Origin of the sequence: Rheinheimera pacifica (genome assembly GCF_900108485.1) — a bacterium.
Taxonomy (GTDB): Bacteria; Pseudomonadota; Gammaproteobacteria; order Enterobacterales; family Alteromonadaceae; genus Alishewanella; species Alishewanella pacifica.
In genome coordinates this window covers 367,061-409,575 of the sequence record NZ_FNXF01000003.1, presented here as the reverse complement: position 1 = coordinate 409,575, position 42,515 = coordinate 367,061, and the positions used below count along the sequence as shown (strand labels likewise).

The 42,515-nt window shown below is 49.6% G+C and carries 45 protein-coding genes (1 of these 45 cut by a window edge); 26 read left to right on the top strand and 19 right to left on the bottom strand.

The features are described 5' to 3' along the window. On the bottom strand, window positions 1-290 hold a 290-nt coding region (locus tag BLW68_RS06410), incomplete at its 3' end, for a transposase (RefSeq protein WP_177172170.1). A 190-nt stretch (window positions 291-480) separates the two neighbouring features. Between BLW68_RS06410 and BLW68_RS06405 the strand changes: the two genes are divergently transcribed. The 8 genes from BLW68_RS06405 to BLW68_RS06370 all read left to right on the top strand — a co-directional run bounded on the left by BLW68_RS06405 (window position 481) and on the right by BLW68_RS06370 (window position 10,302). Continuing rightward, a complete protein-coding gene (locus tag BLW68_RS06405) occupies window positions 481-1,893 on the top strand; it encodes an MBL fold metallo-hydrolase (RefSeq protein WP_092791449.1) in 1,413 nt (470 codons plus the stop codon). A gap of 90 nt (window positions 1,894-1,983) precedes the next feature. Next, a complete protein-coding gene (locus BLW68_RS06400) occupies window positions 1,984-3,159 on the top strand; it encodes a nucleotide sugar dehydrogenase (protein ID WP_092791447.1) in 1,176 nt (391 codons plus the stop codon). A gap of 86 nt (window positions 3,160-3,245) precedes the next feature. Beyond that, the gene (gene galU, locus BLW68_RS06395; protein ID WP_092791445.1) at window positions 3,246-4,145 is read left to right on the top strand and encodes a UTP--glucose-1-phosphate uridylyltransferase GalU; all 900 of its coding nucleotides are present in this window, start codon (window positions 3,246-3,248) and stop codon (window positions 4,143-4,145) included. A gap of 94 nt (window positions 4,146-4,239) precedes the next feature. Continuing rightward, a complete protein-coding gene (locus tag BLW68_RS06390; protein WP_092791443.1) occupies window positions 4,240-6,225 on the top strand; it encodes a nucleoside-diphosphate sugar epimerase/dehydratase in 1,986 nt (661 codons plus the stop codon). A gap of 125 nt (window positions 6,226-6,350) precedes the next feature. Continuing rightward, window positions 6,351-6,659, top strand: a complete 309-nt coding sequence (locus BLW68_RS06385) for a hypothetical protein (protein ID WP_092791441.1) — start codon at window positions 6,351-6,353, stop codon at window positions 6,657-6,659. Between the two features lie 84 nt (window positions 6,660-6,743). Continuing rightward, a complete protein-coding gene (locus BLW68_RS06380; protein ID WP_245728285.1) occupies window positions 6,744-7,457 on the top strand; it encodes a YjbF family lipoprotein in 714 nt (237 codons plus the stop codon). Between the two features lie 11 nt (window positions 7,458-7,468). Then, a complete protein-coding gene (locus tag BLW68_RS06375; protein ID WP_177172169.1) occupies window positions 7,469-8,197 on the top strand; it encodes a capsule biosynthesis GfcC family protein in 729 nt (242 codons plus the stop codon). Further along, complete coding sequence (locus BLW68_RS06370; protein WP_092791438.1) at window positions 8,194-10,302, top strand: YjbH domain-containing protein; 2,109 nt, start codon at window positions 8,194-8,196, stop codon at window positions 10,300-10,302. The genes BLW68_RS06375 and BLW68_RS06370 overlap by 4 nt, the downstream gene beginning before the upstream one ends. Before the next feature lie 54 nt (window positions 10,303-10,356). Here the strand turns inward: BLW68_RS06370 and BLW68_RS06365 are convergent, their stop codons facing one another. The 3 genes from BLW68_RS06365 to BLW68_RS06355 form a co-directional block, all read right to left on the bottom strand. Further along, entirely contained in the window at window positions 10,357-11,871 is a 1,515-nt protein-coding gene (locus BLW68_RS06365; RefSeq protein WP_092791436.1) for a diguanylate cyclase domain-containing protein, read from the bottom strand. Between the two features lie 73 nt (window positions 11,872-11,944). Next, window positions 11,945-12,979: an MJ1255/VC2487 family glycosyltransferase gene (locus BLW68_RS06360; RefSeq protein ID WP_092791434.1), complete on the bottom strand. Its 1,035-nt coding sequence runs from the start codon at window positions 12,977-12,979 to the stop codon at window positions 11,945-11,947. Window positions 12,980-12,982: 3 nt separating this feature from the next. Further along, window positions 12,983-13,606, bottom strand: coding sequence for a thymidine kinase (locus BLW68_RS06355; RefSeq protein WP_092791499.1), 624 nt, complete (start codon window positions 13,604-13,606; stop codon window positions 12,983-12,985). A 141-nt stretch (window positions 13,607-13,747) separates the two neighbouring features. Between BLW68_RS06355 and BLW68_RS06350 the strand changes: the two genes are divergently transcribed. The 3 genes from BLW68_RS06350 (at window position 13,748) to BLW68_RS06340 (ending at window position 15,061) form a co-directional block, all read left to right on the top strand. Next, a complete protein-coding gene (locus tag BLW68_RS06350) occupies window positions 13,748-14,167 on the top strand; it encodes an MAPEG family protein (RefSeq protein ID WP_092791433.1) in 420 nt (139 codons plus the stop codon). A 3-nt stretch (window positions 14,168-14,170) separates the two neighbouring features. After that, window positions 14,171-14,599, top strand: coding sequence for a YqaA family protein (locus tag BLW68_RS06345; RefSeq protein ID WP_281246194.1), 429 nt, complete (start codon window positions 14,171-14,173; stop codon window positions 14,597-14,599). A gap of 72 nt (window positions 14,600-14,671) precedes the next feature. Beyond that, window positions 14,672-15,061 carry a DUF2750 domain-containing protein gene (locus BLW68_RS06340; protein WP_092791430.1) on the top strand — a complete coding sequence of 130 codons (390 nt, stop codon included), beginning with the start codon at window positions 14,672-14,674 and terminating at the stop codon, window positions 15,059-15,061. A 56-nt stretch (window positions 15,062-15,117) separates the two neighbouring features. Here the strand turns inward: BLW68_RS06340 and BLW68_RS06335 are convergent, their stop codons facing one another. Together BLW68_RS06335 and BLW68_RS06330 are read right to left on the bottom strand one after the other, a co-directional pair. Then, window positions 15,118-16,107 carry a 2-hydroxyacid dehydrogenase gene (locus BLW68_RS06335; RefSeq protein ID WP_092791427.1) on the bottom strand — a complete coding sequence of 330 codons (990 nt, stop codon included), beginning with the start codon at window positions 16,105-16,107 and terminating at the stop codon, window positions 15,118-15,120. A gap of 70 nt (window positions 16,108-16,177) precedes the next feature. Then, on the bottom strand, window positions 16,178-16,657 hold the full coding sequence (locus BLW68_RS06330; protein WP_092791425.1) for a glutathione peroxidase: 480 nt from the start codon (window positions 16,655-16,657) through the stop codon (window positions 16,178-16,180). Between the two features lie 86 nt (window positions 16,658-16,743). On the opposite strand from BLW68_RS06330, the gene BLW68_RS06325 reads away from it, so the two are divergent. Beyond that, a complete protein-coding gene (locus tag BLW68_RS06325; protein ID WP_092791423.1) occupies window positions 16,744-17,625 on the top strand; it encodes an NAD(P)-dependent oxidoreductase in 882 nt (293 codons plus the stop codon). Here the strand turns inward: BLW68_RS06325 and BLW68_RS06320 are convergent. From BLW68_RS06320 to BLW68_RS06275, 10 genes are all read right to left on the bottom strand, one after another. Then, window positions 17,614-18,075 carry an RES family NAD+ phosphorylase gene (locus BLW68_RS06320; RefSeq protein ID WP_218141316.1) on the bottom strand — a complete coding sequence of 154 codons (462 nt, stop codon included), beginning with the start codon at window positions 18,073-18,075 and terminating at the stop codon, window positions 17,614-17,616. The two genes, BLW68_RS06325 and BLW68_RS06320, sit on opposite strands and share 12 nt — an antisense overlap. Beyond that, entirely contained in the window at window positions 18,075-18,524 is a 450-nt protein-coding gene (gene parS / locus BLW68_RS06315; RefSeq protein ID WP_092791419.1) for a type II RES/Xre toxin-antitoxin system antitoxin, read from the bottom strand. Before parS ends, BLW68_RS06320 begins: the two co-directional genes overlap by 1 nt. A 115-nt stretch (window positions 18,525-18,639) precedes the next feature. Then, entirely contained in the window at window positions 18,640-19,299 is a 660-nt protein-coding gene (locus BLW68_RS06310) for a CoA transferase subunit B (protein ID WP_092791418.1), read from the bottom strand. Window positions 19,300-19,309: 10 nt separating this feature from the next. Next, the gene (locus BLW68_RS06305; protein WP_092791416.1) at window positions 19,310-20,011 is read right to left on the bottom strand and encodes a CoA transferase subunit A; all 702 of its coding nucleotides are present in this window, start codon (window positions 20,009-20,011) and stop codon (window positions 19,310-19,312) included. Between the two features lie 389 nt (window positions 20,012-20,400). Continuing rightward, a complete protein-coding gene (locus tag BLW68_RS06300) occupies window positions 20,401-21,315 on the bottom strand; it encodes a hydroxymethylglutaryl-CoA lyase (RefSeq protein WP_092791414.1) in 915 nt (304 codons plus the stop codon). Next, window positions 21,312-23,297, bottom strand: coding sequence for an acetyl/propionyl/methylcrotonyl-CoA carboxylase subunit alpha (locus BLW68_RS06295; RefSeq protein WP_092791412.1), 1,986 nt, complete (start codon window positions 23,295-23,297; stop codon window positions 21,312-21,314). Before BLW68_RS06295 ends, BLW68_RS06300 begins: the two co-directional genes overlap by 4 nt. Next, a complete protein-coding gene (locus BLW68_RS06290) occupies window positions 23,297-24,097 on the bottom strand; it encodes an enoyl-CoA hydratase/isomerase family protein (protein ID WP_092791410.1) in 801 nt (266 codons plus the stop codon). Before BLW68_RS06290 ends, BLW68_RS06295 begins: the two co-directional genes overlap by 1 nt. A gap of 307 nt (window positions 24,098-24,404) precedes the next feature. Next, window positions 24,405-26,012, bottom strand: a complete 1,608-nt coding sequence (locus BLW68_RS06285) for a carboxyl transferase domain-containing protein (protein WP_092791408.1) — start codon at window positions 26,010-26,012, stop codon at window positions 24,405-24,407. 392 nt (window positions 26,013-26,404) lie between these two features. Continuing rightward, window positions 26,405-27,574, bottom strand: coding sequence for an isovaleryl-CoA dehydrogenase (locus BLW68_RS06280; RefSeq protein WP_092791406.1), 1,170 nt, complete (start codon window positions 27,572-27,574; stop codon window positions 26,405-26,407). Between the two features lie 39 nt (window positions 27,575-27,613). Beyond that, the gene (locus BLW68_RS06275) at window positions 27,614-28,024 is read right to left on the bottom strand and encodes a MerR family transcriptional regulator (protein ID WP_092791404.1); all 411 of its coding nucleotides are present in this window, start codon (window positions 28,022-28,024) and stop codon (window positions 27,614-27,616) included. Window positions 28,025-28,289: 265 nt separating this feature from the next. Between BLW68_RS06275 and BLW68_RS06270 the strand changes: the two genes are divergently transcribed. The 9 genes from BLW68_RS06270 to BLW68_RS06230 all read left to right on the top strand — a co-directional run bounded on the left by BLW68_RS06270 (window position 28,290) and on the right by BLW68_RS06230 (window position 37,391). Next, complete coding sequence (locus BLW68_RS06270; protein ID WP_092791401.1) at window positions 28,290-29,471, top strand: thiolase family protein; 1,182 nt, start codon at window positions 28,290-28,292, stop codon at window positions 29,469-29,471. A gap of 324 nt (window positions 29,472-29,795) precedes the next feature. Then, window positions 29,796-31,292 (top strand): CoA-acylating methylmalonate-semialdehyde dehydrogenase, encoded by a 1,497-nt coding sequence (locus tag BLW68_RS06265; RefSeq protein ID WP_092791398.1) that lies wholly within the window; start codon window positions 29,796-29,798, stop codon window positions 31,290-31,292. A gap of 285 nt (window positions 31,293-31,577) precedes the next feature. Continuing rightward, a complete protein-coding gene (locus tag BLW68_RS06260; protein WP_092791396.1) occupies window positions 31,578-32,735 on the top strand; it encodes an acyl-CoA dehydrogenase family protein in 1,158 nt (385 codons plus the stop codon). 176 nt (window positions 32,736-32,911) lie between these two features. Next, entirely contained in the window at window positions 32,912-33,685 is a 774-nt protein-coding gene (locus tag BLW68_RS06255; RefSeq protein ID WP_092791394.1) for an enoyl-CoA hydratase, read from the top strand. Next, window positions 33,685-34,827 carry an enoyl-CoA hydratase/isomerase family protein gene (locus BLW68_RS06250; RefSeq protein ID WP_092791390.1) on the top strand — a complete coding sequence of 381 codons (1,143 nt, stop codon included), beginning with the start codon at window positions 33,685-33,687 and terminating at the stop codon, window positions 34,825-34,827. The genes BLW68_RS06255 and BLW68_RS06250 overlap by 1 nt, the downstream gene beginning before the upstream one ends. 12 nt (window positions 34,828-34,839) lie before the next feature. After that, window positions 34,840-35,730, top strand: a complete 891-nt coding sequence (gene mmsB / locus BLW68_RS06245) for a 3-hydroxyisobutyrate dehydrogenase (protein WP_092791388.1) — start codon at window positions 34,840-34,842, stop codon at window positions 35,728-35,730. 233 nt (window positions 35,731-35,963) lie between these two features. After that, complete coding sequence (locus tag BLW68_RS06240; protein ID WP_245728284.1) at window positions 35,964-36,755, top strand: SDR family oxidoreductase; 792 nt, start codon at window positions 35,964-35,966, stop codon at window positions 36,753-36,755. Window positions 36,756-36,858: 103 nt separating this feature from the next. Then, entirely contained in the window at window positions 36,859-37,104 is a 246-nt protein-coding gene (locus BLW68_RS06235; protein WP_092791385.1) for a type II toxin-antitoxin system ParD family antitoxin, read from the top strand. After that, the gene (locus BLW68_RS06230; RefSeq protein WP_092791384.1) at window positions 37,098-37,391 is read left to right on the top strand and encodes a type II toxin-antitoxin system RelE/ParE family toxin; all 294 of its coding nucleotides are present in this window, start codon (window positions 37,098-37,100) and stop codon (window positions 37,389-37,391) included. Before BLW68_RS06235 ends, BLW68_RS06230 begins: the two co-directional genes overlap by 7 nt. Before the next feature lie 56 nt (window positions 37,392-37,447). Here the strand turns inward: BLW68_RS06230 and BLW68_RS06225 are convergent, their stop codons facing one another. Then, complete coding sequence (locus tag BLW68_RS06225) at window positions 37,448-38,353, bottom strand: EamA family transporter (protein WP_092791382.1); 906 nt, start codon at window positions 38,351-38,353, stop codon at window positions 37,448-37,450. Window positions 38,354-38,541: 188 nt separating this feature from the next. Here BLW68_RS06225 and BLW68_RS06220 point away from each other — a divergent pair, with 188 nt between their 5' ends. The 5 genes from BLW68_RS06220 (at window position 38,542) to BLW68_RS06200 (ending at window position 40,553) form a co-directional block, all read left to right on the top strand. Further along, window positions 38,542-38,778 carry a ribbon-helix-helix domain-containing protein gene (locus BLW68_RS06220; protein ID WP_092791380.1) on the top strand — a complete coding sequence of 79 codons (237 nt, stop codon included), beginning with the start codon at window positions 38,542-38,544 and terminating at the stop codon, window positions 38,776-38,778. Next, on the top strand, window positions 38,771-39,061 hold the full coding sequence (locus tag BLW68_RS06215) for a type II toxin-antitoxin system RelE/ParE family toxin (protein WP_092791378.1): 291 nt from the start codon (window positions 38,771-38,773) through the stop codon (window positions 39,059-39,061). Before BLW68_RS06220 ends, BLW68_RS06215 begins: the two co-directional genes overlap by 8 nt. Before the next feature lie 59 nt (window positions 39,062-39,120). After that, window positions 39,121-39,549 (top strand): nuclear transport factor 2 family protein, encoded by a 429-nt coding sequence (locus tag BLW68_RS06210; protein ID WP_092791376.1) that lies wholly within the window; start codon window positions 39,121-39,123, stop codon window positions 39,547-39,549. A gap of 7 nt (window positions 39,550-39,556) precedes the next feature. Continuing rightward, the gene (locus BLW68_RS06205; protein WP_092791374.1) at window positions 39,557-39,940 is read left to right on the top strand and encodes a DUF1294 domain-containing protein; all 384 of its coding nucleotides are present in this window, start codon (window positions 39,557-39,559) and stop codon (window positions 39,938-39,940) included. 280 nt (window positions 39,941-40,220) lie between these two features. Next, complete coding sequence (locus tag BLW68_RS06200) at window positions 40,221-40,553, top strand: rhodanese-like domain-containing protein (RefSeq protein ID WP_092791372.1); 333 nt, start codon at window positions 40,221-40,223, stop codon at window positions 40,551-40,553. Between the two features lie 205 nt (window positions 40,554-40,758). Here the strand turns inward: BLW68_RS06200 and BLW68_RS06195 are convergent, their stop codons facing one another. Next, entirely contained in the window at window positions 40,759-41,715 is a 957-nt protein-coding gene (locus BLW68_RS06195) for a hypothetical protein (RefSeq protein ID WP_092791370.1), read from the bottom strand. A gap of 50 nt (window positions 41,716-41,765) precedes the next feature. Beyond that, window positions 41,766-42,515, bottom strand: partial view of a catalase gene (locus BLW68_RS06190; protein WP_245728283.1) — the end only. The gene runs 1,644 nt beyond the window's last position; only the last 750 of its 2,394 coding nucleotides appear in the window; its start codon lies beyond the right edge, outside the window; the stop codon is at window positions 41,766-41,768.

The window sequence follows — 42,515 nt, the reverse complement described above, 5'->3', positions numbered from 1 at the left end:
GTGAGTTGAGTCTGGTGCTTTTTGACGATTTGCGGCTCAAAGCTACCGGCACGGTCACGTGGTGTATTCAATTCAAAGCTGCCGGCGGTGCTTTTCATGGTTTTGGCAGAGCTGCCGTTCTTGCGATTAGGGGCTTCATCTTGCTCAAGGTGCTGCTCTAACTCGGCCTGCATCGCTGCTTCGGTCAGTTGTTTAATTAACGGCGTTAAGATACCGTCTTTACCAGACAAACCTTTGCCATCACGTAATGCCTGAATGGCTGCTTGTATATCGAAAGTTGGGTTGGTCATGTGTCATCTCGTTTTCGCTTAGTTTAATGAAATGACACAGAATTTTGAACACTACCTAACCAGCTTACTTAACCAAAGCGAAGAGCTAATAAAAATACTAACCAAAATAGTAAAAACCTCCCAACTCAGCACTAAGCACTAAGCACTAAGCACTCAACACTCAACACTCAACACTCAACAAGGAGACAGGATGTCGACATTGTATACTTCCCCCCAATTTATCCACCATGGCGCCGTAGATGGTGTTACTGGTTCTTGCCATGAATACCGTATAGGTGACGATTACGGCCTGTTAATTGACTGCGGGCTGTTTCAGGGCGCTGAAGTATCAAGCAGCGGTTCTGCCAGTACCCCCCAGATCACATTTGCGCTGGCGCATATTCGTGCCCTGATCGTAACCCATGTGCATATTGACCATGTTGGGCGTATTCCTTATTTGCTGGCAGCCGGTTTTACCGGGCCAATTTTTTGTACTACTGCGTCGGCCACCTTATTACCTCTGGTGCTGGAGGACGCACTTAAAGTAGGCGTTACCCGTGATGAGGCGTTAATTAATGCTTTTTTAGCCAGAGTGCGCCGCCAGTTAGTGCCTTGTGAATTTAAACGGTGGGTGGCTTTGCCCGCGTTAGATGGCGCTGCAGTTAAAGTGCGGTTTCAACCAGCTGGCCATATACTGGGCTCTGCTTATGTTGAGTTAAGCCATAATACGGCCGTAAAAATGGCTTACAAAACGGTGTTTTCTGGCGATTTAGGTGCGCCCTATGCACCATTATTACCTGCACCCAAGCCACCTTATGCAGCAGATGAAGTAGTAATAGAAAGCACTTATGGTGACAGATTACATGACAACCGGCGCCAGCGGATAAAACGTTTAGAGCAGGTGCTGCTGCACTCATTACAGGATAATGGCACCGTGTTGTTTCCGGCTTTTAGTATCGGCCGCACGCAGGAGTTATTGTATGAGCTGGAAGCTATTATTCATCGCTTACGCGGACAGAAAATTCATCAGAACCTGCACTGGGATGAGCTGCAGATTATCGTCGACTCACCACTGGCGGCAAAGTTTACCCAGGCATACAACGATCTAAAAAGCTGCTGGGACAGCGAGGCGAAACACCGGCTGCGCCAAGGACGTCATCCGCTTAGCTTTGGCCAGTTACACACTGTTGACAGCCACAACCAGCACCTTGAACTGGTGCAATTTTTAGCCCGCACTAAGCAGCCTGCTATTGTTATTGCCGCCAGTGGTATGTGCGAAGGTGGCCGGGTAGTGAATTATTTAAAAGCCTTACTGCCCGAAAAAGCGCATCAGGTGGTGTTTGTTGGTTATCAGGCGCGGGGCACTCTGGGGGCGGCAATACAGCGTTTTGGCCCGCAGGGCGGTTATGTTGAAATTGACGGCCAGCGCATTAATATCGGCGCAGAAATTATTACGTTAAGCGACTATTCAGCCCATGCCGACCAAGCTGGTTTAATTAATTTTGTCAATCGTATGGTACGTAAGCCACAACGGGTGCGCATAGTGCATGGTGATAAAAATGCCAAGCAGGCGTTGAAACAGGCGCTGGCGACTTATGTCAAAGAAGTGGTTATTAGTGTTTAGTTGTGAGTGTTTAGTGTTGAGTTTTGAGGTAAACTCCGCACTTAAAATTCACAACTCACACCTCACAACTCATAATTAAAAAAGGTTGTTATGTCAGGTTTAAAAATTGCTATCGCCGGTACCGGCTATGTCGGGCTATCTAATGCCATGTTGTTGGCACAGCACAATAACGTAGTCGCGCTGGATATAGTGCCGGAAAAAGTAGCACTGTTAAACGCTAAACAATCGCCAATAGACGACAGAGAAATAGGCGATTTTTTACTGAATAAAGCGCTGAACTTTACCGCCACGCTGGACAAACAACAGGCTTATGCGGATGCTGATTTCGTCATTATTTCTACTCCGACAGATTACGATCCGCAAACCAATTACTTTAATACCAAAAGTGTTGAAGCGGTGATTAGTGATGTAATGGCAATAAACCCGAATGCAGTAATGGTAATTAAATCTACCGTGCCGGTTGGTTACACTAAAATTGCGCGGGAAAAGTTTGCTACCACCAACCTGATTTTCTCGCCGGAGTTTTTACGCGAAGGCAGGGCGTTATACGACAACCTTTACCCGTCGCGTATTATTGTTGGTGAACAAAGCGAGCGGGCCGCGCAGTTTGCAGCTTTATTACAACAAGGTGCTATTAAGCAGGATGTGCCGGTATTATTTACCGATAGCACTGAAGCTGAAGCGATAAAGCTGTTTTCTAATACTTACCTGGCGATGCGGGTAGCGTATTTTAACGAGCTGGATAGCTATGCCGAAAGCCATGGTTTAAACAGCCGACAGATTATTGAAGGTGTAGGCTTAGATCCTCGTATTGGCAAACACTATAACAACCCCAGCTTTGGTTATGGCGGCTATTGCTTGCCTAAAGACACTAAACAACTGCTAGCTAATTATCAGCATGTACCTAATAACATTATGCAGGCAGTTGTTGATGCAAACCGAACACGTAAAGACTTTATTGCCGAGTCTATTTTGCAGCGTAATCCGAAAATAGTCGGGGTATACCGGCTGGTAATGAAAGCCGGCTCGGATAATTTCCGCGCGTCTGCTATCCAGGGGATTATGAAACGCATTAAAGCCAAAGGCATTGAAGTGGTGGTGTATGAGCCAGAGCTAAAGCAGGACGAGTTTTTCCGCTCACGCGTAATTAAAGATCTGGCAGAGTTTAAGCAAATCTCAGATGTGATAGTGACAAACCGGCGCAACGACGCTTTAGCGGATGTAGAAGATAAAGTTTATACCCGTGATTTGTTTGGTAGTGATTAAGTTAGTGTTGAGTTATGAATGGTGAGTTATGAGTTGTTAACTCAACACTTACCATTCAACACTAAACACTGAGTATTGGAGTTTACATGAAAGTATTAAAAGCGGTAATACCGGTTGCCGGGCTGGGTACCAGGATGCTGCCGGCAACCAAAGCAATACCGAAAGAGATGCTGCCGGTGGTAGATAAGCCCTTGATACAGTATGTAGTAAGTGAGTGTATTGCGGCAGGTATTAAACAGATAGTGCTGGTAACGCATTCATCGAAAAACAGTATAGAAAACCATTTTGATAAGAGCTTTGAGCTGGAATCTATGCTGGAAAAGCGGGTTAAACGGCAGTTATTAGATGAAGTGCAGGCGATTTGCCCGAAAGATGTGACTATTATGCATGTGCGTCAGGGCGAGGCAAAAGGCCTGGGCCATGCGGTACTATGTGCTTTGCCTTTAGTAGGCGACGCGCCTTTTGCTGTGGTATTGCCTGATGTATTAATAGATAGTTACGACAGTGATTTACGCCGTGATAACCTGGCAAAAATGGTACAGCTGTTCGAGCAAAGCGGTGTTAGCCAGGTAATGGTTGAGCCAGTGCCGCATGAAATGGTAAGCAGTTATGGTGTTGCCGATGTGGGTGGCCACCAAATGCAAGGCGGTGAGTCTGTCAGAATGACAGCAATAGTAGAAAAACCAGCAGTTGAGCAGGCGCCATCCAACTTAGCTGTAGTAGGGCGCTATGTTTTTAGCCCGAATATCTGGCAGCAGTTAAAGCGTACTCCTGTGGGGGCGGGTGATGAAATTCAGCTTACGGACGCCATTGCATTACTAATGGAAGCGGAAGCCGTAAATGCCTACCATATTACCGGCCGTAGCCACGATTGTGGCAATAAGCTGGGCTATATGCAGGCCTTTGTTGAGCATGGCTTGCGCGATAAGTATTTAGGGCCGGATTTTAAGCAATGGTTAACCAGGCTGCTGCATACGGCAGGTTAGGCATAATGAAATTAACAGTGGCTGCGGGTGCTATACTTGCGCCAGTTAAAATTGATTGTTGGCCACATAGGCTAACCTTATTCTGGAGTAGTTAATGCTGGCTTGGTTGCTGGGGTTGCCCCGTGCGATAAAACGCTTAATTTCAGTGATAGCTGATATGTTTTTTTTAATCAGCTCTTTGTTTGCTGCATATTTTTTAACGCAGCATCAAGAGCGAACTGATATCCCAGAAATTGCCCTGGCTTTTGCGGTAACACTGCCTGTTACGTTGTTTATTTTTACCAAGCTTGGTTTGTACCGTGCTGTTATACGCTATATAGGCCAGCATGCGCTGGGGGCGGTGCTGGCCGGTATAGTAAGCAGCGCTTTTGTACTGGCATTACTGTTTGGCCTGTTTAAGGTACATGATAAAGGTAACCTGATTTTTGTTTACGCTATTCTGGCCTTAATTAGCTCAGGTGGTTTACGTTTATTAGCCAGAATGTTTTTGGTGCAGCGTAATAACGGCCATAAAGAGCGGGTGCTTATATATGGTGCCGGTTCATCTGGCCGCCAGTTAGCGCAAGCGCTTATTAACGGCGAGCAATATCATCCGGTAGTGTTTGTTGATGACGACACCACCTTGCACCGTTCTACTATTCTGGGGGTGCCTGTTGGTGCGCCGGCCCAGATTACCAGCCTGATAAAGTCGCATAATATCAGCCGTATTTTACTGGCATTGCCCTCTGTTAGCCGCTCGCGCCGGCGCGAAGTGCTGGATGCTTTAGAAGAGTTGCCAATACCGGTGCAGTCTATCCCCGGCATGAGTGATTTAGTTGATGGCTCTATGCGCATTGACGAGTTGCAGGATGTAAAAATTGAAGATTTGCTGGGCCGTGATCCCGTTGCACCGAAAACCAAATTGATGCGGGCCAATATTCATGGCAAGGTAGTTATGGTAACCGGAGCCGGTGGCTCTATTGGTTCTGAGCTATGCCGGCAAATAATTACCAGTGAACCGAAAACGCTGGTGTTATTTGAATTATCAGAATTTAGCCTGTACAGCATAGAGCAAGAGCTAAGCGCGCTGATTAAACAGCAGCAACTGGATATTCAGCTGGTGCCAATAATGGGTACTGCGCAGCGGCGTAACCGGCTGGAAACGGTAATGAAAGCCTTTAAAGTGCAAACGGTTTACCATGCTGCCGCTTATAAGCATGTGCCGTTGGTAGAATATAATGTGGTTGAAGGGGTGCGCAATAATGTATTTGGCACCTGGTATGCAGCTGAGGCGGCTATTGCCTCTGGTGTAGAAACCTTTGTGCTTATTTCTACCGATAAAGCGGTGCGGCCTACTAATGTGATGGGTGCATCAAAGCGTTTGGCTGAGTTGGTATTGCAGGCTTTGTCAGAGCGGCAAAGCGCTACCAGATTTTGTATGGTGCGTTTTGGTAATGTGCTTGGCTCCAGCGGTTCTGTGGTGCCGCTGTTTCGCGAGCAAATACGCCGTGGCGGCCCGGTTACGGTAACGCATAAAGATATTATCCGTTATTTTATGACCATACCTGAGGCGGCGCAGCTGGTGATACAGGCCGGTGCTATGGGGCAGGGCGGCGATGTATTTGTGCTGGATATGGGCGAGCCGGTAAAAATTGCTGATCTGGCCAAACGCATGATTCACCTGATGGGTTTAGAAGTTAAAGATGAAGTACACCCAAATGGTGATATTGAAATTCAGTATTCTGGCCTGCGGCCGGGAGAAAAGCTTTATGAAGAGTTACTAATTGGCGAAAGCGTGCGTGAAACCGCACACCCGCGGATTATGGCCGCCGATGAAGTGTGCCTTGGCTGGAGCCAGATGGAAAGTATGTTATTACAACTGGATACCCTGTGCGATAGCTTTGCAGTAGAGCAAATTATAGAGCTAATGCGGGTTGCTCCAACAGGCTTTAATTATAGCTGTGCCAGTAGTGACCTGGTGGTTAAAGCCGGTTGTGATATTGAGTTTGGCGTGCCGGTAGCGGTGCCGCTGAATGTGGTAGTAAATACCGCATCAGGTGCTGGCGCTGTAATTGCAGCACCGGCAAAGAAGTATTGCTAGCCAATACTGTTAACAGTAAGCTGCAAAAAAAGCAGTTAATATGCAGTTAGGGGTTGAGTAATACTTGTGTTTACGTTACTCTTCGCTTAACTGGAAATCCAAATTTGTTTATTGAGGGAATTGCTATGAAGAAATTAATTATTGCTGCTGCAGTAATGGCGTTAAGTGTTGGTGTTAATGCTCAGGAAGTTGCTGGTGGCGCAGATTCAAAAGAAGGCACTATTGGTGGTGTTGCTACTACTACTATCGCAGCTGGCGTAGTAGGTATTGCTGTTGCTGCTGCGGTTATTTCTAATAACCGTGGTACTTCTGTAACTCAGCCTCCAGTATTGTGTGATGATGGCAGCACACCGGTAAATGGTGTTTGTACCGGTACTACTGTAACTGTATCTGGCACTACTACTGCTATTGTGACAGTAACTTCAACTATATAAGTTTACTGCTTAAAAAAAGCCGCCTGCAGGCGGCTTTTTTATTGCTGTAGGTTATTTGGCATTATTATTCAGCAGGCATACACCTTGATAGCATCAATTAAAACGGTTTTTAGCGGTATAATGCTGCTAACACTTACCGCTTGTGCCGGTACTTATCACTCCTATTTAGACAGCCTTAAGCTAGCTTTTGCTAAGACCCCAGATGCTGAGCTTAGCCTGGCTGAAGTTCAGCAAGCACAATACGATTTACTTTATGTAAAGCACGGTGAGCGGGCGCAGGCGGTAATGGTTTTAATGCACCTTGAGGCAGGCCAGCATAAATGGGTATCGGCAGATAATGCCATGCTGATAATGGAACAGGGCCGGCTGGTGCGCACTTTAGGTTTGGAAAATGACTTACTGCACCTTACCAATACTGTTAACGATCCAGTGCGCCACATTAATACTATTCAGCAGGATAATAGCTGGCTGCGCCTGGCAGACTGGCATAACGGCGAGTACGGTTATGCATTGCGCTCACGCTTTGAAGTATTACCCGCGCAACAGCTGACGGTTTTTCAGCAAAAGCTGAATACCACGTTGGTAGTTGAATATGTAAAGTATGAAGATAGCGCTAATTACCTGCGCTTTGATGGTAACTGGCAAAACTACTTTTGGTTTGACAGTGAGTCAGGCATTTTAGTTAAAAGTGAGCAGACGTTGTCACCCTTTTTACAGCCGATAACCATGACTTATGCCAGCCGGATAGCCCGCTTATTGTCACCTGCGGCAGCACAACAGATCGGCGGTGCACAATGAAGAAAATAAATATGCTTAAACAGCTCATTTTTAGTGTATTGCTTGTGGCGCCGGCAGTTTATGGCGCAGTAACGGTGGATATAAATGGTAGCAGCTACCAGTTTGACGCCAACCCAAGGCTAAATGATGTGTTGGCACCGGTTGCGTTGCAAAGCAACTGGTACTGGCCGGCAGCTGCGCTATATCAACTTGATAGTGATGAACCGGAACAGTTACGCCAGCAGGTGCTGCAGCAAATAGCTCAGCTAAAACAGCATAAATCCACTGACAGTGATTTAGTTAGCACACTGCAAGCACTGGAGCGCCAGTTGGCAACCTGGCGTTTGGCAAAGCGTATAGTAGTGCCAATTGATTATGATTTTGCCAGGGTACGGCCGGAGTTTAACCCGCGTTTTGATAATGGCACTTATTTATTACAGCTAAAACAGCGGCCTGCCAATGTGTATTTATTTGGTGCGCTAAGCTCGGAGATGACGGTAACGCACCGTGGTGCTGCAGCGGCTGCTGACTATATTATTTCAGCGCAGCCAACGGCATTGGCTGATGTTGCCGAGCTGATATTGCTACAGCCAGACGGTAAAGTGCAAGCTGCCGGAGCTGCCTATTGGAACCGGGCTCATATTGAAGCTATGCCAGGGGCGCAGATTTTTATTCCGCTGCAAAGCCAGCTGTTTAGTTCACAATTAGATATATTAAATAAGCGTTTGCTTGAGCTTGCCAGCCACAGGGTGTTGCCATGACTGCCGTACGTATTCCATTTATACTCTCTTTAATCAGTCTGGCGTTGCAACCTTTAGTTGCAAAAGCAGCTAACAATGATAATTGGCAGCAATTACCTTCGGGTGTGTCACAAATGGCGCATGGCGGGGTAGGTTTAATTCAAACGCCAACAGCCCGTATGGCCCCAGCCGGTGATTTATCGATAAACTATACCGATAATGAAGAGTATCGCTTATGGTCGGTAAGTATTCAGTTATTTGACTGGATGGAGTCCACGGTGCGCTACACTGATGTACGTACCCAGTTATATAGCCCTTTTCCTGGCTTTAGTGGTGATCAGACGTTAAAAGATAAGGGTATAGACGTTAAGTTTCGCTTACTGCAAGAAAGCACCTATTTGCCGCAGGTATCGGTAGGTTTTAGGGATTTTGGTGGTACCGGCTTTTTTGAAAGTGAATTTGTTAGCTTAAGCAAAAAGTGGGGTGATTTTGATTTTCACCTGGGTATGGGCTGGGGCTATTTAGGTAACAGTGGTAATACAAAAAACCCGTTTTGTGAGATAAAAAACAGTTTTTGCAGCAGGCCAGGTGGCTATAGCGGGCAGGGCGGTAAAATAGATTATGACCAGTTTTTTAAAGGCCCTGCGGCATTATTTGCTGGCATTGAGTACCAGACCTCCTGGCAACCCCTGCGCTTAAAACTGGAGTATGAGGGTAATGACTATCAAAATGATAGAGCTGGCGAGCTTGAACAAGATAGCCGTTGGAATGTTGGTGCGGTGTATCGCTGGAAAGATTTTAATTTTGATATAAATTACCAACGCGGCAATACCCTGGGTTTTGGTGTGCATTATGCGATGAATTTACACAGTATTAGCCAGGTTAAAGTTAAGCCTGCACCGCGTATTATTCCTGAACAATTAGATACCAGTAAGCAGATTACTGATCGTGATGCTTTGCCAAAGGCGTTATTTATGGAGGCCGGTTTTGCGCTGCGCTCATCTCAGATGACAGATGATGAGTTTGTATTATACGGCCAGCAGGTCTCTTACCGTGACCATGATGAGGCGATTGAGCGTATAGGCCGGATTTTAGCCACAGAGGTACCGGCCAATATTAAAACCTACCGCATAGTAACCTATAATGGCAACCTGCCAATGGTCGAAACAGTGGTGGATGCAAAGCAGTTTATTAGTGCTGCCCGCTATGATTCGTTGCACAGTGACGTTAAATCCACTTATGTGCGCCAGCAGCCTGAGCCCCGAACGCTTGGTTTAACCGAGTTGCCAGAGCAAACTGGTTTTTATACCGGTATTGAAACTTTCTGGATCCAAACCTTTGGCAACCCTGAAGCCTTTTATATGTATCAGGGCGGCGTATTTGCTAATGCCGGTTACAGTTTAACCAGCAATTTTAGTATTAACGGTGCGGCAAAAATAACCTTGTTGGAGAACTTTGATAAGTTTAATTATAAAGTTGACTCGCAAAATACGCCGTTACCCAGAGTACGTACTTATATTCGTGAGTATGTAACCCGCAGTAAGGTAACAATGGAAAACCTGTATTTGCAATGGCAGGACCAGATAGTACCGGACATTTATGCCCAGGCTTATGGCGGTTATCTGGAAACTATGTTTGGTGGTGTTGGCGGTGAAGTGTTATACCGCCCGGTAGATTCTAACTTTGCTATTGGTTTTGATATCAACTATGTACGCCAGCGTTCTTATGAGAATGACCTGGACTTCTTTGACTATAAAACCTTTACCGGCCACCTGAATGTGTACTGGAAACCTGAGTTTTTACCGGATACCCAGCTGACCTTTAACATAGGCCAGTTTTTGGCAAAAGATCGTGGTGTAAATATCGATTTTGCCAAGCGCTTTGACAGCGGTATTGTGGTTGGCGCTTATGCTGCTTTTACCAATGTGTCGTCAGCGGAATATGGCGAAGGTAGCTTTACCAAAGGCTTTTATTTATCGATACCCTTTGATTTATTCTCACTGCGCCCTTCAAAAGGCCGTGGACGTTTGCCTTGGGTACCAATTGGCAGGGATGGTGGCCAGCCACTGAGCCGACCTAGTCCGTTGATTAACGCCACCGAGCAACGCTCACCATTCTACGACTAAGCCCTGAGGTTTAGCTTGGCAGAAAAAACCAAACGGGAAGCCTGGCTTCCCGTTTTACTGTGCGGCGATAATAAACTGGTTACGCCCGTTAGCTTTGGCTTTATACAATGCCTTGTCGGCAGCGCTGATAAAGTCGGCACAGGTGCTGTGTTTGTTGGGGGTACTGGTGGCAATGCCTATGCTGGCAGTGACCACACTGGCAATATCAGATTGCTGATGTGCAATGGCCAGCTCTGTAAGTTGTTGCTGTATTTGTTTAGCCATTTCGGTGCAGGCTTCGGTGTCGCTGCCAGGCAGGATAATCGCGAATTCTTCACCACCGTAGCGTGCTGCCAGTTCACCATTACGGCGCGGTAGTTTATCCAGAGCCTGGGCAATGCACTTTAATGCGTCGTCACCGGCCTGATGGCCGTAGTGATCGTTATAGAGTTTAAAGCGGTCGATATCGAGCAACAGCAGGCCCAGTGGCAGGTTATTGCGGGCACAGCGTTGTAGCTCATTTTGCAGGCTGGTATCAAACTGGCGCCGGTTGGCAATGCCGGTGAGGCCGTCCTGACCCGCTTGTTTTTGCAGTTCCAGATTAGCTTGCAGTAGTTGCTGTTGCATCTGCTGTAATGAGCGCCGGTAACTCACATTTTGTAAGGTATTGGCGATCATTTCGCCTACCAGTTTCATCCGGCGTAAATCGTTGCTGGTCCAGTTACGTTGTCGCGATACCATGTCGCAACCCACAAAGCCACTGAGTTTATCGTTGTTGAGCATGGCGCAGCATAGCACCGACTGGATATCTTCAGCGATAAACTCTTGTTGTTCTGCTGCGGCTTCTGCCGGCAGGCTGGCGACATCATTAACAGCAAATACCAGCTCCTGTTGTATTTTCTGGAAAAAGTATGGCATCGCCTGCAGTGCAATGTGTTGCAGTTTCGCCTTGTGTGAGCTGATGCCGCTGCGTACCCACTCATGGGTGTTGCTCATTGCAGTTAAATCGGCATTGAATAAAAAGACATAGCTGCGATCGGCATGGCAAAACTCGCCGATGGCGGCCAGTGCAGCTTCAATATGCTGATCGAGTTTATCGTCCTGTACATTGATCAGCTGGGTTGAGATAAGTGACATTAGTTTGTCAAATGCCAGCGCTTCTTCTATTTCTGCTTGTTCTGGCAGCAATGCCGGTTGTAATGGCATTTCGGTGTTTAAAGCTTTAGGCTGCAATGTAACCAGATTAATACTGTGCAGTGTAAACGACAGCGCAACGCTGGTACTTTGCAGCAATAACGGATTGTCGTAGTTATTCAGCTGAATAAGCTGTTGCAGCGCCGTGCCGCTTAATGCCAGTAGTAATGGGTTGTGCAGTAAATCAAACGCTTGTTTATTATCTGGGTTGAGTAACGGCAGTTGCTGCAGTTGTGATATCGATAACACATTTTGCTGCGCTGGTAACTGGAACAGGGTTAACGCCGCCTGGTTAGCAAATACCGCGGCCCTGGTGTTTTCTTTATATAACAGCGCAATGGGCAGGGCGTCGAGTACTGCCCAAAAATGGGGGAATGTAACGTCTTGTTTAGACATGCCGCACTCACTTTATCGTTATACTTTACTATAACTGATTTGGCGGTATTGGCAAAAATAGCGGATTAGCGCTTTAGCTCCATAGTGTTTTACTTAGTGCGTTGACTTCGCCTGGGGTGTCTTGCAGCAGCCAGTTACAAATAGCGCTGGCAACGTTGGGGTAGTTTACTGTGCCGTACTGCTGTTTTTCGTTCAGCCATTTGGCTATGGCGCCGGTACTAAGGCTGTCGGTGCGGCAGGCTAACTTTAACTGTTGCAGTGCCAGAGCATTCGATTGCTGCTCCATCTGGCCTTGGAGCGGCTTTACCATAATGTGTTTTTGCAGTTGCAGCGCTTCGCTTATCAGTTCAAAACCGGCATTACTGAGTACATGGCTGCAACGGGCTAAATCGGCTTTAAAGGCGTGCAGTGCAGGCGGATGGGTGTCAATGTGGCCGATAGTGGCTTTAGCCAGCCCTGGGCCATACAGGCTGAACTGAAACTCTGTTAATGGTTTTAGCAGGCCAATAACCTGCTGTTGATCTTCAAACGGTAAATATACCAGCACCCGGTTAGCCTCCTTGCTGGCATGTTCTGCATCATGCTCTTCATCCGGCTCTTCATCAATAATAGGTGGCAGGATCGGCTGATTAAAATGATGCCAGTGCAGGCCCAGTCGTATTTGTGCCGGAGCAAAGTGGCGGAACATCAGATGGGTAACCAGATTGGCATGTTCCATCGGGATTTTATGCAGGAAAGCATATTGGTGACCAAGCGCAACGCTACGCTTTTTTTGCTGCTTTGCGGCGTGTGCGGTAATGGGTTCAAAATCAGTCAGGACCAGATCATAGCTGCTGCAGTCGAGCGCTTTAACATCCTGCCACAGGGTTTGCACTGAAGCCTGGCGCAGTGTTTGCCAGTAATTTACTTTGCCGGCTTCGGTAACAAAAGTTAAGCCACGTTTAACCTGATAATCGCCAAACTGCTGCATATCAAACAGTTGCTCTGCAGGACGGCCGGAAAACAGGTAATCGACCTGTATACCGGCTTTAGCTAGGTATTTCCCCATGGCGCGGGCCCGGCTGATATGACCATTTCCTGTTGCCTGCACACCATAGAGAATTTTCATGTTTTACTCCGTTGTTTTATCCTGGCTGGTATTGGCCTGGGTTGTTTGGTCCTGCCATACCAGCGCTTTAAAATGTGCCCGGCACATGGATACATAACTTTCATTGCCGCCAATTTGCACTTGCGAGCCTCTGGTTGCCGCCTGGCCATGCTCTTCTAACCGCACAACAAAGTTGGCTTTACGGCCACAATGGCAAATGGTTTTCAGCTCTATCAGTTTATCGGCCCAGGCCAGCAGCGCCTCGCTACCGGCAAAGGTTTCGCCTAAAAAGTCGGTACGCAGGCCAAACGCCAGCACCGGTATATTTAAGTCGTCAACTACATCGGTTAGCTGCCTAACCTGAGCTTTGGATAAAAACTGGGCTTCGTCTATCAGTACACAATCTAAACGGCCCTGTGCTTTTAGCTGCTTTACATGACTCACAAAATTAAAGCTGCCATTAAAAATATGTGCATCCATTGCCAGGCCAATACGCGAGCTTACTTTGCCCAGGCCATAGCGGTTGTCCAGCGCGGCAGTGTAAATAGCCACTGTCATGCCTCTTTCCTGATAGTTATACGCACTTTGCAGTAAAGAGGTTGATTTACCGGCGTTCATTGCCGAGTAGTAAAAATATAATTGCGCCATTGCATCACCCAACTAAAAAAGACGATGCAGTATAGCAATATCACTGCCTGAAATATAAAGGCCTGAGATGACAGAATTAAGACGCTGGCATCTTTAACCGGGCTGCATTAAGCTCTGAGCAGTTTAAATTTGGAGAATAAAATGGAAAAACTGATATTGCTGCCGGTATTTGTGCAGATATTGCTTACCAGTGTGGTGATGGTGTTGATGGGTAAACGCCGTATCAGGGCGGCTAAAAATAAAGAAATTACCGTAGCCGCGTTTAAAACCATGAACCTGACCGGTGCCAATGAGCAGGTAATTGCTACCAGTCGTAATTTTGATAACCAGTTTCAAATGCCAATGCTGTATTTATTCAGCGTGCTGTTTACGTTGCAACTGGGGTTTGCTGATCTGGGTTATGTAGTATTGGGCGCGGTGTTTGTGTTGTTGCGGGTGTTGCATACGGTAGTTCATATTGGCAGCAATAATGTGCGCCTACGTTTTAATATATTTTTACTGGGATGCCTGGCTTTATGGCTGCTTTGGCTGCGTTTAGCCTGGCAGGTGCTGGTGGCCTGATTAGTGCTGGCGTATTTTTCGCTGTTTTGTAGCGGCCTGTTGGCCGCTACGTTGTTTCCGGCATCCAGTGAAGTATTGCTGCTGGCACTGTTGCAGCAAGGCAATAACCCGCTGTGGCTGCTTATTGCCGCTACGGCGGGTAATACGCTGGGCAGTTGTGTTAACTGGTATTTGGGGCTGAAGTTGCTTAATTTTCAGCATAAAAGTTGGTTTCCGTTTTCAGATGCCACTCTTGGCAGGGCACAGCAGCAGTTTCAGCGTTTTGGCAGTTGGAGTTTGTTATTTGCCTGGCTGCCGGTGGTGGGGGACCCTTTAACCTTAGTGGCCGGAGTATTGAAAGTACGCTTTAAGCTATTTTTATTGCTGGTGCTTGTGGGTAAAGCAGCACGTTACGCCGTATTGATTTGGTTTAGTAACCTCTGGCTGGTGTAATTATTAATGGTAAAAAGCCGCTGGATCCGTCATCATTAGCGGTATTATTGATTCGCTGAACAGGAACCACTTATGGATTATCAATTAACGGCTGAAGAGCTTAAACGCATCACAGCTTTAGATGCAGAGCAGCGTTACACTTATTTTATTCAGGCGGTTGCTGATCTGGAAAAAATCTGGATTTTAACCGATGAAGACGGTTTTGTACTGGTAAGCGCAGAAGACGAGCGTTGTATCCCGGTATGGCCACATGCCGAACTTGCTGAGCAGTGGATTGAAGGTGAATGGGCGCATTGTACTGCCCAGGCTGTTGATGTTGATACCTGGCTGGATAAATGGACGTCTGGCTTAAACGGCGACGAGTTAGCTATTGCCGTGTTGCCTGATACTGATGGCCCGGGTGTGGTGGTTATGCCTGACGAACTCGCAGAAACCCTGTTAAGTGAAATGCAGGAAGACTAACGTTGTTGCGCTGTTAAAAAATACCCTAGGGGCGCTTAATTGCGCCCCTGGCTGTTTTAGTTAACTAACTCATTGCCGGTGGCAGTACTACTGGCAAATGCCAGTAAATTGTCGCTGGTTACCTGACAAATTTCCTGTAGTGCTTCTTTGGTAAAAAATGCCTGATGGCCGGTGATCAGCACATTAGGGAAAGTGAGCAGACGTTTAAATACTTCGTCGTCTATAACCTGCTCTGACAGGTTTTCAAAGAATAAATCGGCTTCCTGCTCGTATACATCTAAGCCCAGATAACCAATTTTACGGTTTTTCAGCCCTGCTATTACCGCTTTACTGTCTATCAGTGCGCCGCGACTGGTGTTGATCAGCATTACGCCATCTTTCATGCTGCCAATACTGTAGTGATTAATAATATGCTTTGTATCGGGTGTAAGCGGGCAGTGCAGGCTGATAATGTCGCTTTGGGCGTATAGCTCGGCCAGTGGCACATAGCGCCCGCCCAGCTCTGCAATTAATGGGTTTTGAGCGATGTCATGGCACAATAACTGGCAACCGAAGCCGCGTAGGATCCTTGCGGTTGCAAGGCCAATACGGCCGGTACCAATTAACCCGACTGTTTTACCAAACAGGTTAAAGCCCAGCAGGCCGTCCAGCGCAAAGTTATCATCGCGTACCCGGTTGTAGGCTTTATGCAATTTACGGTTGAGGCACAGCATCATGCCGATAGCATGCTCGGCTACGGCTTCGGGTGAATAAGCCGGTACCCGTGACACCCTAATGCCAAGCACTTTGGCAGCGTCCAGATCAACGTTATTAAAACCGGCGCAGCGCAGCGCTATCATCTCAATACCGAGCTCTGATAACTGCTGTAATACCTCTGCATCCAACTCGTCGTTAACAAATACGCATACGGCATGGCAGCCTGCGGCAAGTTTGACGCTGTCTTTATTTAACCTGATTTCGTGGTAGCTAAATTGCAGGCTACGGTCAGCCCACTGGCTAAAGCCGTCTCTGTCATACTTTTTGGCGCTAAATACGGCAACTTTCATGGTATCTCTCCCATTATTTGCCATAGAGCTTAGCGCAAATACCAGCGCTATATTTAGCGCTGGATCAAAGTTACAGCAAATCTTCTATTGATTGGGCAATACTGGCAGGTTTAGTACGCGGGGCATAGCGTTTAACTACATCACCGTCTTTATTTACCAGAAACTTGGTGAAGTTCCACTTGATAGCGCGGGTTTTCATCAGGCCACGCGCCGAATCTTTTAAGTGTTCAAACAGGGGAGATGCATCCGGGCCATTTACCGCCAGTTTTGCCATAACCGGAAAACTGACACCGTAATTCAGTTCACAAAACTGCTGGATTTCGTTATCGGAGCCGGGTTCCTGACCGCCAAACTGGTTACAGGGAAAGGCCAGTATAACCAGGCCTTTATCCTTGTATTTCTGGTGTAGCTGTTCCAGCTCTTTATATTGTGGTGTAAAGCCGCATTGGCTGGCTGTGTTCACGACCAGCAATACCTTGCCACGATACTGGCTCAGATCTATGTCGTTACCGCTGGCATCTTTTACCTTGTACTGGTGCACATTGGCCATGCTGTTTCCTTATTTAAGTGCTTTCAATCGAGCGAAGATCTTTGTAAGCTTTGCGCCACAGTATGTCACAGTTTTAAGTCATTAATATGTCAATTAATAGTGAGAATAACGTCGCGTTTATCGGCCTGGGCGTAATGGGTTACCCGATGGCGGGCTACCTGCAACAAAAAGGTTATCAGGTAACAGTGTATAACCGCACTGCGGCTAAGGCTGAAAAATGGGCCGCGCAATATGGTGGTGCTTATGCAGATACCCCGGCTAAAGCTGCCGAGGGTGCCTCGCTGGTGTTTATGTGCGTGGGTAATGACAACGATGTGCGCTCGGTAGTATATGGCGAGCATGGCGTGTTAGCGGGTATGGCTGCAGGTTCAGTATTGGTTGATCACACTACTGCGTCGGCTAATCTGGCCCGCGAACTGGCACAAGCGGCAAAGCAGCAGGGTATTGGCTTTTTGGATGCACCGGTATCTGGCGGCCAGGCCGGTGCTGAAAACGGCGTGCTAACGGTAATGACCGGTGGCGAAAGTGACGATTTTGTTAAAGCAGAAACGGCTATTCAGTGTTACTCCCGTTGCGTTAAGCTGCTTGGCCCGGCTGGCAGTGGCCAGCTGGCAAAGATGGTAAACCAGATTTGTATTGCCGGGGTGGTGCAAGGGTTGGCCGAAGCGCTGAATTTTGCTCAAAACGCCGGCTTAGATGCGGCGGCGGTGGTAGAGGTGATATCACAAGGTGCTGCTTCATCCTGGCAGATGCAAAACCGCTCGCTAACCATGTTGCAGGGTAAATACGATTTTGGGTTTGCGGTTGACTGGATGCGCAAAGATTTAGGCATAGCACTTACAGAAGCACGTGAGAACGGCAGTCATTTGCCGCTGACGGCATTAGTAGATCAGTTTTACAGTGAAGTGCAGCAAATGGGCGGCAGCCGCTGGGATACCTCCAGCTTGCTGGCGCGGTTAAAGCGTTAAGCGTGGGTCTGGCATAAATTCAAGTTCGGTAATTGTTGCCAGACATTGGTTAAAGTGCGAATGCTGTGGATTAAGCAATATATTGTTTTCGCGCGGTGCAATAACACTGGGTACAGATAACGCGAGGCTGGCTTGTTGTACCAGCCAGCTATCGCCAATACGCGCGGTGTCAATGCTGGCTGGCTGTTGTTGCCAGCTCTGTGGCAGATTCGCAGGACTAACCGATAATACTGCTTCGGCGGCAATAGTTAATTGAAATAGCCTGTACTGTTTAAGTGCTGTGCGGTTATTTAAATGTACCAGAATCTCCAGTATGGCCAGGGCTTCAGATCCTGCAGTATAGACACACAGCTGACCTTTGCTGTTCCAGCGTCCGCCATAAAGTTTTGCGCCTTCGCCGTCAAATGCTTGTGCAGCCCATTTGTTATGCACTAAGCGATACAGCTGCATCAGGCAAACACACCGTGTTCTAAGCGGCCAATTAAATCCAGTATCGCCTGCGTCTCAGCAGAGGTTGCCAACATATCCAGCGGCGCTTTATCGCCAAGGCCGTATACCGGCTCTGTAAGCCAACGTTTGGTTGCTACCATATCTTTATCGAACAAGGCATTGGCTGCTACCAGCACGGTAGCAAAACGATGTAGCCGGTCACTTTCTTCCTGCGTAAATTTACCCAGCTTTGCCCGCCGTGCCAATGTAGCTGGCGCTAACTGACATACTTGCGCCAACTGCTTTTTATCCAGCATTGACACCGTTGCCAGTTTATCAAATACGCTGTAGCTAAATCCCTCATGCAGCGCCTGATATAATTTAGGCCCGCGCTCAGCAATACCCAACTGCTGCCACAAATTTGGTGCGGAATAGAGTGTAGGGGTAAATTCACGTACTAAGGCTGTCATGATGCATTCTCTATCATTTGATATTTTTAAAATGTATCACATGATTTTGTTTTGGTCAAAAAAAGAGCGCTAAGATCATGCGATCATGGCGCCCTTAATAGATTAAACCGACAGTTTAGTTAAACACCATCTCCGGCACATCGCCTTCGATAACCAGTTTACCTGCGGTTTTCTGTTTGATTTCGTCGACTGAAATACCCGGTGCGCGCTCCAATAAGTGGAAAGCGCCGTTACGTACTTCCAGTACGGCTAAGTCGGTAACGATTTTCTTTACACAGCCCACCCCGGTTAGCGGCAGGGTGCAGCTTTCCAGCAGCTTGCTGTTGCCGTATTTGTCGGCATGCGTCATGGTAACGACAATATTCTGTGCGCCGGCGACTAAGTCCATGGCACCGCCCATACCTTTAACCAGTTTGCCCGGGATCATCCAGCTGGCGATATTGCCGTTTTGATCCACTTCAAAAGCGCCCAGTACGGTTAAATCGACATGGCCGCCGCGGATCATGGCAAAGCTTTCAGCCGAGCTGAAAATAGCTGCGCCCTTGATGGCGGTAACGGTTTCTTTGCCGGCGTTAATCATATCGGCGTCAATTTCCGCTTCCGTCGGGTAGGGGCCCATACCGAGCAGGCCGTTTTCTGATTGCAGCATTACTTCTATGCCGGCCGGCACATAGTTCGCCACCAGCGTAGGGATACCGATACCTAAATTAACGTAGTAACCGTCCTGCAGCTCCTGCGCGACGCGCATGGCAACCTGTTCACGAGATAAAGCCATTGTTGCCTCCTTAACCTTGACGGACCATACGACGTTCAATGCGTTTTTCAAAGTTGCCTTTGATCACGCGCTGTACGTAAATACCCGGGGTGTGAATTTGTGACGGCTCCAGCTCGCCAGGCTCGACTATTTCTTCTACTTCAGCCACGGTAATTTTACCGGCCGTAGCAGCCATCGGGTTGAAGTTCATTGAGGTGTGGCGAAATACCAGGTTGCCGTAACGGTCAGCTTTCCAGGCGCGCACTATGGCAAAATCACCGGTAATCGCCGGCTCCAGTACATAGTGACGGCCGTTAATCTCGCGGGTTTCTTTGCCTTCAGCTACCGGGGTGCCATAACCTGTTGCAGTGAAAAATGCCGGTATACCAGCACCGCCGGCGCGCATTTTCTCGGCCAGGGTGCCTTGTGGTGTTAATTCCACTTCCAGCTCGCCGCTGAGCAGTTGTTTTTCAAACAGGGCGTTTTCACCTACATAAGAGGCAACCATTTTTTTAATTTGCCGATCTTCGAGCAAAATACCCAAACCAAAGCCGTCTACACCGCAGTTGTTTGATACCACGGTTAAATCTTTGGTTTTCATTTTTTTGATCTGAGCAATTAAGCCTTCCGGAATACCGCATAAGCCAAAGCCACCGGCAATAACGGTCATGCCGTCCTGCAGGCCTGCCATGGCGTCTTCGTAGCTATTTACGACTTTATTAAACCCTGCCATTTGTTGTCCTCTGTTCTTTGCTGAACTATAAGCGAAAACTTAATGTTAATTTGACGGTAATCACTCCGTACAACTTTGCCGGAACACGCCGTAAATACCTCCCTGTAGGCTCGTGTTTTTCGTCCCTGAAAAACACGGTTCCGGTCAAAGTGTACTGCGCGCTTACCTGCTCAGATGAAACAGGCAAGTGCGGATGTGTTTTTTTCAGCGACCGTTGCAGCCCTGGATGGGCAGACAAATTCGTCAGGAACGAATTTGAACCGCCTCGCGGGCCCGAAGGGTGAACTTCATGGACGAAGTTCATAATCGAGCCCCCAGGGATGGGTTTACGGCGTGTCGCAGAAAAAATACACGCAGCAATTGCCGGGATGCTGCAACCTATCTTGATATTAAGCCTTAGTTTGCGTGCACTTGGCCTTTAGCGCCAATCCTACTTTAGAACTAGGCTGCTTCCCCAGCTTGTCGGTAATAAACCAGCCAGCCTTTGCCAGCGCAGTTAAATCGATACCGTGGGAAATACCAAGACCGTTAAGTAAATACACCACATCTTCAGTGGCAACATTGCCTGACGCACCCGCGGCGTAAGGACAACCGCCAAGACCGGCCACTGCGCTGTCAATAACAGTAATACCGCGGTTTAGTGCGACGTAAATATTGGTTAACGCTTGGCCGTAAGTGTCATGAAAATGCACCGCCAGTTTATCTGCCGGCACCATGGAAAGCACTGCATCCAGCATCGCATTGACCTTATCCGGTGTGCCAACGCCTATGGTATCGCCCAGTGAGATCTCATAGCAGCCCATCTCCAGCAGCGCCTTAGCCACTAATGCCACTTCGGTGGGGGCCACATCGCCCTGATAGGGGCAGCCCACCACGCATGACACGTAGCCGCGTACTTTGATGCCGTCTGCTTTGGCCGCTTCTACCACAGGGGCAAAACGTTCCAAACTCTCTGCGATGCTGCAATTAATGTTTTTCTGGCTGAATGCTTCTGACGCTGCGCCGAAAATCGCCACTTCAGTAGCACCGGCGGCTTTGGCGGCTTCATAGCCTTTTAAATTGGGTGTAAGGGCGGCGTAGGTAACGCCGGCTTTACGGCTGATATCGGCAAACACCTGTGCAGAATCCGCCATTTGCGGCACCCACTTGGGTGAAACAAAGGCACCGCTTTCGATATAGCTGTGGCCTGCTGCGGTTAGCATATCAATCAGCGCAATTTTATCGCTGGTGGCGACTGCAGCTTCGTTTTGCAGGCCATCACGCGGGCCAACTTCCACTATGCGAACACTTTTGGGAAAACTCATGCTTCCTCCGGGGTAAAGTCAACCAGCTCGGCGCCGTCTTTTACCAGGTCGCCGGCGGCATAGAATACTTCATTAACGACACCGTTTTTCGGTGCTTTAATGCTGTATTCCATTTTCATCGCCTCCATAATCACCAGGGTATCACCGGCGTTAACAGTGCTACCTGCTTTGGCCATCACCGCGACAATAGTGCCGTTCATTGGTGCGGTTAAGCTGCCGGCGTGATCGGCGCCTTCCACTTCAGTGGTTACTTCAGTTTGGTAGATAAAGTCATAACGCTGATGTTTAATAAACACGCTAATGGTGTCAGCATAGCGGCTTACCCGCACCTTAGTGCGATGATCGCCCAGTACTGCGCTTAGCTCATCGCCGTTTAGCTCTGCCGTGCAGCAAAGCTGCTGGCCTTCAACATCAATCACATAGTGCTGCTGCAGTTGCTGCACTTTTAACAGCGTTTTATGCTCGCCGTGTTGCAGCGCAATTTCGACAGTCGGTGTTTCGTTCATCCGCCAGCCATGGCTGAATTGCCACGGGCTGAAACTGTTACACGAAGTTTGCGGCGCTTTTTGCTGCTGCAATATATAAAGAGCTGCCAGCACCAGCGCTTGATTGTTTTCTTTGTTGGCTGGTGCAAACAGCGTGTGCTGGTGCTGGTTAATAAAGTTGGTATCAAGCTCGGCCGCTTTAAACGCCGGGTGCTCGGTGAGGCTAGTTAAAAAGCCTAAGTTGGTGGTAACGCCGGCAATACGGTAATCGTCCAGTGCACGTAACATGCGGGCGATGGCGCGGTCGCGGCTTTCATCCCAGACGATTAACTTGGCGATCATCGGATCGTAAAACGGCGATACTTCATCGTTTTCCACCACGCCGGTATCTACCCGCACATGGCGGTTAGCTTCAGGCTGGCGCAAATACGTCAGCTTGCCGGTTTGCGGCAGGAAATCGTGATCCGGATCTTCAGCATACACCCGCACTTCAATGGCATGGCCATCCAGCTGAATATCGTCCTGCGCCAGCGGCAGTTTTTCACCGGCGGCGACCAGCAGCTGCCATTTAACTAAGTCCTGTCCGGTGATCATCTCGGTAACCGGGTGTTCTACCTGTAGCCGGGTGTTCATTTCCATAAAGTAGAACGAACCGTCTTCGTCGAACAGAAACTCCACCGTACCGGCGCCGCGATAATCGATGGCTTTGGCCGCTTTTACTGCCGCTTCGCCCATGGCTTTGCGCTGTTCGCTGCTGAAATTCGGTGCCGGCGCTTCTTCAATCACTTTCTGGTGCCGGCGCTGAATAGAGCAATCGCGCTCGGCCAGGTATACGGCATTGCCGTGGTTGTCGGCAAAGACCTGAATTTCAATATGGCGCGGCTTGGTTAAATAGCGCTCAATCAGCATTTTGTCATTGCCAAAGCCGGCTTTGGCTTCACGCCGCGCGCTGGCTAAGGCATCAGCAAATTCTGCTTTTTTCCACACCACGCGCATGCCTTTACCGCCGCCGCCATAAGCGGCTTTTAGCAACTGCGGGTAGCCGATACGCTCTGATTCGGTGCTTAACAGCGCATCGCTTTGATCATCGCCATGGTAGCCGGGCACCAGCGGCACTCCGGCTTTGGCCATAATATCTTTGGCCGCGCTTTTTGAGCCCATCGCAGTGATAGCACCGACCGGCGGGCCGATAAACACTACGCCGGCCTCATCACAGGCTTTAGCAAAGCTTTCGTTTTCCGATAAAAAGCCGTAGCCCGGGTGAATCGCTTGGGCACCGCTTTGTTTGGCGATGGCGATAATTTTATCCGCACGCAGATAAGAGTCTTTGCTCGGTGCCGGGCCTAACAAATAGGCTTCATCGGCCATGCGTACATGGCGGGCATTGGCGTCGGCTTCAGAATACACCGCCACGCAGCGGATACCGAGTTTATGCGCAGTGTCGATAACACGACAGGCAATTTCGCCACGGTTGGCGATTAATATTTTACGAAACATTATGCGTCTTCCTTGCCAAGCCAGGCCGGTTTACGTTTTTCTAAAAACGCCGTTAAACCTTCCTGACCTTCAGGCGATACTCGGATTTCAGCAATGGACTGCTCGGTATGGGCGATGACGTTATTGCTGATTTTACGGTTATAAATATTGTGAATAAGCGATTTAGCGGCGGTTAGTGCAGCCGGGCTGTTTTGCAGCAGGGTGTTTACAAAAGTCTCAAGGCTATCGTTTAACTCACCTTCGCTGACCACTTCATGCAGCAGGCCAAGCTGTTTGGCTTTGGGCGCCATAAAACGCTCTGCAGTTAAAAAATAGCGCCGGCTTTCACGCTCGCCAATGGCGCGCATCACATAAGGGCTGATCACGGCTGGTATTAAACCGATGCGCACTTCACTTAAACAAAAGCTGGCATTCTCTTCGGCAATGGCGATATCGCAGCAGGCGACTAAACCTAAAGCACCACCAAAGGCGGCACCTTTTACCAGCGCAATAGTTGGCTTGGGGAATTTATCCAGCCGGTGCATTAAGGTGGCCAGTTCGCTGGCATCGTTTAAATTTTGCTGGTAGTTTTTTTGCGCCATTGAGCGCATCCAGTTTAAATCGGCACCGGCAGAGAAGTTTTTGCCGTTGGCGGTTAGTACTAACACCCGCACGCTGTCGTTATTGGCTAAGTCTTTTAGCACGGCGATAAGCTCGGCTATCATCGCATCGTCAAAGGCGTTGTGCATCTCGGGGCGGTTTAGCGTTAGGGTGGCTACGCCGCGCGGGTCGATACTGACTTCTGTGTAAACCTGGTTCATCTTATCTCCGAAAGTGTTAATGCAACTTGAGACTGCATTTCTTCGAAATCGCGGTTGCTGCGTGAAGTTTTTTCTGCGACACGCCATAAACCATCCCTGGGGCTCGATTCCGGCCATCCATGGCCTCCAACGGTCGCCGAAAAAATCACATCCGCACCCGCTTCATATCCGATGCAGCAAACGCGCAGTGCACTTTGCTCAGAACCGTGTTTTTCAGGGACGAAAAACACGAGCCTACAGGGATGTATTCACGGCGTGTTCTGACAAAGTTGTACGGAGCGATTGCGGTTGTCTGCATCATAGTGTGTCACATCCGGAACACGCCAAAACGGCTTTCTTCAATCGGTGCATTCAGCGCGGCGGCTAACGCCAGGCCTACTGTCATCCGCGTTTGTGCCGGGTCGATAATACCGTCATCCCACAAGCGGCCACTGGCATAGTACGGATGGCCCTGTTTTTCATATTGCTCAATAATCGGCTGCTTCAGCGCTTTTTCTGCTTCCGCAGACAGGGTTTCGCCCTTACGCGCCAGGCCATCTTTAGTGACCTGCGCCATAACGCCGGCAGCTTGCTCACCACCCATTACCGAAATACGCGCATTAGGCCACATCCACATCATGGTCGGGTCATAGGCGCGGCCACACATGCCGTAGTTGCCGGCGCCGTAGCTGCCGCCAATCAGCACGGTAAATTTCGGCACCTTAGCACAGCTTACCGCCATTACCATTTTAGCGCCGTGCTTAGCAATGCCTTCGGCTTCGTATTTTTTACCTACCATAAAGCCGGTAATATTTTGCAAAAACAGCAGCGGAATTTTGCGCTGAGCGCACAACTCAATAAAGTGCGCGCCTTTTTGCGCCGACTCTGAAAACAGTATCCCGTTATTGGCGACAATGCCTACCGGATAGCCGAAGATGCGTGCAAAGCCACACACCAGGGTGGCGCCATAATATTGCTTAAATTCATCAAAGTCTGAGCCGTCAACAATACGGGCTATCACTTCTTTTACATCAAACGGCTTGCGCAGGTCTGTGCCAACCACACCGTACAGCTCTTTGGCGTCATACAGTGGCTCTTGCGGCGCTTTAACATCCATAGCTTGCGGGGCAGGGCGGTTAAGGCGGCTTACTGCATTACGCGCCAGTTGCAGCGCATGTTCATCGTTTAACGCATAGTGATCGGCTACGCCGGAGATTTTACAGTGCACATCGGCACCGCCCAGCTCCTCGGCGGATACTTCTTCACCGGTAGCTGCTTTTACCAGCGGCGGGCCAGCTAAAAAGATAGTGCCTTGCTCTTTAACAATAATGCTTTCATCGGCCATTGCCGGCACATAGGCGCCACCGGCAGTACAGAGGCCCATTACCACGGCAATTTGCGGAATGCCTTTGGCTGACATATTGGCCTGGTTAAAGAAAATACGGCCAAAGTGCAGTTTGTCGGGGAATACATCGTCCTGGCGGGGCAGGTTAGCACCGCCGGAGTCGACCAGATAAATACACGGCAGGTGGCAGCGCTCGGCTATTTCCTGCGCGCGCAGGTGCTTTTTCACCGTTAGCGGGTAGTAAGTACCGCCTTTTACCGTGGCGTCATTGGCGACAATCATGCACTCGACACCGCTAACGCGGCCGATACCGGCTACCACACCGGCGCTGGGTACGTAATCGTCGTAGCATTCCCAACCGGCAAACTGGCCAACTTCTAAAAACGGTGAGCCAGGGTCCAATAATTTTTGGATACGGTCACGCACAAAGAGTTTGCCACGGGCGGTATGGCGGGCAATTAACGCTTCGCCGCCACCGAGTTTAATTTGCTGTACTTTGCTGTTCAGATCATCGACCACGGCCTGCATGGCGGCGGCGTTTTTCTGAAAGTCCTCAGCGCGAGGGTTTATTTTGGAGGTAATTCTGGTCACTTAAGTCACCTTATACCAGAGCTGGTTAGACAAAGCGGAACCGGAACAACTAAGCAGACGATCAAGAGCGAGGATGGGAGATCCGAGCGGGTCTGCGTGTTGTTACGGTGGAAGCTTTGGCCTGCACCGGACTTAGATTCACGGCTTCGCTGCTTTCACACATTTAACACACTCGCCCGTTCGCCGCTCCCCGGCTCACTTTTGATCGCTCGTTTAGTTAAATCTGTTACGCGCTTCGCCTCATTCAACTTTCTATTTAGTTACGGCTATATTGGCGGTGCGGAACCGGAACAACTAAGCAGACGATCAGGAGTGAATTTGGGAGAAATTCGCGGGTCTGCGTGTTGTTACGGTGGAAGCAGCCGCTTCCACCCGAGTTTCGCCTTTAAACCTTAGTTTGATTCGGTAAACAATTCCCGGCCAATCAGCATACGGCGGATTTCCGAGGTACCGGCGCCAATTTCATACAACTTGGCATCGCGCAGTAAGCGCCCGGTAGGGTACTCGTTGATATAACCATTACCACCCAGCAGCTGAATCGCATCCAGCGCCATCTTGGTCGCCAGCTCTGCCGAGTACAGAATAACCGCTGCCGCATCTTTACGTGTGGTTTCGCCACGATCACAGGCTTTAGCTACTGTGTAAACGTAAGATTTCGCTGCATTCATTTGGGTGTACATATCGGCCAGTTTGCCCTGTACCAGCTGGAATTCACCGATAGACTGGCCAAACTGTTTACGGTCGTGAATATACGGCACTACCACGTCCATACAGGCCTGCATAATGCCGAGTGGGCCAGCGGATAACACCACGCGCTCGTAGTCGAGGCCACTCATTAATACTTTAACGCCACCGCCGATTTGGCCCAGCACGTTTTCTTCCGGTACTTCGCAATCTTCAAACACCAGCTCACAAGTGTTTGAGCCGCGCATACCCAGCTTGTCCAGCTTTTGCGCCGTGCTAAAGCCTTTAGTGCCGCGCTCAACAATAAAGGCAGTAATGCCCTTAGAGCCGGCGTTAATATCGGTTTTGGCGTAAATCACATAAGTGTGTGCATCCGGGCCGTTGGTGATCCACATTTTATTACCGTTTAAAATGTACTTATCGCCTTGCTTCTCAGCGCGCAGCTTCATGCTGACTACGTCTGAACCGGCGTTCGGCTCACTCATCGCCAGCGCACCGATATGCTCGCCTGAGCATAGTTTCGGCAGATATTTCATCTTCTGCGCTTCAGTGCCGTTGCGGAAAATCTGGTTTACACACAGGTTGGAATGTGCACCGTACGATAAGCCAACAGAGGCTGAAGCGCGGCTGATTTCTTCCAGTGCTACTACGTGCTCTAAATAGCCAAGGCCCGTGCCGCCGTATTTTTCATCTACGGTAATGCCCAGCAGGCCCAGGTCACCGAATTTGCGCCACAGCTCATTCGGGAACTCGTTTTTCTCGTCAATATGGGCGGCGCGCGGCGCGATTTCTTCGCGGGCAAAGGCGTTAACCTGCTCGCGGATCATATCTACCGTTTCGCCTAAATCGAAATTAAGCCCTTTATAACTACTAATCATGTTGATCCCCGTTTGCTATGTCTTTTAACCGGCGCTGTATTAATTCAGGCCGGTTTTATGTTGTTTGGCGTCGGCTAAGGTGTCGCGGCAACGTTTCTCTACTGTTACCAGCTCCATCAGCACAACTTTGATATCGTCCAATTGCTGATGCAGCTCGGCTTTTTTCAGCTCTATCAGCTTCAGCATGGTACTTAATTGGGTGACGCTGCTTTTATCTGCGTCGTACAGTTCAAACAGTTGGCCGGTTTCGGCCAGGCTAAAACCGAGGCGTTTGCCGCGTAAAATCAGCTTTAACCGCACCCGGTCGCGCTTGCTGTAAATACGGGTTTGGCCGTTACGTAAAGGCGTGATCAGCCCCTGATCTTCATAAAAGCGGATACTACGGGTGGTAATATCAAACTCTTTGGCCAGTTCGCTGATGCTATATGTTTTTTCTTCTTTTTCTGTCATATCCGCCTTCCCCGAAAACGCAGTCAATATAAGTGAAGTTTACGTAAAGGTAAAGCTGATGACTTGGCGCCAAGTTGGCAAAATGGCCATTTTTGCCGTGTTTGTAAAGCTAAAATGCCAGTTTGTACTGGTCAGACTGTACACTTTGCTGAACCAAAAGCGGTGCACACTACCATAGTGTTAGGTGGTTGACGTTGGCGTAAACGTAAATTTGGTGTAGGCTCTGGAACAACTTTTTAGCCGACAGCTTTTTCAGGAGAACTTCATGGCTACCGACAATATTGTAATCGTTGCTGCTACACGCACCGCTATGGGCGGCTTTATGGGCGGCTTAACCGACGTTGATGCGACTGTGCTGGGTGCCACGGCGATTAAAGCTGCGTTAGAGCAGGCCGGTATCAAAGGTGATAAGGTCAGTGAAGTGATTATGGGCAACGTGCTGCCGGCCGGTTTAGGCCAGGCACCGGCACGCCAGGCCACCTTAAAAGCCGGCTTACCGCTAAGTGCCGGTGCCACTACCATTAATAAAGTATGTGGCTCGGGCTTAAAAGCGGTAATGCTGGCCAGCGACCTGTTAAAGGCCGGTAGCGCTGATGTAGTGGTAGCCGGTGGTATGGAATCGATGAGCAACGCACCTTACCTGCTGCCAAAAGCCCGTAGCGGCTACCGCATGGGCCACGGCGAAATTAAAGATCATATGATGTTAGATGGCCTGGAAAATGCCTACGACGGTAAAGCCATGGGCTGTTTTGCCCAGGGCACTGCTGATGAGAGAGGCATCACCCGCGAGCAGATGGACGCCTTCGCGGTGCAATCTACCACCCGTGCGCAGCAGGCGATTGCCAGCGGTGCTTTTGCAAACGAAATTACCCCGGTCACTTTCCAGACCCGTAAAGGTGAAATGACCTTTGCGGTAGACGAGCAACCGGGCAATGCCAAAATTGACAAAATTCCTTCTCTGCGTCCGGCCTTTGCCAAAGACGGCACTATTACAGCCGCTAACTCCAGTTCTATTTCTGACGGCGCTGCGGCTCTGGTATTAATGCGTGAATCTGATGCTAAAGCACAAGGCGCTAAGCCATTAGCACGCGTGGTAGCACATGCCACCAACTCAATGGAACCGGCGCTGTTTACCGTGGCCCCGGTTGGCGCTATGCAAAAAGTACTGCAAAAAGCCGGCTGGGATAAACAACAGGTAGATCTGTGGGAAATTAATGAAGCCTTTGCCATGGTAACCATGCTGGCGATTAATGAGTTGGGGCTGGATGAGAGCAAAGTAAACGTAAACGGCGGCGCCTGTGCGCTGGGCCATCCTATCGGTGCTTCAGGCGCGCGTATTCTGGTTACCCTTATTCATGCGCTGCGTAACCGCGGTTTAAGCAAAGGCGTGGCCTCACTGTGTATCGGTGGCGGCGAAGCCGTAGCACTGGCAGTGGAAGTTTTATAAGTAACACGATAAAGGCGGAGTGCGGAGCAGATTTAACTTAGCGAGCGATCAAGAGTGAGCCGGGGAGCGGCGAACGGGCGAGTGTGTTAAATGTGCGAAAGCAACGAAGCCGTGAACCGGAGAAAGGTGCAAGCCGACGCTTCCACCGTAACAACACGCAGACCCGCTCGGATCTCCCATCCTCGCTTTTGATCGTCTGCTTAGTTGTTCCGGTTCCGCTTTGGCTGGATAGTCCGGCTAAACATATTAGAAGCTCGCCAGCATAGATTGATAATTAGATATACAACAAGCTGGCGGCATACCCAAACAATCGGGAGAAGCAACATGACACAACAGGTTAAGCATTTTATCGACGGCGAGTTCGTCACCCCTACCGGTGACAAACTGATCCCCGTTACCAACCCGGCAACACAAGACGTGATTGCTCAGGTGGCATGTGCCACAGCTGGCGAAATGGAGCAGGCGATCGAGTCGGCCAAAGCGGCCTTTTTAACGTGGAAAGAAGTACCGGTATCAGAGCGCGCCCGTTTAATGATGCGCTTTGCTCACTTGTTAAAAGAGCATCAGGGCGAAATTGCCGACATTATCTGCCGCGAACTGGGTAAAACGGTAGAAGACGCCAAAGGGGATGTCTGGCGTGGTATCGAAGTGGTTGAGCAAGCCGCTAACATTCCATCGTTGATGATGGGCGAAACGGTAGAAAACGTCGCGCGCAGCATCGACACCTACAGCTATATTCAGCCGCTGGGTGTCTGCGCCGGTATTACGCCGTTTAACTTCCCGGCGATGATCCCACTGTGGATGTTCCCGATGGCCATTGCCTGCGGCAATACCTTTATCTTAAAACCGTCTGAGCAAGATCCGATGACGGTAAATAAAATTGCCGAGCTGTTTGTACAGGCCGGTGCACCCAAAGGCGTGCTGCAGGTAGTGCACGGCGCGAAAGAGCAGGTTGATGCGATCCTGCACCACCCGGATATTAAAGCGATTTCGTTTGTTGGCTCGGTTAATGTTGGTCAGTACATCTACAAAACCGGTACCGACAACTTAAAACGCGTACAGGCTTTTGCCGGTGCGAAAAACCATATGGTGATTATGCCGGATGCCAATAAGCAGCAGGTGGTTAATGCCTTGGTTGGTGCTTCCGTAGGCGCTGCCGGTCAGCGTTGTATGGCCATCTCTGTAGCGGTATTTGTTGGCGCAGCAGCAGATTGGATCCCCGAAGTGGCCTCTGCCATTGGCAAAGTACGCCCGGGTGTATATACCGACCCTAACGCTGCTTATGGCCCGCAGATCAGCCCGCAGGCGCGTGCCCGGGTGTTATCGTTAATTGAGCAAGGTAAAAAAGAAGGCGCGACCTGCGTGCTGGATGGCTCAGACTGCAAAGTGGAAGGTTACCCGAACGGTAACTGGGTAGGCCCAACGGTGTTTAGTAACGTTACTACCGAGATGGAAATTTATAAGCAGGAAATTTTCGGTCCGGTATTAACTACCATGCAAGTTGGCTCATTAGCTGAAGCATTAAAAGTAGTGAATGACAGCCCGTACGGTAACGGTACTTCTATCTTTACCGCCAGCGGAGCAGCTGCACGTAAGTATCAGCATGAGGTGGAAGTAGGTCAGGTGGGTATTAACATTCCTATTCCTGTGCCACTGCCGTTTTTCTCCTTCACCGGCTGGAAAGGCTCGTTCTACGGCGACCAGCATGCTTATGGTAAGCAGGCGGTACGTTTCTATACCGAGACGAAAACTATTACAGCACGCTGGTTTGACGACGATATTCCGGTTTCCGGCCCGAATATGTCGATTAACTTACGTTAAGAGCAATGTGGAGCCTGATCTTAGTCAGGCTCAGGCCTGCACACTTTACACGCTGACACGCCATAAACCATCCATGGGGCTCGATTCCGGCCATCCATGGCCTCCAACGGTCGGCTTAGTAAAGTCTGCAGTCCTTCTCAGATGCAGGTTCAAAACGGTTAACAAGGCGAAGTGCGGAGTAGATTTAACTTAGCGAGTGATCAAAAGTGAGCCGGGGAGCGGCGAACGGGCGAGCGTGTTAAATGTACGGAAGCGACGAAGCCGATTGGATAAGCAGGACCAACTATGAATTTCAATTTAACAGAAGACCAACAAGCTTTTGTCGATGTAGCCAAACAATTTGCTGAACAAGAACTGGCGCCACACGCAGCGCAATGGGATCGTGAGCATCACTTCCCTAAAGACGTGATCCAAAAAGCCGGTGAGCTGGGCTTTTGCTCGCTGTACACCCCGGAAGACGACGGCGGCATGGGGCTATCGCGCTTAGATTCCTCCATTATTTTCGAACAGCTATCGATGGGCTGTACCGCCACCACTGCCATGCTGACCATTCACAATATGGCCACCTGGATGATCGCCAACTGGGGCACCAGCGATGCCAAGGCAGAATGGATGGAGCATCTGGTAACCGGCCAGAAACTGGCGTCTTACTGCTTAACAGAACCAGGCTCAGGCTCTGACGCGGCAAGCCTGCGCACCAGTGCGAAAAAAGATGGCAACGAATACGTATTAAACGGCTCTAAGATGTTTATCTCCGGTGCCGGTGAAACCGAAGTATTAGTGGTAATGGCGCGTACCGGTGAAGTCGGGCCGAAAGGCATTTCGGCCTTTATCGTGCCGGCCGATGCCAAAGGTGTTATTTACGGCAAAGCCGAAGAAAAAATGGGCTGGAACGCCCAGCCAACCCGCTTAATTACTTTTGAAGATGTGCGCATACCGGCGCATTACCTGCTGGGCAAAGAAGGTGAAGGCTTTGGTTTTGCCATGAAAGGCCTGGACGGCGGCCGGATTAATATCGCTACCTGCTCTATCGGTACCGCGCAGCAGGCATTGAACACCGCACGTAATTATATGTTAGAGCGGCAGCAATTTGGTAAGCCACTGGCGGCATTTCAGGCACTGCAGTTTAAACTGGCTGATATGGCCACCGAGTTAGTTGCTGCACGGCAGTTAGTGCGTTTAGCGGCGTTTAAGCTGGACCAAAAAGATGGTGAAGCCACCGCCTATTGCGCTATGGCCAAGCGGTTTGCTACCGATGTGGGTTTCCAGGTCTGTGATCAGGCACTGCAGCTGCATGGCGGCTATGGCTACATTAAAGAATACCCGCTGGAGCGGCATTTCCGTGACGTGCGCGTGCACCAGATTTTGGAAGGCACCAATGAAATTATGCGGCTGATAATCGGCCGGCGTTTACTGGATGAAGCCGCAGGCGATATTCTGTAACCACTTTTTGTAACGATGAGCAAAATCATCAGGAGGAACCGCCTTGTCCACAGCGACACGCCGTAAACCGTCCATGGGGCTCGATTCCGGCCATCCATGGCCTCCAACGGTCGCTTTAGAACAAGGCTAATCCTCCTTCTTGCCTGAGTGCATTCAGGCAATAAAAGGAGACAACAATGGCTCAATTAAAACTGGAAAAGCGTGGTCACACGGCGCTTATCACTATGTCTAACCCGCCGGCCAACACCTGGACCCGTGACACCTTAACCCAGCTGCGCGACGCGGTAAAAAGCCTGGATCAGGATAAAAATATCTATGCCCTGGTGATCACTGGTGAGGGCGATAAATTTTTCTCTGCCGGCGCTGATTTAAAGCTGTTTGCTGATGGCGATAAAGCCATTGCCAGCGATATGGCGCGCATTTTCGGCGAAGCCTTTGAAACCTTAAGCGCCTTTAGCGGTGTGTCTATTGCGGCCATTAACGGCTATGCCATGGGCGGCGGCTTAGAAGTGGCACTGGCTTGTGATATCCGCATTGCCGAGCAACAAGCGCAAATGGCGCTGCCGGAAGCCAAGGTCGGCTTACTGCCTTGTGCCGGTGGTACGCAAAACCTGGCGTGGCTGGTAGGCGAGGGCTGGGCTAAACGCATGATCTTATGCGGCGAGCGTTTAGGTGCAGAAAAAGCGCTGCAAATTGGCTTAGTGGAAGAAGTGGTGGCAACCGGTATGGTACTGGAAAGTGCACTGGCACTTGCTGATAAGGTGGCCGAGCAAAGCCCGTCTTCAGTCACAGCCTGTAAAAAGCTTATTCAGCAAGGCCGCAGCGGCACTATGCAAAGCGCCCTGCCTTTAGAGCGCGAGTTGTTCGTTGGCCTGTTCGACACTAAAGATCAGGTTGAAGGGGTGCAGGCGTTTTTAGACAAACGCAAAGCCAACTGGGTGAATGGCTAATGAGCGGTGTAAATGACGTAGTGCTGTATCAGGAGCTTGCAGCACAAAATGGCAAAAAGATTGGTGTGGCGACGCTGAATTCAGAAAAGTCACTGAATGCGCTTAGTTTGCCGATGGTGGAGTCGTTATTGCCTAAGCTTCAGGCCTGGCAGGCGGACAGCAGCATTAGTATGGTATTGCTGCAGGGCGCAGGCGATAAGGCCTTTTGCGCCGGTGGCGATATCCGCGATTTATATAAAGCCATGCTGGCAGAGCCGGGTACTTATGCGCCGTACGTGGAAGAGTTTTTCACCAAAGAATATACGCTGGATTATTTAATTCACACCTTTGGCAAACCGGTACTGGTCTGGGGCAATGGCATAGTGATGGGCGGCGGTTTAGGCTTGATGGCCGGCGCTTCACATCGCGTGGTTACAGTTACCAGCCGTATTGCGATGCCGGAAATGGCGATAGGTTTGTATCCGGATGTTGGCGCCAGCTGGTTTTTAAACCGTATGCCCGCCGGTTGTGGCCTGTTTTTAGGTTTAACCGGAGCTTCTATTAACGCTGCCGACGCCAAATTTATCGGCCTGGCCGATAACTTCTTACTACATGAACGCAAAGCTGCGCTACTGGAAAAGCTGCTAACAGTAAAGTGGGGCGATACTGTCGCGTTAAATCATCAAAAGCTCAGCGATGTACTGCGTGCTGAAGAAGATCAGTGCCGCACCCAAATGCCGCTGAGCAATATCCGGCCACATCAAGGCGCCATTGAAATACTGGCGAAACTGGAGAGTTTGCCTGCTGTTATTGCCAACATTAATGCCATGCAGGGCGAAGATAAGTGGTTGCAAAAAGCCAAAGAGTCGCTGGCTTATGGCAGCCCTATTACGGCACATATCGTATTTGAGCTGTTAAAACTGGGCCAAAGCAAAATACTGGCTGACAGCTTCCGGCTGGAGCTGGGTTTAAGCGTGCAGTGCGGCAAGCTGGGTGAGTTTACCGAAGGTGTGCGCGCGTTATTAATGGATAAAGATTTAACCCCGAACTGGCAATACAAAACGGTGAGTGACGTGCCGCAAAGCGTGATTGACGAACTGTTCCGTTCACCGTGGGCTGCCGGCGAGCACCCGCTACGTGAACTGGGCCAATTGGATAACTGATTAGGAGCAAATATGGCTAAGGTTGCATTTATAGGGTTAGGCAATATGGGTGGCCCTATGGCCATTAATCTGGTGAAAGCCGGGCATGCAGTAACCGCCTTTGATTTATCGGCAGCGGCGCTGGCGCAGGTAAAAGCCGAAGGCGCAGCCGTTGCTGCTACCGCGGCAGAAGCGGTAACAGGCGCTGAATTTGTTATTTCTATGCTGCCGGCCGGTAAGCATGTTATCGGTTTATATTCAGGTGAACGGGGCATTGCCGGCAATATCAGCAAAGATGCGCTGGTAATTGACTGCTCTACTATAGATGCTGACAGCGCCCGCAAAGTGGGCGCTGGTTTAGCTGCACAAGGTATTGCCTTTATCGACGCGCCGGTTTCCGGTGGTGTCGGTGGTGCTAAAGCCGGTACCTTAACCTTTATTGTTGGCGGCGATGCAGCGCACTTTGAGCGTGCTAAAACCGTGCTTGGTAATATGGGTAAAAACCTGTTTCATGCAGGTGCCGTGGGTGCAGGCCAGGTAGCCAAGATCTGCAACAATATGCTGCTGAGTATTTTAATGGTCGGCACTTCAGAAGCGCTGCAAATGGGCGTAGACAATGGTTTGGACCCGAAAGTGCTGTCTGACATTATGCTGAAAAGCTCAGGCCGTAACTGGACATTAGAGCTGTACAACCCCTGCCCGGACGTAATGCCCAATGTGCCATCATCAAATGGTTATCAGGGCGGCTTTATGGTCGATTTGATGGCAAAAGATTTAGGCCTGGCGCTGGAAGCGGCATTGCAAAGCCAAAGCAGCACGCCAATGGGCGCACTGGCGCGCAGCCTGTACGTAGCACACCAGCGGGCCGGCAATGGCAAACTGGATTTTTCCAGTATTTTTAAACTGTTTGCCAAAGCCAATTAATTTGAATTAACACGCAAGTACTCCGAATGTTTTCTCCGGGACACGCCGTAAATACGTCCCTGTAGGCTCGTGTTTTTCGTCCCTGAAAAACACGGTCCCGGTAGAAAAATTCTACGCACTTGCTCATATCACAGTATTAAGCGAGTACGGATGTACTTTTTTCAGCGACCGTTGGAGGCCATGGATGGCCGGAATCGAGCCCCAAGGATGGTTTATGGCGTGTCGCAGAAAAAATGTACGCAGTAATCGCGATGTCGGAGAGAGAAATGAACCTGCAAAACAAAACCATCGTTATCACCGGCGGTGCTCAGGGCTTAGGCCTGGAAATGGCCCGCATGTGTGCGAATGAAGGTGTCAAACTGGCATTAATTGATATGAATGCCGATCAGTTAGCTGCAGCCAAAGCTGAACTGGGCGCTATAACTACAGTACACACCTACATTGCCAATGTTGCGAATGAAGAACAGGTAGAAGCTACTTTTGCCCAAATCGACAACGATTTTAACGGCATTGACGGCCTGATTAACAACGCCGGTATTTTGCGTGACGGTTTGTTGTTGAAATACAAAGACGGCGAGCTGCAAAGCAAGATGTCACTGGCCCAGTTTCAGTCGGTAATAGATGTGAACTTAACCGGCGTATTCCTGTGTGGCCGCGAAGCTGCGGCGGTGATGGTAAAACGCGGTATCAAGGGCGTGATTATTAATATGTCCAGCGTCGCCCGTGGCGGCAATATGGGCCAAACCAACTACGCTGCCTCTAAAGCCGGCGTGGTCGCGATGACCGTAACCTGGGCGCGTGAATTAGGCCGTTTTGGTATTCGCGTAGGGGCTATTGCGCCGGGCGTTATCCGCACCGCGATGACCGATGCGATGAAACCCGAAGCGCGTGACCGTTTAGAGAAGATGAAGCCGGTAGGGCGCTTAGGCGAAGCCACTGAAATTGCCCATACCGCTAAGTACATTTTTGAAAACGATTTTTTCACCGGCCGGGTGGTAGAAATCGACGGCGGTATCAGCATGTAAGCTGCTGGCTATTGCTATGGAAAAAGGCGCCGCGGCGCCTTTTTTGTTGCCGGATCCGGCAACAGAACGTATGATAAATTCATACTGTTAGTGGAGGTATGTTATGCAACGTAAAACCATTACCTTAACGCCACAGCAAGACGAGTGGGTTAAAGCTCAGGTGGCGTCCGGTCAGTTTGGTAACGACTCGGAATATATCCGACATTTGGTCAGGCAGGATCAAATGCGGCAACAGGCTAAGGCAGAGCTGGGCGATATCTTGGATCAGGCTTTGGCGTCAGGTGTCAGCGAATCATCCCCGCTGGATATTTGGCAGGCAGCATTGATGCGGCATAAAAGTAAGTGCTGACATTACAGCTTTCGGAGCAGTCGAAAGAGGATTTAACTGTTATCGCCGATTTTACCCTGGCTGAATTCGGTGAATATCAAGCATACATTTACTATCAGCAACTGCTGAAAATGTTTGATTTATTGTGCACACAGCCGTTGTTAGGTAAAGACTGCAGTGATATCAGAACCGGCGTGCGGCGCATCGTGCACCGTTCTCACTGCATTTATTACCGGGTAAAAGGAGATACACTGCTTATATTGCGTATTTTGAGCCGCTGGCAGGATCCTCTGGCAAAATTACGATAAATTTAATTTCACATCCGATACGAGCAGAAAAGGCGCCGCGGCGCCTTTTTCTCTGCTCAACTGCTTACTTTAAGCTTCGCTTGAGCAGAGGTCGGCACTATAACAGTAGTGCGCTGCCCCAGCCAGACCCCAAGTAATACCAGCGCCATACCGACACTTTGCAGCAGTGTTAGTTTTTGTTGCAGCACCAATGCGCCCAGTACGGTAGCACTTAGCGGGCTAAGCAGGCTAAGGGTGGTTACGGCCGCTGCCGGCATTTTCATTACCCCGCGTAGCCAAAACACATAGGTTAAGCCGGTGCCGATTAACCCCAGCCAGATATAGCCAAAAACGTTAGCCAGGCTAAGTTGGGCTGGCAAGGTTTCAAACAGCAGAGCCAGCGGTAATAAAAACAGACCACCGGCCGTTAGCTGCCAACTGGTTAGTACCATAGCGCTGGCTGGCGGCAGCCATTTTTTGGTCAGTAAAGTACCGCAGGCCATGGCAAAGGCACCTGCCGCCGCTGCGGCTACGCCGATAACATCCAATTTCGCGGCCGGCCCCAGCACCAACATGGCCACGCCGGCTAAACCACACAGTGCGGCAATCCAGCTTAGCACGCTGGTTCTGGCATTCAGCACTGCCCAGCCCAGTAGTACCACCACCAGCGGTTGAATGGCGCCAACGGTTGCTGCCACGCCACCGGGCAAGCGATAGGCGGCCACAAACAGTAGCGCCTGAAAGATGCCGATGTTCAGCATGCCGAGCAGAAAAATTTTGCCCCACCAGCCTTTAGCCGGCAGTTGGCGCAGACACAGCAACATTAGTAAGCCAACCGGCAGGGTACGCAGTGTGGCAGACAGCAGCGGTACATCGGGCGGCAGAAACTCTGTGGTAACCAGATAAGTGCTGCCCCAAATTAATGGTGCGGCAGCGGTTAAACCAATATCGAACCAGCGGGCTTGCGGTACGGCTGAACTCATTGAACAACTCCTGAAATATGCGGATTAAGAAGAATTAAGCTAAGCGCCTGTTGTAAAACGCAGGCACTGTAAAAGCTCAACTTAACTTAAGGTCAATATTTTTATATGACCGCACTTAAAAAATTGCACACCGGTTAGTCGTGGTGTATTTTTGATGCAGTTATGCACCAAATGCAAAGGTGAACGTTATGCCCCGTCAGAGCATTACCCTGAGTCAGCCAAATGATGAATGGCTGCAGCAACAAGTGAGTGAAGGCGCTGAGTACAGCAGCAAAAGCGAGCTGATTAACGAGCTTATCCGTAATGCCCGTCGCGCAGAGGCAATTAACCAGAGGCTGGCTTTAGCTGAGCAAAGCGGTTTTATCAGCCAAAGTGCAGAAGATATGTTACAGGAGTTTAAGCAAGGCTTAGCTAAGCATGTATGAAGTGCGGCTGTCTAATCTGGCGAAAGAAGATTTGCGGCGCATTTATTACTATGGAGCAGAGCGTTTTGGCCAACAGCAGGCGGATCATTACTTTTATGCGTTTTTCAGCATGTTTGAACAAATTGCTAATAATCCATTTTTGTATCAATCGGTAGATCATATCAGGCCAGGCTATCGCCGTTGCCTCTGTGGTGTTGACAGTATTTATTACCGCCTCGACGGTAATACGGTAGATATTTTGGCAGTACTTGGCTCGCAGGATTTGCAGCCCTGGTTACCTTAACGCTTTATTGTGTGGTAGTTTAACTGATAAAAAACTGAGTACATAAGAGGGAACCCACTATGAAAACCAGCCTACTGCTCGCCACGCTGCTATTAATACCAACTCTGGCCCTGGCCGACGACAAAGCCGAACTTACTGCACTACTAAGCGAATTTTTAGATGGCGCAACCCGCAACGATGCCGCTATTCACAATAAATACTGGGCTGACGAACTTATTTACACCAGTTCAAGCGGCACGCGCTTTGGTAAGGTTGAGCTGATGCAAGGCGTAGCCAGCCGCGGCATGTTAAAGCCAGAAGAGATAGACACCGTGTATAGCAGCGAAGATGTGCGCATTATGCAATACGGCGATACCGCAGTGGTGGCTTTTGTACTGGTGGGCAGATCGGGCGTTGATACCAAACGTTATTTAAACAGCGGTACTTTTGTGCGTAAAAACGGCCAATGGCAGGCGGTAAACTGGCAGGCGACGATTAAGGCAAAGTAAAACAGCAATGCGCGTACAAGGAAAAATTATCCGTTGGCCGCTGCTATTGGTAGCTGTTTTTAGCGCAGCGCTTGCAGTGGCGTTCGCTTTGGAAAGGTTACCGCTATACATTATTGCCGCTTACGCTGTTATTAGTCTGTTTACGTTTATCAGTTACTGGCTGGATAAGCGCAAAGCCCAGGCTGGCCGCTGGCGTATACCGGAAGCACATTTACAGTTGTTATCGCTGATCGGTGGCTGGCCCGGTGCTTTGCTGGCGCAAAGCTATCTGCGGCATAAATCAAAAAAGCGTGCCTTTCTTACCGTGTTTTGGCTTACTGTACTGGTTAATCTGGCCGTGCTTAGTTGGTTAGTCGGGCGGGGCATACTGCCGATACTCAGCACGGTGTAGATGGGTTTCTGTTAGAAATCATCCCAGCATGTGCTCGTCTGTTGCAATAACTTCAATGCGCGCTGTAATAATTTCAGGTTAATTTATCTTAAATCTCCATTGGCAACGGACGTCAAGGCGTACATGCGGGCCTTTGCTGGTAGGCGACTAAAATAAGTTGATAAAATTGCTTTGGTTCATTTTTTGCAACCTTTGTCAGGCAAGATCTAAATTCATTTTCACGTGCCTGGTGTACGTAGTCTGACTCCGGCACACAACTGATACTGAAAGAGGAGATGCTATGAAAACGGTTACCAAAGCGGATATTAAACGCATGAATGAAGTGAACGACGAAGATTTTGTGTTGATTAATGCGCTGCCCGTAGACGCTTTTAACGAAAAGCATATTCGTACGTCAATTAATATTCCCTTTCCTGACAATGACAATTTTGTAGAAGATGTGACCAAGGTTACTGGTGAAAATAAAAATCGGAAGATCATTGTTTATTGCGCAAATAAGCAATGCGACGTTTCGCTAAACGCGGCCAAAGCACTTGATCAAGCTGGCTTTGTTAATGTGTATGATTACGAAGGTGGGATGGAAGACTGGGAAAGCCAGAAAGAGGAAGCCTAAAGCCGGTGCCTTACCTGCTGTATTCTTCACTAAGAAGAACCAGAGCGCGCTTCAGTAAGCGCGCTCTTTTTTGTGTTATACGCGGGAACAACTGATCCGCAGGTTAAAACAGTAAAGCAATTAAAATGACAATCGGAATGGGTACTCCGAGAAACCAAAGTAATATTGAACGCATAAAACCTCCTTTCAAATATTTAAATGCGATTTACACATCGCGTTGACGTCCACCGAATACTGCCATCAGACTGGCGATAAAAGCACCCATCATTAAAGCAACAAACATCCACAGTGCTGTGTAAGCCGATGCTTTACGTGCTTCATCTGCGGCCTGGCGAACCTTATCTTCTGCTTCTTTTAGCGTAGTTTGGGCTTGCTCAAAACCGCTGGCCACGCGTTGCTGTGCTTCCTGCTGGCTGATATCAGTATGTTGTGCAATGAGTTGAGCGATATAACGTTGATCTTCTTGTGGCAGAGTCTCCGTGCGTAGTGCCCGCACAAATATCCGCATCACCTCATCAGCAGGGATTTCTGTAGCCTCAGCTCCCTGGCCCCGGCTACCACTGGCTGGTGCCCTGAACAAAGCATCAACGTAATACTCAAGGGTGTTGCTTTGCCCGTTATCGTCATTGCCTGTCTGCCCTGGCATTGCAGCTGAGCTGCTTGCTGTGCTGACTACTGCGGTACCAGCGGCTGCTGTACCTGCAATATCAGCTCCGGCGCGAACACCGGCACTGGCAACCGCACCGATTACTGAGGTAAATACCGCTGCTGTCAGCAAAGTAGCAACTGCCCAGGTAAGAAAGCCATGCGCTGTATCGCGAAAATACACTTCATCGCTGTGCACTGCCGTCCACTTGGTGCGCAGCCGCCCGGCCAGATAACCACCCATACCAGATGCGGCGATCTGGGTGAAGCTTAACCAGGCAATGGCGGCGAAGCCGATCTTGCTGGCACTGACCCCCTCCGTTCGCCAGGGCGACACAGCGGAAAATCCCAGGCCAGTGCCGAGGATCACTAATATCAGTGACAAAGCTGCCGCACCTGCTGCTCCGGCAAAGATTGCGGCCCAAGATACGGCACTGTTATTGCCTGTCTCCCTGTCAGCAGGGGTTGCAATACCGGGTGCCACCACTGGTTTAGCTGCTGTAGTAATAGTTGACATAACTCTCTCCAATTGTTGAGGGTGAAATTAAAGTAATATCAGGTGTGACATCAGGTAGTTGCCGGTTTAGCGTCACGTGATGGATGCCGGTGCGCTGCCACAGCCTTAATAAAAGTTGAGGCTATCTCTTCTACTTTACTGCTGTCGGCCAGCAGAATGCCGTTAGCTTTAGTGCTGTCAGCGTCAATACCAACCATTTTCAGTAGTTGCCTGCCGGCGCCTACGGCAAGAATGGCTTTACCATGGCGGAACTGATTATTGATAAAATCGGTGGTATCCATACAGCCTGCAAGTGTTTGCACAGCGTCGTTGCCATCGGGCAATATCAGCGCGTCAAACAGTACTGACGGCGAATTTTCCATCGACTTATTTGCCAATATTTGTTCGTTGCTGCTACTAACGAAAGTGCCTACCCGCGGGCCAACAAAATGCATGACAGCTCCGGCATCGGTTAGCGCTTTATACAGCGATAGCAGCGAGGGGTAGTGCACACCGTTGTCGATCAGTACGGCAATCTGGCGGGTACGTATACCGCATTCGCCCGGCAGTGCTTTCAGTGACAGCGCCGGTGACTCTGTCACCTGTGGTGGTGGTGGTTCCGCAATGGCTTTGGGCATCGCTTGTGGTAGCGTCATACCCAGACCTGTCGCGACTTCTGCGGCCAGCTCCTGTGACACATTTACCAGCGATGACAGCATCCGCTGGCGTATCGCCGGTACTTCCACTTTACTTAATTCAAAGCGAAAGGCCGCAGCAATATGGGCTTTTTCAATAGCGGTTTGGCTGTTGTAAAACAATGT

Coding starts and splice junctions, on each gene's coding strand:
- BLW68_RS06405 (WP_092791449.1), top strand. CDS start 481: ATGTCGACATTGTATACTTCCCCCCAATTTATCCACCATGGCGCCGTA.
- BLW68_RS06400 (WP_092791447.1), top strand. CDS start 1,984: ATGTCAGGTTTAAAAATTGCTATCGCCGGTACCGGCTATGTCGGGCTA.
- galU (WP_092791445.1), top strand. CDS start 3,246: ATGAAAGTATTAAAAGCGGTAATACCGGTTGCCGGGCTGGGTACCAGG.
- BLW68_RS06390 (WP_092791443.1), top strand. CDS start 4,240: ATGCTGGCTTGGTTGCTGGGGTTGCCCCGTGCGATAAAACGCTTAATT.
- BLW68_RS06385 (WP_092791441.1), top strand. CDS start 6,351: ATGAAGAAATTAATTATTGCTGCTGCAGTAATGGCGTTAAGTGTTGGT.
- BLW68_RS06375 (WP_177172169.1), top strand. CDS start 7,469: ATGCTTAAACAGCTCATTTTTAGTGTATTGCTTGTGGCGCCGGCAGTT.
- BLW68_RS06370 (WP_092791438.1), top strand. CDS start 8,194: ATGACTGCCGTACGTATTCCATTTATACTCTCTTTAATCAGTCTGGCG.
- BLW68_RS06365 (WP_092791436.1), bottom strand. CDS start 11,871: ATGTCTAAACAAGACGTTACATTCCCCCATTTTTGGGCAGTACTCGAC.
- BLW68_RS06360 (WP_092791434.1), bottom strand. CDS start 12,979: ATGAAAATTCTCTATGGTGTGCAGGCAACAGGAAATGGTCATATCAGC.
- BLW68_RS06355 (WP_092791499.1), bottom strand. CDS start 13,606: ATGGCGCAATTATATTTTTACTACTCGGCAATGAACGCCGGTAAATCA.
- BLW68_RS06350 (WP_092791433.1), top strand. CDS start 13,748: ATGGAAAAACTGATATTGCTGCCGGTATTTGTGCAGATATTGCTTACC.
- BLW68_RS06340 (WP_092791430.1), top strand. CDS start 14,672: ATGGATTATCAATTAACGGCTGAAGAGCTTAAACGCATCACAGCTTTA.
- BLW68_RS06335 (WP_092791427.1), bottom strand. CDS start 16,107: ATGAAAGTTGCCGTATTTAGCGCCAAAAAGTATGACAGAGACGGCTTT.
- BLW68_RS06330 (WP_092791425.1), bottom strand. CDS start 16,657: ATGGCCAATGTGCACCAGTACAAGGTAAAAGATGCCAGCGGTAACGAC.
- BLW68_RS06325 (WP_092791423.1), top strand. CDS start 16,744: ATGTCAATTAATAGTGAGAATAACGTCGCGTTTATCGGCCTGGGCGTA.
- BLW68_RS06320 (WP_218141316.1), bottom strand. CDS start 18,075: ATGCAGCTGTATCGCTTAGTGCATAACAAATGGGCTGCACAAGCATTT.
- parS (WP_092791419.1), bottom strand. CDS start 18,524: ATGACAGCCTTAGTACGTGAATTTACCCCTACACTCTATTCCGCACCA.
- BLW68_RS06310 (WP_092791418.1), bottom strand. CDS start 19,299: ATGGCTTTATCTCGTGAACAGGTTGCCATGCGCGTCGCGCAGGAGCTG.
- BLW68_RS06305 (WP_092791416.1), bottom strand. CDS start 20,011: ATGGCAGGGTTTAATAAAGTCGTAAATAGCTACGAAGACGCCATGGCA.
- BLW68_RS06300 (WP_092791414.1), bottom strand. CDS start 21,315: ATGAGTTTTCCCAAAAGTGTTCGCATAGTGGAAGTTGGCCCGCGTGAT.
- BLW68_RS06295 (WP_092791412.1), bottom strand. CDS start 23,297: ATGTTTCGTAAAATATTAATCGCCAACCGTGGCGAAATTGCCTGTCGT.
- BLW68_RS06290 (WP_092791410.1), bottom strand. CDS start 24,097: ATGAACCAGGTTTACACAGAAGTCAGTATCGACCCGCGCGGCGTAGCC.
- BLW68_RS06280 (WP_092791406.1), bottom strand. CDS start 27,574: ATGATTAGTAGTTATAAAGGGCTTAATTTCGATTTAGGCGAAACGGTA.
- BLW68_RS06275 (WP_092791404.1), bottom strand. CDS start 28,024: ATGACAGAAAAAGAAGAAAAAACATATAGCATCAGCGAACTGGCCAAA.
- BLW68_RS06270 (WP_092791401.1), top strand. CDS start 28,290: ATGGCTACCGACAATATTGTAATCGTTGCTGCTACACGCACCGCTATG.
- BLW68_RS06265 (WP_092791398.1), top strand. CDS start 29,796: ATGACACAACAGGTTAAGCATTTTATCGACGGCGAGTTCGTCACCCCT.
- BLW68_RS06260 (WP_092791396.1), top strand. CDS start 31,578: ATGAATTTCAATTTAACAGAAGACCAACAAGCTTTTGTCGATGTAGCC.
- BLW68_RS06255 (WP_092791394.1), top strand. CDS start 32,912: ATGGCTCAATTAAAACTGGAAAAGCGTGGTCACACGGCGCTTATCACT.
- BLW68_RS06250 (WP_092791390.1), top strand. CDS start 33,685: ATGAGCGGTGTAAATGACGTAGTGCTGTATCAGGAGCTTGCAGCACAA.
- mmsB (WP_092791388.1), top strand. CDS start 34,840: ATGGCTAAGGTTGCATTTATAGGGTTAGGCAATATGGGTGGCCCTATG.
- BLW68_RS06240 (WP_245728284.1), top strand. CDS start 35,964: ATGTACGCAGTAATCGCGATGTCGGAGAGAGAAATGAACCTGCAAAAC.
- BLW68_RS06235 (WP_092791385.1), top strand. CDS start 36,859: ATGCAACGTAAAACCATTACCTTAACGCCACAGCAAGACGAGTGGGTT.
- BLW68_RS06225 (WP_092791382.1), bottom strand. CDS start 38,353: ATGAGTTCAGCCGTACCGCAAGCCCGCTGGTTCGATATTGGTTTAACC.
- BLW68_RS06220 (WP_092791380.1), top strand. CDS start 38,542: ATGCCCCGTCAGAGCATTACCCTGAGTCAGCCAAATGATGAATGGCTG.
- BLW68_RS06215 (WP_092791378.1), top strand. CDS start 38,771: ATGTATGAAGTGCGGCTGTCTAATCTGGCGAAAGAAGATTTGCGGCGC.
- BLW68_RS06210 (WP_092791376.1), top strand. CDS start 39,121: ATGAAAACCAGCCTACTGCTCGCCACGCTGCTATTAATACCAACTCTG.
- BLW68_RS06205 (WP_092791374.1), top strand. CDS start 39,557: ATGCGCGTACAAGGAAAAATTATCCGTTGGCCGCTGCTATTGGTAGCT.
- BLW68_RS06200 (WP_092791372.1), top strand. CDS start 40,221: ATGAAAACGGTTACCAAAGCGGATATTAAACGCATGAATGAAGTGAAC.
- BLW68_RS06195 (WP_092791370.1), bottom strand. CDS start 41,715: ATGTCAACTATTACTACAGCAGCTAAACCAGTGGTGGCACCCGGTATT.